The following is a 55,218-nucleotide window of genomic DNA, read 5'->3' on the forward strand; positions in this document are numbered from 1 at the left end:
GCACGTTAAGGCAAATCTTCAGCCCGCTTGAAAACCGGCTGCCCAGGCCAGCTGGCGATACGCCGCGACCAATTGTTCGAGGTTAAACGCCAGATTGCGTCCGCTGGGATTGGGCAACACCCAGACGGCCGCATGGCCGAAGGTCTCGGCCTGAAGCCCCCAGCCAATGAGCGTTTTCCCGGACAGGCCCGAATAAGCCGCTTTGCCGAGAAACGCCACATGCCCCGGTTTGTAGCGGGCAATCTTCTGTTCGAAATCGGCCGCAGCGGCGACAAACTCCTGCGCCGATACTTGATCCGCCCGCGCGGTCGGCCGTGCGACCACCGCCGTCAATCCGCACTGATACTGCAGAATCGAGCGGTCGTTTTCCGGGCGCACTTCTTCGGGTGTAAACCCGGCCAGATGCAACGTGCGCCAGAACCGATTGCTGCGCCCGGCGAAATGATGTCCTTGCTCCGCCGCGAGCAGACCGGGATTGATCCCGCAAAAGACCACTGACAGGTCTTTCGCGAGAATGTCTTCGAGGCCGTTCATGAGCGCGTTCAGCCGCAAATCACACTGACGGCGTTGCGCACAATCGCGGTCAGCTCTTCACGGGATTTGCCCGCCCGCGCGCGGATCGAAATGCTGTGCAGCAGCGAAGAAGCGATCACCGCCAGCGCGGCCAAATCACTCCCGGCTTTCAGTTCGCCAGCCTCGATTGCTGTTTGCAGACGCGCTTGCAGATCAGCATCCAACTGGCTGAGGCGTGCCGACAGCACATTGCGGATTTCCGGGTCTTCAACCGCTTCGGTGGTCGCCGTGCCGATGGCAAAGCAGCCACGAGGCTGGCCGTCGCCCGAGAAGTAGATCGCCAATTGCCCCTCATAAAAACCGCTCAGCGCCTGGGCCAGGGTCAGGCTGCTGTCGGTCAGCGCGGCCTGCATGGCGGCGTGCGCGGTGTCCCAATACTGATCCAGAGCCTTGATATAGAGCGCGTGTTTATCGCCGAACGCGGCGTACAGGCTTGGCCGGTTCATCCCTGCGGCGGTGGCGATGCTGTCGAGGGATGCGCCGGAATAACCGGTGTTCCAAAACACGCCAAGGGCCTGTTGCAACGCTGTTTGCGGGTCATAGGCGCGAGGCCGGCCGCGGCCTTTTCCTTCTGTCGGTTTATTTTGTGCCATGTCGTACAAATTCCTTGCAAGGATGAGAAGTCGCTCATATTCTTACACCATCGCACAAAATTAAGGAACCAGAAATTCCTTGGTCAACAGCTTTGTTGTGGCGCAGCTCGAATGGGCTGTAGCAACGACGAACAGCGGTAAGGAGCGATCCTCCCCCACCGCGCACGGATTTTGATTTTTCGCAGCCATTAATCACGTCGCGGCCACAGGCGATTGCCCCGGTCGGCCCGATGTCCCGTTTGCGCTTCAGCATTTTGGATAGAGCAGATCATGACCCAGCCAATTGATCTCACCGCAGCACATGCCAGCGCCCAGCCGATCCGGGATCTGTCGGACGCCCCGCCAAAAAAACCGCTCAAGCAAAGGCTGCGGCCACTGTTGATGGCCGGCCTGCCCGCGCTGTTCGCGGTCATCGGTTACAGCCAATACCGGGCGAACGAGCCTTACGTCTCCACCGACAACGCCTATGCTCGCGTGGCCAAGGCATCGATCAATGCGCGGGTGTCCGGGCAAGTGGTCGAGATCGCCGTGGACGACAACCAACCCGTGCGCAAGGGCCAGGTGCTGTTTCGCCTTGACCCGCAACCATTGCAAATCGCGGTCGACCGCGCCGAAGCCCAGTTAGGCAACGCTCGCCTGCGCATCGACGGCCTCAAGGCCGGCTATCGCCAGCAGCAGGCCGAACTGCAATCGGCGCGAGCGTCGGCGGACTATGACCAGAAAGAATTCGCCCGTAAAAAAGCGCTGGTCGTCAGCGAATTTGTCTCGCGGGCGGCTTATGAGCGCGCCGACACAGACCTGAAAGTCTCACGCCAACGCATCGCCGCGATCGAGCAACAGATCGCCAGCACCGTGGTCGCCCTCAACGGTGATCCTGATATCGCCATCGACCGCCACCCTACGGTGCGTGAAGCCAAGGCTCAGCTCGACGAAGCGCAGCTCTATCTGTCCTACGCCACAGTGACCGCACCGGCCGACGGCATCGTGGCCAAGGTCGACGACTTGCAGGTGGGTAATTATGTGAGCAACGGCAGCGCGGCGTTCGCGTTGATTTCCGGCCACGAGACCTGGGTCGAAGCCAACTTCCGCGAAACCCAACTCACCCACATGCGGCCCGGTCAGACCGCGACGATCACGCTCGACACCTATCCAGACCGGCCCTTCAAGGCCCACGTGATCAGCATGAGTCCCGGCGCCGGCGCGGATTTCGCCCTGCTGCCGCCGGAAAACGCGACCGGCAACTGGGTCAAGGTCGTGCAGCGGGTGCCGGTGCGCCTCGAACTCGACGACGCCGACCCGACCATGCCGCTGTTCTCCGGCACCAGCGCCACGGTTGAAGTCGACACCGGCCACCGCACGCCGTGGTGGTATCCACTCAAGTCGTTGCTCAGCGCGGGGTAATTCGTGATGAACGCCATTACACGCAACAACTTGGCCGATCTGCGCGCATTGCGCTTTGTGGCGCTGCTGGCGACCTATCTGCAATCGATGAACCTGCCGTTGCCCAATGCCGCGCTGCGTTTGATACAAGGCAGTCTGTCGATGACTGACGATCAGGCCGGGTGGATTTTCACCGCTTATCTGGCCGCCAGCGCGATCACTTTGCCGGTCGCTCAGTGGCTCGCTGCCGCCTTCGGCTTGAAGCGGGTGTATCAGATTGCCCTGGTGCTGTTTGCCCTCGGTCTGTGGCTCGGCACGTTAGCGAGCACGCCGCTGGAATTCATCGCCGCGCGCATTCTGCAAGGACTGGCCAGTGGCGTATTGGCGCCGCTGTCGATGGCGATTGCCCTGGAAACCCTGCCGGCGGAAAAGCGTCCTGCATTCGGCGCGAAATGGACAGCGCTGGTGCTGTTCGGCATCGTCAGCGGCCCGAGCATCGGCGGCCTGATCTGCGAGTACTTTGACTGGCGGCCGATGTTCTACCTCAGCCTGCCGCTGACGGCGTACATCTTCCTGGTGGCGACGTTGCTGCTCGCCGAGAAAAAAGCCGAGCAGCGTCCGCCGTACGATTTTTTCGGTTTCGGCAGCTTCACCCTCGGCATGATCAGCCTGCAGATGCTCCTCGACCGCGGCGAGCGCCTGGACTGGTTCGACTCGCTGGAAATCTGGATTGAAGCGCTGGCCTGCGGGCTCGGGCTGTACCTGTTCATCGTGCATCGGTGGACGGCCAAGGTGCACTTCGTCAGCAAGGCGTTGCTTAGCGATCGCAACTTCGTGCTGTCGACAGTGATGTTCTTCGCCCTCGGTTTCGTGCTGCTGTCGACCATGGCGCTGACCTCGCCGATGCTCGACGAAATCATGGGCTACCCGCCAGACACCACCGGTTTTCTGACCATTCCGCGCGGCTTCGGCCTGGTCGGCGCGTTCCTGCTGATGGGGCGTGCGCCGGGCTGGATCGACACCCGCGTGTTCATCGCCGCCGGCCTTGCGCTGGTGGTCTACGCCAATTGGCTGATGCTCGGTTACTCGCCCTTGATGGACTGGACACCCGTGGCATGGAGCGGATTCATTCAAGGCGTCGGCCTCGGCGTGTTGATGCCGGCGCTGAGCAAGGTCGCCTTCAGCACGCTCAACCCGACATTGCGCCCGGAAGCCACCGGCCTGTTCAACCTGATGCGCGTCTATGGCAGCACCCTCGGTGTGGCGGTGGTACAGATCTTTTTCTTCAACAACACCCAGGCCATGCACATGGCGCTGGTCAGCCAGTTGACGCCCTACAGCACGGCGCTGCCGACCTCGCTATCGGCGCTGGAAGGCTTGAACCATCTGGTGACCCATCAGGCCGCGTTCGTCGCGGTGATGGGCCAGTTCAAGATTCTGATGCTGGTGATGCTCGCGGTGAGTCCGCTGGTGCTGTTGCTGCGCAAACCGGCTGCGGCCAACTGATCTTTGTGGAGTCTGCAAAATGAAAACGTCTACGCGCTTCACTCGTTCTGCAATCCCCGGCACCTTCAGTGCGCTGGCCTTGATGGTGATGCTGTCGGCCTGCACCGTCGGCCCCGATTTCCAGCGCCCGACCACCGGTTCCTCAGCGCACTACGATGAGCAAGCCGAGCAGTCGACCGGTGCTCAGCGTTTCGACATGGGCCAACGCATTCACGGCGATTGGTGGGCGGCGCTGCGCTCGCCGAAGCTCGACCAGGTGATGCGCCGCGCCATCGACGGCAACCTTGAACTGGTCGCCGCTGACGCAACGTTGCGTCAGGCCGCCGCGTCTGTTGCCGCAGCAGAAGGCGAACTGTACCCGCAAGTCGATTTTGCGGCAGCGGGCGGTCGGCAGCGCACTCACAACGGGCCGCAGCCAAGCGTTGCCAATATCTACGCCATCGGCCCGCGTGTGGCATTCGATCTGGATGCCTTCGGTGGTATCAAGCGTGAAGTCGAAGGCCAGCAGGCGTTGGCGGATTTGCACAAACACCGCTACGAAGCGGCCTACCTCACATTGACCGGCGAAGTGGCCCGACAGGCGTTGCTGATCGCCTCGGCCAACGCGCAGATCGCGGCGGTGCAAACGCTACTGGCCAATGACACGAAAAACCTTGATCTGGTGCGCCGCGCCCAACAGAGCGGCAGCACCACGCGCATCGATGTTTCACTGGCCGAAACCCGCCTCGCTCAGGATCGCACCCTGTTGCCGCCCCTCGCCCAGCAGCGTGATGCGGCGCGGCATGCGTTGTCGATCCTCGCCGGCAAAGGCCCGGCTGACTGGATCGCGCCGGACTTTACCCTCGACGACTTTGCCTTGCCGACGACGCTGCCGGTCAGCCTGCCCTCGGAAACCGCGCGCACCCGCCCGGACATTCTCCAGGCCGAATCCGAACTGCACATGGCCAGCGCAGCCGTGGGGGTGGCGACGGCCAATCTCTATCCGCGTATCGAACTGTCGGCCTCGTTGGCGCAAGCCGCTTCAGGCAATGGCGGCGCAGCGCTGTGGGGTTTTGCTGCCGGACTGACCGCGCCAATCTTCAATGGCGGAACGCTGAAAGCCGAACGTCAGGCCGCCGTCGATGGCTACAACGCCTCGCTCGCGCGTTATCAGCAGACGGTGATTCAGTCGTTCGGACAGGTCGCGGACAGCTTGCAGGCGATCCATCACGGCGCCGAACAAAACCTCGCGCAGGACGATGCATTGCGCGCCGCTGACAGCAGCTTTCGCCTCAACCAACAGGCTTACGCCCAAGGCGAAAACAGCGTGCTGCAAGTGCTCGAAGCCGAGCGTGCCTACGAGCAAGCGTTGCTCGGGCAGATTCAGGTGAAGACCACGCGCTATCTCGACACCGTGCAGTTGTTCGTAGCGTTGGGCGGCAATGCCGTCGGCGTTTTCGAGCAGAAAATCGCCGCCCGCGCAGGCACCGGGCAAACACCGCTGTAACCACCGACACTGGAGAAAAACCATGACTTACGAAGCCTTTCACGATGCGCTTCGCGACACCCGCTGGCCGCTGAACAACGGTGCAGGCTCGATGCCGGCCGTTGGCTTTGGCACCTTGTTCCGCGATTTGAGCACCACCACTGAAGCGGTCAAATGCGCGCTGGAGGTGGGTTTCCGCCATTTCGACTGCGCCGAGCGCTATCGCAATGAAACGCAGATCGGCGTGGCCTTTCAGCAGGTTTTCGCTGCCGGCCAGATTCGCCGTGAAGACGTGTTCATCACCACCAAACTGTGGAACACCAACCACCGGCCCGAGCGGGTCAAGCCGGCCTTTGAGGCGAGCTGCCAACGCCTGCAGACCGACTACATCGATTGCTACCTGATCCACACGCCATTCGCTTTTCAGGCGGGGGATGATCAGGACCCGCGCGACGTGTTCGGCCACGTGATTTACGATGGCGAAGTCACTTTGCTCGACACCTGGCGTGCGCTGGAAAGTCTGGTGGACGAAGGTCGCTGCAAGTCTATTGGCCTGTCAGACATCACGTTGGAGGCACTGAAAGAAATAGTCGCCGCAGCACGGATAAAACCGGCCGTGGTGCAGATCGAGTCGCATCCGTACCTGCCGGAATGGGAGATGCTCGAGTTCTGCCAACAGCACGGCATCATCCTTCTTGCGTTCGCGCCGTTGGGCCACGGGATGCAGCCGAACGTGCTGGAAGATGCGGTGCTGACCGGCATCGCCCGGCATGTACAGAAAACCCCGGCGCAAGTGGCACTGGCGTGGGCGGTGCAGCGTGGTACGGCATTTCTGACGACATCGGCGACGCCAGCGCATATTCAGGAGAATTTTGATGTTGCGACATTGCCGCAGCGGGCAATGCGTGAAATCAAGGAAGACATCAGCACGCGGATCCGCTTCAATTCGGTGGTGGAAACTGGAGTGCCGGGGTTTATTCCTGGGCGTACGTCTTGAAGTTTGTGGCGTGACGCCGAGTGTAGCCCTCACCCCCCGCCCTCTCCCCGAGGGAGAGGGCGCCTGATCGCGTGCTATTCAAATCCTGAGTTCGACTTGATATTTCAGGTCGGCGGACAGCGCAAGGCACCTCGGTCAGTCCCCTCTCCCTCAGGGAGAGGGTTAGGGTGAGGGGCCGCCATTAAAAGTGAACAGCGACTCACCAACACCACACAACCCACCATAAGGCGGAACAACGATGGACGTTTTCCAGAGCATGCGTTTCTTCGTCGCCGTCGCGCAAAGCGGCAGCTTCACAGCGGCCGCCGAGTTGCTCGACACCACCACAACCAACGTCTCCAAAGCCGTGTCCGCCCTCGAAGCCCGCCTGCACACGCGCCTGATCAACCGCACCACCCGCCGCCTCGCCCTGACCGAAGCAGGCCTGCGTTACCTGCAACGCTGCGAACGCATCCTCGACGATGTCCGCGAGGCCGACGAAGAGGCCGGCACCGCACAAACCCTGCCCGTGGGCCGCTTGAAAATCCACGCGATGTCAGCCATCGGCAACCACTACGTGATCGACGCCATCGCGCGCTATCGCGAGATTCACCCCACGGTGATGTTCGACCTGACCCTGACCAACCGCGTACCGGACCTGCTCGAAGAAGGCTACGACATGTCCATCGTACTGGCCCGCGAACTGCCGGATTCCGGCTTCGTCGCGCAACGGCTGGGCATCACCTACAGCATCCTCTGCGCCTCGCCCGCTTATCTGGAAAAACGCGGCATACCCCACTCGCCCGACGCCCTGGCCGAACATGAGTGCCTGCGCATCGTCAACACGGTAATGCCGGTGGAGCACTGGACGTTTGAGGGGCCGCAAGGCATGGAGACCATCACTATTCCCGTGTCGCCCTTTCACATCAACACCGCCGACGGCATGACCATCGCGATCAGGAAAGGCATGGGCATCGGCATTCAGCCGATAGCATCGGCCGTGGATGGCCTGCGGGCAGGGACATTGGTGCGGGTGCTGCCGGAGTACCGGCTGGAGGAGTTGAACCTGTTCGCGATCTATCCGTCGCGCAAGTTCGTTGATGCGAAGACCAAAACCTGGGTGGATTTTCTCAAGCAGTCGATCCCGGAATTACTGGCATCGGACGAAGATATTGCGGGAGCAAGAAAGCCCTGAGTGCCGCAGACAAGGAGTGTCGACCCTCTCTTCTCTGCACTGAATCAACTGGAGCAGCCAGTGCCCATGACCTGGTATTGCAGAACATGGCGCTCGCCGTGGGAATCCTCGTAAGTCATCTGAACCGGCACCGGCGCGCATTCATTGGCCGGCTCGGTGATCGAGATCACATGCTCGATGTCGAGCTTGGTCGAGTAACCATAGGTTTCGACCGGCAGGTTTTGCGTCGGCGCCGAATCCGCATAGGCCTGTGCGCCCAGAGTGCCAAGCAGTAACGCCATTGCGATTTTCATTGTGTTCATGATGTTCACCGTCTCGTTGAGTGGGCCGCTTCAGCGTGATTGCTGCTGGCCTGGAGACTATGCTAGGGAATGATGGAGGCGGGAAAAATCGGGCGGTGGGACAAACACTGTTGCCGAATTGGGGAGCAATGGCTGGATTCGCTAGTTGGCATCAACGTTTTTCAAGCAAAGACAGCCAGGATCAAAAGCCCGACGGCTATCGCCAACCCACCGACAACTCTGGCGACGCCTGCCGACTGAAAATAGCGACGCTTGGCTCTCTGCTCTTTGGTTAACACTTGAGCAGACGTCAGCTGAGACCGCTCTGCCTCTACAGACTTCGAATACCCGAACATATCGGAGACATACAAAATCAACCCCACCCCTATGACCAACAGTGCGGAACCGAAACCCAGCATATTCAGACCCTCTATCAAAACGAGTGACTATCTAACGGAATTTCCCGCTCCAGCGCTTGAACGCCCGCCGCCCGCGCAAAACACCCCAGCACAACCACAGCCCCGTGCCAGTCGAGGCAATGAAAACGGCAATGGCCATCAGCAGATAAAAACCGAAGCGCCACGGTTGTTGATCGAAGACCAAGTGTTCCCGGACTTTGGAGACGCCCCGCCCCGTCGTGACGTCGAACTGCCAAAGGGTCGCGGCGTTGTGTATCTGTTCAGCACTGGCCAATGCTCCGAGCAGACATAACAGCGCACCGATGAGCGAGTAGAAGCGAATTCGATAATTCGGGATCACGTACGTTTCCTCTCCCTGGAAGGCCGACAATCACCGCGCTCAGGCGATGTAGAAAAAGTACAGCGCCAAGCCAAGCAACTGCATGAGCAGCAGAATGGAAAGCAAATGATTACACCCCTTCCAGACGTTGCTCACCGGTTTGTTTCTGGCGACTCGGTAACGCAGGTAACTGTCGAGCGAAAGCGACGCCGTGGGGATCAAGACGAACAAAAACGTCAAAAAGAAATTAAACATTTCCTTTGCCCATCGACTCCCAACATGAAACCGGATTTGTTCGCTGCATCGTGCACTGCTCAAGTCGTCTGAGCAGACAGCTTAGCTGATCAGCATGTACCCGGAATCCTTGGGGTTGTGCACCGCAGTGATCCCGAGCGATAACACTGGGTGGGGACAAGTCAGTGACATGCAATCCCGCAACACCGCCATTCAATGGCAAAATCCCCTGACCCTGATGATTTCGGAGACCACAATGCTGCGCGTGTTTGAACAACGGCTCGACCCATTTCCTCCCGACGAAGCACCACCTCCGCCCGTTGGCCTGATGCGGTTCCTGTGGGCCTGCACGCGCGGTGCACGCGGTTATATCCTCGCGTTGGCGCTGCTCAGTGCCGGTGTTTCAATCTACGAAGCCTGGCTGTTTTCCTTTCTCGGACAGGTCGTGGATCTGCTCTCGACGTGGCAGGCCGGCGGCGGTGTCAACGCGCAGGAAAGCCGCGTGCTGTGGGGCATCGGTATAGTGCTGTTCGTCAGTATCGGCCTGGTGGCGCTGCGCACCATGGTTCAGCACCAGATCCTGGCGATCAATCTGCCGCTGCGGCTGCGCTGGGATTTCCATCGGCTGATGCTGCGGCAAAGCCTCTCTTTTTTCTCCGACGAGTTCTCCGGACGGGTCACGACCAAGGTCATGCAGACCGCGCTGGCCGTGCGCGAAGTCCTGTTCACCCTGATCGAAATCGCACCGGGCATCGGCGTTTACTTCATCGCGATTATCGCCTTGGCTGGCGGCTTCGCCCTGAAACTCATGCTGCCGTTCATTGCTTGGCTCGCATTATTCGGGCTGGCCATGGTTTATTTTGTGCCGCGCCTGGGGAAGGTCGGCCAGGAACAGGCCGATGCTCGATCATCGATGACCGGACGCATTGCCGACGCCTACACCAACATCACCACGGTGAAACTGTTCTCGCATTCCAAGCGTGAAGCGCACTTCGCCCGCGCGGCCATGGAGGACTTCAAGCTCACCGGTTTTCGCCAGATGCGTCTGGTCAGCCAGTTCGAGATCGTCAATCAGGCGCTGGTGGTCGGGCTGATTATCGGTGCCGGCGGCTACGCCCTGTGGCTGTGGCACCTCGGCCAGGTCGGCACTGGTGCGGTGGCGGCGATCACCGCCATGGCGCTGCGCATCAACGGCATGTCGCACTGGATCATGTGGCAGATGACGTCGCTGTTCGAAAACATCGGCACCGTGCAGGACGGCATGGCCACCCTCACCCGTGGCCCCAAAGTGCAGGATGCGCCGAATGCCGGCGTGCTGGTGCCGGCCGGCGGCGCGGTGTCTTTTGACAAGGTCAATTTCAACTACAACGGCGAACGTCAGGTCCTCGACAACCTGAGCCTGAACATCCGCGCCGGCGAAAAGATCGGTCTGGTCGGCCGCTCCGGTGCAGGCAAATCGACGCTGATCAATCTGTTGCTGCGTTTCTATGACGTCGACAGCGGCAAGATTTGCATCGACGGCCAGAATATCGCGCAGGTGACGCAAGACAGTCTGCGCAGCGCGATCGGCATGGTCACCCAGGACACGTCGCTGCTGCACCGCTCGATACGCGACAACATCGCCTACGGCCGCCCGGACGCCACCGACGAAGACATCCGCCGCGCCGCCGCCAATGCGCAGGCCGACGGTTTCATCAGCCAACTGAGCGACAAGCAAGGCCACAGCGGCTACGACACCCTGGTCGGTGAACGCGGCATCAAACTCTCCGGCGGCCAGCGCCAGCGCATCGCCATTGCCCGAGTGATGCTCAAGAATGCGCCGATCCTGCTGCTCGATGAAGCCACCAGTGCGCTGGACTCTGAAGTCGAAGTGGCCATTCAGGAAAGCCTCGATGAAATGATGCAGGGCAAAACCGTGATCGCCATCGCCCATCGGCTGTCGACGATTGCGGCGATGGATCGACTGATTGTCATGGACGAGGGGCGGATTATCGAGCAAGGGACACACGCTGAGTTGCTCAACAGAAACGGCATTTATGCGCGGCTCTGGCAGCATCAGAGTGGTGGGTTTCTGGGTGAGGATCAGGGCGTGGCGGCGGCGATGGATCAGGCATGAGGTATTCAAAAGGCTCAGGCCGGCCACCGACGCATCTCACGTTGATCAGTTCCTTGGACGCCGACACCGGTAGCCTGGTGTTTGCTGACACCGAAGGCGGGGAGCACAGAGTGCATTACACATCACGTGTCGAGTTGCTGAGCCTGCTCAAAAGCCTTTTGCGTCAGCACGTGCCCATTGCTGTCGGAGGCATGCTCCCGGGACCGGCCGACGAAGTCGACAGGTTAATAGCGAACGAAGTACTTGAAGGGCCGTACATAGAACTGTCCTGGTCCGGCCCCGGGCAATGGACCCTGCGCGAAATCGACGGCACTGCCGGGCAATGGCAATTAGTCGCTGACACTCGAAGTATGGCCAATGTGTCATTCGATCCGGAGTCGCTGAAATTCTCAGGCCGGTAGAGGACGGCATCGGCCAAAAAGCGGCCATGCAAGGCGACCAGGTAACACAGGATTACCCACGCCTTCATGGCTAAGCTTTCAACCCATCGGCACCGCAAACACCGCACTGGCCCGCGCAACCGTTCGCTCACCGACATGCAAACTGACAGCGGCAAACGCCAGTTGCCGGCCTTTTTTCGAGTACTCCAGACGCACTTCCAGCCACTCGTTCATTTTCACGGCGCCGAGATAATCCAGGGTCATGCTCGCCGTGATCAATGGCTGCGGAGGGTCGCTGGAAAAGGCCATGGCGTAGCCCATCCCGACATCGGCCAACGTCGCCAATACGCCGCCATGCAAGGTGCCACGGCCGTTGGCATGGCGTGAGTCAGTCAATAAACCCAGTTCCAATTGCAGCCCATTGCCCTTCGCGTAGATCGGGCCAAGCAAATCCAGCAACGGACTGCTTCGGGTAAACGGGGCGAAACCTTCGGGAATTGCGGTGGCATCCATGATCCCTCCGTGTGCCGGTGACTACCGGCGTCATTGACCTGAATACTTCGATTCAGTGGGAGGGTTTATAGGCGAACACGTAACGGGGCAAGCACTATACGGATGCGGAATCTGCGGTGATAAAGCCCGGCGTCCTCAAAAGATCAGCGCAAACCGCTCCCTTTTTTACCCCACCGATGTAACTCGCACCGCCGGCGCAGGGTGACGCGACGTCACCAGGCCAATAAAGGAAATCGCCAACGCCAGACCGATCGTTGTGGTGACTTCGGTGCGGTGTTCCGGGGTGATCATCATCACCGCCAGCGCGGCGCAGATAAACACGATTACCAGCCATGTCAGCCAGGGAAACAGCCACATGCGAAAGGTCAGCTCGACGTTGCGCTGGCGCAGTATCCGCCGCATGCGCAACTGCGATACCGCAATGGCGAGGTACACCAGCAAGGCAATCGCGCCGGAGCTGGCCAGCAGGAATTGAAACAGCCCGGCAGGCATGAAATAGCTCCATACGGTGATCAATGCACCCAGCACGGTACTGGCGATGACAGCTGCGCGCGGCACGCCCGCCGACGAGGTCACCTTGAGCATCTTCGGCGCATCGCCACGACGACCGAGCGAGAACAACATGCGCGAGGCAATGTAGATCGAGGAGTTCATGCAACTGGCCACTGCGATCAGTACGACGATGTCGACCATGAACTTGGCGTGGGGAATGTTCATGATTTCCAGGGCGCGCTGATAAGAGCCGACCGAGGCCAGCAACGGATCATTCCAGGGCACCACGGAGATCACCACGAAGATCGACAGTAGATAAAACACGCCGATACGCCAGATCACCGAGCGCGTGGCCTTGGCAATGTTTCGCGACGGATCATTCGATTCGGCAGCGGCAATGGTCACCGCTTCAGTACCGATAAAGCTGAACATGATGGTGATGAAGGCGCCGACAACCGCCGACAGACCGTTGGGCGCAAATCCGCCGTGGTCGGCCATCAACCCGCTCAAGCCGCTGACTTCCCTGTCGGGAATCCAGCCCATCAGCACGGCAAACCCGACACCGATGAAACCGATGATCGCTACGACCTTGGCCATGGCAAACCAGAACTCGAATTCACCGTACTTGGACACGCTGAACAGGTTGGTCACCACCAACGCAATGATCGAGCCCAAGGCGAACAGCCAGGCATCGACCTGAGGAAACCATTGGTTCAAAACATGGCCGGCCGCCAATGCTTCGATGGGAATCACCAACACCCAGAACCACCAATAGAGCCAACCAATGGTGAACCCCGCCCAGCGCCCGATCGCTTGATCGGCATAGGTCGAGAACGAGCCGGTGTCCGGATTGGCCACCGCCATTTCGCCGAGCATGCGCATGACCAGCACGACGAGCAGACCCGAGAACAGATAAGCCAGCAGCACCGCCGGCCCCGCTGCGGCAATGGCATGCCCCGAACCTACGAACAAACCGGCGCCGATAATCCCGGCGATGGACAGCATGGTGACGTGACGAGGCTTGAAGCCCTGCGCCAATTGGCTACTCGAATCCATGGAGTTCGGGCTGATCATTGGTTTTTTTATTCTCTGCTGATCGACATTCAAGCGAGTTGATGTGAGCAGACGATCATCATCGTTGCCTGTAGAACTCCCCGAAAGAAGCCTCCCTCAACCGCCGCAGTTCCTATCAACCCCATGATCTGTATGGGGTTATCTTGACTTAAAGACACCTCACCTTACCCGGCCTGTCCGAGGAGTCAGTAGCCTGATTGCGCCATGATCGTGTCTGATATCGACATTCGAGAACTATATGTTCACGATAAAAACTGGCTGGTCACCTCGCGCACATTGCAACCTGTGTTCGCTGCAGCGCCTCATAACTCGGCAACTCAATCGCATCCGCCTTCGGCGAAAGGACTTTGTTTATACCCCGGCAACGCCAACACAACCCGCGCCCCGCAAGGCGCATTCGCCTCCGCCCACAAGCGTCCGCCATGCGCCTCGATGATCGTGCGACAGATCGACAGCCCCATTCCCAAACCGGTGGCTTTGGTGGTGTAGAACGCGGTGAAGACTTCTTCCGCGCGCTCGCAGGCAAACCCCGGCCCGGAGTCGCTGACCGTAATCTGCACGTTATCACCGACGCAATCGCTGCTGATCGACAGTCGACGCGCGCCCTCCTCCATCACCTCCATGGCTTCGAGGCCGTTGACGATGAGATTGAGCAATACCTGTTGCAACTCGACCCGGTCGGCCAATACCGCCGGCAAGTCGCTGGCCAGTTGCACGGACACCTCTGCCCCGTATCGAGTCGCCTCACCGCGCGTAAACCCGACCATTTCGCCCACCACCGCATTGAGGTCCAGTGCTTGCCGTTGCGGTGGGGTTTTGCGGATCAGCGCGCGGATCCGGCCGAGTACGTCGGCCGCGCGGTTGCCATCGGCGATGATGCGTTTGAGCCCCAGTTCGACTTCATCGGTGTTCGGCGGTTGTGCGCCGAGCCAGCGCAGTGCGGCGTTGGCATTGGTCACGGTGGCGGCGATCGGCTGGTTGACTTCGTGGGCGATGGACGCCGCCAACTGGCCCATGGTCGCCACGCGGTTGGCGTGGGCCAGTTCCGCTTGTACCTGGCGGTAACGGCGCTCGCCTTCGCGCACTTGTTCTTCCGCTTGTTTGCGCTCGCTGAGGTCGAGGACGAACGCCACGCCCTGTTGCTGACTGGCTTCAAACGCGGCCAGACCGACGATCACCGGCAGGCAACTGCCGTCCTTGCGGATGTATTCCTTTTCGAACGGCTGGGCGCGCCCGGTGCGGATTGCCGTCGCCAGCGCCGCTTCGCTTTCGGCGCGTCGTGCCGGCGGTGTCATGTCACGCCAATGCACTTTCCCCGAAAGCAGATCCTCGCGCTGATAGCCGACCATGCGCAGGAACGCGTCGTTGGCCTCGATGATTTCCCCTTCGACGCTCCAGACGATGATGCCGATGATATTGGCGTCGACCAGCCGGCGAATCTTCGCTTCACGCTTGGCGATGTCGCGATACAGCCGCGCGTTGTCCAGCGAGATTGCCGCTTGTGAAGCGACCAGCCGCAGAATGGCGATGCGCGCCGGGCTGAACACCCCCGTCGACAGATTGTTCTCCAGGTACAACGCCCCGGCGACCCGGCCCTGATTCATCAATGGCAGGCACAGAATCGACCGGGCGCCGTGCTGTTGCATATAAGGATCAGCGGCGAATGCCGGATCGGCGACGGCATCGTCCAGACACAGATTTTCGCCGGTGCGCAGGGTCTGGTAGAGCACCGATTCGGCCAGCGCCGCCGCGTTGACCGGCTCATTGCACAGTAAAGTGCTGCTGTCGCCAATGCGCGTTCGCGCGGCGATATACGGCGTCTCGCCTTCGGCAAGAATCAGCACACCCTGCTCGGCGCCGGCCTGTTCGATGGCGGTGCGCATGATCGTTCCGATCAGCCGGTCGAGGACAATTTCGCCAGACACGGCTTGGGAGACCTTGAGCACCGTGGCCAGGTCCAGATGCTCGACGGCGGTAATGATGGTCGCAGTCGGGCTGGGCAGCGCGTCTTCCTGGCGCAGAAAACGGTGCCGGCGCTCCAGTTGTCGCACCTTGCCATCGGCGCCCCAGCGCAAGTAACCGTAACGCGCGTCTTGCAGGTAAACGCGGGAGATTTTCGCCAGACCGCGAGCACCATAGAAACGCGCCGCCAACTCATTGGCCAAAGCCTCGATGTGAACGAAACCGCTATCCACCGCCAATTGAATCGCCCGCTCATACAGCAACTCTGCTTCAATCAGTTGCCCCGCAACCCGAGCGATTTCCGCGCCGACCAGTGTCACGTGACTGGCGAAGGTTTCGGCACACTGTTGCGCCCAGGTCTGCAGCTGATTGTGGTGTTCTGCCAAGCGTTGCAGTTGATCGCCATCGACGGCGCCGTGGGCGGCCAATGTCAGCGCTGCGTAGAAGTGGTATTCGGCCTCCTCGAAAAAAGAAGAAATAACCCACATTAATTCCCGCGCCTGGGCCGCGCAGTCAGCGGCCGCCGCGTAATCTGCCGCCAGATAGCGCGCCTGCAACTTGCGCACCCAATACTTGCCCCGAGCCAGCGCCAGATCAGGCGCAGCGAGGTTTGCCTCGAAGCGCGTTTCATCGAATTGTTCATCATTGAAACTACCGAATTCCGCAGTCTGCCCGCGCAACATGCGGATCAGTGCCCGCTGGCAACTCATGAAACTCACCACCAGCCCGAAACGGATTTTCCGCGCATAAGCCAGCCCCGCCTCGGCTTGAACCTGCACCTCCGCCAGCGGCTCACCAATAAACAGCAGGTCGGAAATCAGGCTGTTGCCGGCATAGGCTGCATAGGGTAAATCGCCGATGCGGTTGCCGGCGCTGAGCGCACGTCGCAACAATTCCCGGCACTCGCGCACCGGACGCATCCAGCGCACCACAAAAATCGAAAAGCACAGGTAGGTACGCGCTTCGTATTGCGTAAGGCCTCGGCGGTCAACCAGATCGCAGCCCAAACGGCCAAAGCGGTAACCGCTGGTGTAGTCACCGAAGCGCCGCCCGGCGACCCGCACAACGTTGGCGTAGAGCATGCAGGAGGCGTCGCAATTGCCGTGCTCCAGACTCAGACTGACGGCTTTACAGATGGTCAGGCATGCGAGGTTCGCATCGGACTGCAACGCCGGGGCCAACAGCTTGCTCAACGCATCCAGCGTCACCAGTGAGGCCGGATCTTCCATCAGCGGCAGGTCGATCAATTGTTCGATGCTGCGGTCACCCAGTTGCGTCCAGATCTGCTGGTATTCCTGGCGCACTTGCTGATCGTCCGGATGCGCCGTCCAGTCGATGCCAACCTGACGCAAATAGGCCAGGCAGACCGCCACCGCACGGTCGCTGCGATCAAGCAACAGGTAGACGTCCATGTGCAAACACGTCACCGCCGCGCGCTCCACCGTGGTTGCCGCACGCTCGGCCAAAACCCGCAAACGGGCGTCGGCCAGCGTCAATTGCCCGGTGAGAAATTCGCACTCGGCGCGATTCAGCTCCAGGGCAAATGCCAACTCATGGCGACTGTCGTAGCCTTGCTCGCCAAGCACTGTTGCACCTGCGCCCAAATAGGTCAGCGCTGAGGTGTATGCGGTCGAAGCCTTGGCTCGCTGACCGGCGAGCAGGTTGTATTCGGCCAGTTGTTCACGCTCGGCCCGGGCGCTGATCAGGCTGGCGCCGCGATTGAGCTGGCCGACGATTTCGAAGATCGCCTCTTCGCGCCCCTCGCCCGGCGTTTGCAGCGCCAATAGCCGGCCGATGCGCAAATGCGTCTGCGCACGTTCGGCTTCGGCGATCAGCGAGTAAGCCGCCTCGTGCACACGGTCGTGGGCAAACGCACAGGCGCCCTCCAGACGCTCAACCAGATCCTGGCGCACCGCCGGCCACAGCGCCGCGTGCACGCGAGCCGTGGGCAAATCGAGCACGGTGGCCAGCGTGTCGATCCGCGCGACGTTGCCCAGGCACGCCAGTTGTTGCAGGGCCTGCCGGGTTTCCAGCGGCAAACGCGCAAGCTTGCCGACCATCAGATCGACAACGTTGTCGGTGTAGCCTTTGCCGTTGATCAGCTCAAGATCCCAGCGCCACCGATTGAGCTGATGGTCGTAAATCAGCAGTTCTTCCTCGGCGAGGGCCTGGAGAAACTGAATGACAAAAAACGGATTGCCGCCAGTCTTGTCCAGCACCAGCCGCGCCAATGTGACGATGCTCGCGGGTGGGCAGCGCAACGATTCGGCGATCAGTTGTTCGATGTGCACACCCGCGAGCGGGGTCAGGCGAATCTCGTCGATGTGCGCGCCGGCACTACGAATGGCTTTGAGCTTGCCGCTGAGCGGATGATCGGCATCCACCTCGTTATTGCGGTAGGCGCCGACCAGCAGCAGGTGGGCAACCTCTGCGCGGGTCAGCAGCTCTTCGAGCAGATCCAGCGTCGCCGCATCCAGCCATTGCAGGTCATCGAGGAACAGCGCCAACGGGTGTTCCGGTCGGGCAAACACGCTGATAAAACGCTGAAACACCCGCAGGAAACGTTGCTGCGCTTGTTGCGGTTCAAGCTCCGGCACCGCTGGCGGTTCGCCTATGATCAGTTTCAGTTCGGGGATCAATTCGGTCATCAGCCGCGCGTTCGGCGACAGTGCCTGCAACAGCGCCGCGCGCCATTCAACGAGCACCTCGCGGCGCTTGCCCAGCAGCGTGCGCACCAGTCCTTGAAAGGCTTGAACCAGCGTCGCATAGGGAATATCGCGCTTGTACTGATCGAACTTGCCGGAGGCAAACAGCCCCCGCGACGGCACCAGCACCTTGTGCAACTCGCTGACCACCGAGGATTTTCCAATCCCGGAATAACCGGACACCAGCACCAGCTTCGGCGATTGGCTCTGCACCACGTGTGCGAACGCGTCGATCAGCGTTTGCACTTCGCGCTCACGACCGTAGAGCTTCTCCGGGATCAGCAGGCGATCGATCGCGCCCTGCTCGTTCAGCGTGAAAGTCTCGATGTGCCGGGCACGCTGCCAATCGTTCAGGCACCGACGCAGGTCGTGCTCGACGCCAGCAGCGGTTTGATAGCGTTCCTCAGCGGTCTTGGCGAGCAACTTCATGACCACCCGTGAGAGCATCACCGGCACGGTGGCCACCCGTTCGCACGCCGGCATCGGTAACCGCGCGATGTGGCAATGCACCCATTCCATCGGATCATTGGCGCTGAACGGCAGCGAGCCGGTGAGCATTTGATAAAGGGTCACGCCAAAGGCATACAGATCGCTGCGCGAATCGATCGAGCGATTCATCCGCCCGGTTTGTTCCGGCGCCATGTACGCGAGGGTACCGGCGATGGTTTCCGGTGGTTCCGGCGCCTGCCGTTCACGGGGCAGACGTGAGGCGAGGCCGAAGCCGGTCAGGCGTGTCTGGCCGTCGCTGCAATGGACCAGAATGTGGTGCGGCTTGAGGTCTTTGTGCACCAGCCCGCACTGGTGCAGGCGGCCCAGCGCCACGGCGATGTTGATGGCCAGCAGCAGGCCGGTCTCGGTGTCCAGCGGCGCGGTCAGCAAGCGTGACAGCGGATCGCCGCCGGGGTCATCGAACAGCAGACGCGTGGTTGCGCCTGCGCGTTCAAGGGCCTGCGGTTGCAGCGCCCATTCACCGTTGAGATCGTCCTTGAGGCTGTATTCGTGTGCGAGTCGATCGAGAGTCGCAGGCAGCGGTTGAGCGAGGGTCGGGCGCATCACCAGAACATTGCGGCTGCCCTCCCCCTGGCCGAGTTCGCGGGCAAACACCCGTTCGCCGTCGTCCCACAAAATCTGCTTTTTGCTGGCCATGTGTGCGACACCGTCAAAGGGTTGCTGCTGCGCGGTGGATGATCCGCGCTGATTCAGCTCAAATTGTTCGCCGCGCCGGCTCTATGCCCAGCGATTCGGCAATACGCACCAGATCCGCCACCGAGCGTGCCGACAGTTTCTTCATCACCTGGCCGCGATGGACTTTCACCGTCACTTCGCTGAGGTTGAGCTGCGCCGCAATCTGCTTGTTCATCAGCCCGCCGATGACGAAGCCGAGCACCTCGCGCTCGCGCACGGTCAGCGTCTCGAAGGCCAGACGCGTGGCGGCGCCGGACTGCTCGGCGATCAACCGCGCACTGTCGCGGGCCAGTGCACTGGCGACGGCGTCGAGCATGTCCTGATCGCGAAACGGCTTGGCGAGAAAGTCCACCGCACCGGCCTTCATCGCCTTGACAGTCATGGCGATATCGCCGTGTCCGGTCATGAACACGATGGGAATGCGCACGCCGGTCTTTTCCATCTGTTCCTGAAAAGTCAGGCCGCTTTCACCGCGCAGGCGCACATCGAGCACCAGACAACCGGGCACGTCACGTTTGGCCGCGGCGAGAAAATCCTGGGAGGTTTCGAACGTCTGCACTTGCAGGCCAATGGAGCGCAGCAAACCGTCGAGGGCCTGGCGCATCGACGCGTCGTCGTCGACGACATAAACCACCGGTTCGCGCAACGTCGGCGGGTTGGCGCTGGGGCTGGAAAGCGACCACAGGGTCATGCTGTCTCCTCGGCGAGATCGCACGGGTGCGATGTGCAGGTGAATAAATCTAGTCCATGATGGCAAACGCAGCCAGAGGCCAGCCAAACGGTCGCGCAGCAGGCTAGCAGTCGGCGCGCGTTGCCGACAGGCCAGAAACCCCTGAAAATCGGCCATGCCATCTCCACCCCACTTCAGCCGTTTGAACAGGCACGATTTCGATGTCCAGCGATTCCTTACAGCTGCGGATTTCCACCGCGCCAACCCGCGACGTGGTGTTCATCGCCTACCCGCGAATGAGCCTGCTCGACCTCAGCGGCGCCCAAACGGTGTTCTGGGCCGCGAGCAGAGCCTTGGCCGAACGTGGCCAACCCGGCTATCAACTGCACACCGCCAGCCTTGCAGGCGGGTTGGTGCACACCGTCGAAGGTTTGGCCGTCGACACCCGAGCGTTGCGCGAACTGGACATTGCCGCGCTGGATACCCTCGTCGTCCCCGGCGCACCGGACATCTGCCAGACCCTCGATGAACACGGTGAGTTGACCGAATGGCTACGCCGCGAGGCCCCGAGCGCGCAACGCGTGGTCTCGGTCTGCAGCGGCGCGTTTCTGCTGGCCAAGGCTGGCCTGCTCGACGGCTGTCGCGCCGCGACGCACTGGGCCATGTGCGAGACCTTGCGCGAACGCTTCCCGGCGATCGAGGTGGATGCCGATGCAATCTTCATTCAGCAAGGTTCGGTGTGGACATCGGCCGGGGTCACCGCCGGTATCGATCTGGCGTTGGCGCTGGTCGAGGCTGATGGCGGTCGCGAAGTGGCCTTGCAGGTCGCCCGCGAACTGGTGGTGTACCTCAAACGCCCCGGTGGTCAGGCGCAATACAGCACGCTGCTGCAAACGCAAATGCAGGACAGTCCGCTGTTCGACTCACTGCACCTGTGGCTGATGGACAACCTCGGCGATCCCAGGCTGAGTGTTGAGCGCCTTGCCGAACAGGCGAAAATGAGCCTGCGCAACTTTACCCGGCTCTACAAACAGAACACCGGGCGCACGCCGTCCAAAGCCATCGAATTGTTCCGCCTCGAAGCGGCCAGGCGTCTGCTGGAACATTCAGCGCACAACATCGACAAGGTCGCGCGTCTCTGCGGCTTTGGTGACGAAGAGCGGTTGCGCGCCTGTTTTCAGCGCCACCTGTCGATCTCACCGCGTGATTACCGCAGCCGCTTCAGCCGTGAAGGCTGATCGCCGCAGGCGCTGACTATCAAAGGGTCTCGACGCGCTATACCTAGGTATAGTTTTGCGCCAGTGCGGACGGCGTATGGTGCAAGAACGACAGGAGTCGTCACGCGTGCCCATCCGGCCAGGGAGCCTTATGCACAACACGGTTGTCATTGCAGTGGTTGACGACGACGAGGCCATTCGCAGTGCGCTGAACAGCTTGCTGCGCGCCAGTGGCTATCGGGTTCAAACCTATTGCAGCGCCCGCGCGTTCCTTGAGTCAACAGACCTCGATCAAGTGCATTGCCTGATTTCCGACATCCAGATGCCCGGCCTCAACGGCCCGCAACTCCATGAAACGTTGCGCGCGCAAGGCTGGCGCATTCCGGTGATTTTTGTCAGCGCTCATCCCGGTGCAATGCCCACCCGCTTTCCCGACGTTATCGCTTGCCTGCCCAAACCCTTCCAACCCGAAGACTTGCTCCGCCATATCAAACAAGCCCTGAATAAAACACCTCCCGTGTAGGAGCAGCCTTCGGCAACGCCTACAGTTCGATACCTTCGTATACCTCCCTTCAACGCATGCGTAATCAACGCACACTGATGGACAACTGCGCCCGCAGCCCTCACGCCATAGCATTGTTTTCGACAGCGGGCGATTAAGCGCCATGCAGTACGGCAAGCAGTTTGCGGCGGCCAGTGATCGTCATGCCAGAGTCGAAATCACGACTCGGTTTATCCATCCATCAGCGTCAGGGAGCACATTATGAAACAGCAATTATTGGTGATCGGTGCAGGGTTCGGTGGACTCTGGAGCACGTTGAGCGCCGCGCGTTTGCTGGATATGCATGACCGTCAGGACGTGGAGATCACTCTGCTCGCCCCACAAGCCGAACTGCGCATCCGTCCGCGTTTCTACGAACCCGATGTGCACAGCATGTATGCGCCGCTGGACGCGCTGTTCGCTGCCGTCGGTGTGCGTTTCGTCAAAGGCACCGCTGAAAGCATCGACGGCCAGGCACGGCGTGTCGGTTATCGCGATGAAAGCGGTCGCCCGGGTGTACTTTCTTACGATCGACTGGTGCTGGCCAGCGGCAGCCAACTGGCCCGTCCGCCAGTGCCGGGCCTGAAAGAGCACGCCTTCGATGTCGACCAGATCGAATCGTCGGCGCGGCTGGAACGCCACCTGATCTCGCTGGCCAGTCAGCCGGCCAGCAAGGCTCGCAACACTGTAGTCATCGCCGGCGGTGGTTTCACCGGGATCGAAACCGCGACCGAGATGCCAAGCCGTCTGCGCGCCATTCTGGGTGAAGATCAAGACGTCCGCGTGATCATCGTTGATCGCAGCAAAGACATCGCCGCGACCATGGGCGACGGCATTCGCCCGTCCATCATCGAGGCCTCCAAGGAACTGGGCATCGAATGGATCGTCGACGCCACTGTCGCCGGCGTGGATGCCAACGGCGTGACCCTCGCCGACGGCCGCCACATCGAGAGCAACACGGTGATCTGGACCGTCGGTTTCCGCGCCAGTCCGCTGACCGAACAGCTCAACGCCGAACGCGATGGCCAGGGCCGTTTGCACGTCGACGGCAACCTCAAAGTGCAAGGTCTCGATCACGTATTCGCAGCCGGCGATGTCGCCCGTGCCGCCACCGATGACGTCGGCAACTTCTCGGTAATGTCCTGCCAACACGCCATCAGCCTCGGTCGTCATGCCGGCAACAACGCCGTCGCCGATCTGCTCGGCGTCGCGCCGACCACCTACCGTCAGCCGAAGTACGTCACCTGCCTTGACCTGGGTGCCTGGGGTGCGGTGTACACCGAGGGCTGGGATCGCCAGTTGAAACTGGTGAAAACCGAGGCCAAAGAGCTGAAGACGCAGATCAACAGCGTGTGGATCTACCCGCCGGTCGCCGAGCGTAGCGCCGCGCTGGCCGCTGCCGACCCGGCAATCCCGGTGGCCTGATTGCCCCGTCCAACCTCGAACCGATGTCTTGCCTGAGTACAAGGAGAACACCATGACCGTGCATCTGGATTCCTTCACCGCCAACAGCGCAACCCTGCAAAGCCCGCCCGAAGAACTGGTGCCGTCGCGCTACGCGCTGCGCCTGGGTGACATCGACGTGATGGTAATCAGCGACGGCGTCCTGCCGCTGCCGACCCAGACCATGTCGACCAACGCCGATCCCGAAGCCCGTGCTGCGTGGTTCAAGGAGATGTATCTGGGGCCCGACGCATTCGACTGGGCACTCAACGTGCTGGTGGTGCGTAGCGGCGAACAGGTGATCCTCGTCGACGCCGGCCTCGGCGGCCAGTTCCCCGGGTTCCCCCGCGCCGGGCAATTTCCCAAACGCCTCGCGGCGGCCGGGATCGACCTCGCAGACGTCACCGATATCGTCATCACCCACATGCACATGGACCACATCGGCGGCCTGCTCGTCGACACGGTGAAAAACCGTCTGCGCGACGACGTGCGCATCCACGTCACCGCCACCGAAGTCGACTTCTGGACCTCGCCGGACTTCACCTGCACCGACATGCCCGCACCGGTGCCGGACGTGCTGCGATCCACCGCCAACGCGTTCATCCAGCAGTACCAAAGCAAACTGCGGATCTTCGAAGACGCGTTCGAAGTCGCCCCCGGCGTCGTCGCCAAACTCACCGGCGGCCACACCCCGGGCCACTGCGTGGTCTATGTCAGCTCCGGCGAAGAACGCCTGACCTTCGCCGGCGACGCCCTGTTCCCGGTGGCCTTCGACCACCCGGACTGGCACAACGGCTTCGAGCACGACCCCGATGAAGCGGTGCGCGTACGCGTCCGGCTACTGCAGGAAGCTGCGGCCAGCGGCGAACTGTTTGTCGCCACGCACTTGCCGTTTCCATCGGTGGGCCGGGTTGCCGTGAATGGCAAGGCGTTTCGCTGGATTCCGGCGATCTGGGATTATTGATCGCGGTAGAGCAATGCACCTTTGCCCGGCGTTTGTCGGGCGAAGGCGTGTCTGGGCCATTGGGAATACCATCCACTCTGGACTATTGCGATGCACCCGAACGTCACTTCCACAATCCGCTCAAGAAAGTGACAGACCTCGCCTCAACGAATCCGGAGTGCTTTCTGCCGTGCAGGCAAGTGCGCATCCGGCTTGTCTGATAGCATCCGTTTCAACCGTCCCCACTCTGCGAGTCAGTTGTTACGACAATGGCCATCCTCTATCCGCCCCGATCCTTGCCTGTCAAAGAGCGACTCGACTATTGGAGCGAGGTGGTGTGCGCCACCTATGGCCTGACCACCCAACGGCCGCTGTCCGAAACGCCATTCGATGGTCGCCTCTGCGCCAACAAGCTTGGCGATATTCTGCTGACGCACATCTCATCGGCGCCCATTGAATATGAGCGCAAGCATGCCGATGCCGGGGACGAGCAGTTTTTTCTTTGCCTCACCCTGAGCACCGAAGCCGAACTGGAACAACGCGGACGTCACTCGGTGCAGACACGCGGCGATATCGTGCTGTTCAACAGCGCCGAACCCTACCAGTGTCGTTTCCCCAAAGGAGACGATCAGATCGTCATGGCTATCCCCCGCGAACGGTTGATCCAGCACTTGCCCAGACCTGAGGCACTTGTCAGCCGCACGCTCGACAGCCATTCCCCGCTCGGCAGACTGGCAGGCAACATGATGATTGAAGTGCTCGATAGCGGCCCTCAGGAAACCCGCGTCGGCGAACGTTTGAGTGGCGCGCTGCTGGAGGTTTTGGCCACAGCGTTCGAGGGCGCGTTCGATCTTGCTGACCTCGGCCACTCCCGCCGTCATGATGCGCAACTGATCAAGGCCAAGGATTTTCTGCTGACCAATCTGCAGGACACCCGACTGGATCTGACCTCCATCGCACAGGCTATTCATGTCTCCCCGCGTGCCCTTAGCCGTCTGTTCGCAATAGAGGGCACCACGGCCACGCGCTGGCTGTGGCAGCAACGCCTTCACGCTTGTCGGGCGGCGCTGATGAAAGGCCAGTTTCGCAGCGTCAGCGAGGTCGCGCTCAGCTTTGGTTTCACCAACATGGCGCATTTCAGCCGCGCCTTCAAAAGCGCTTTTGGCGTTCCACCCAGCGTGTTTTCGAAACAGCAATGACCACTTGGCCGGCCGGGCGAAGTGTCTGGCTGGATCAGCAAAGCACACCGCGCCTGCCGTCGTCACCATGACTGCCATTCGGTTGCCTGAAGCATCAGACAACCACTGACAGAATTGGGAGACAGTCAATGAAAGCCCTGGTATTGAAACAATCGGGCCGCCCCGCGCAAATGGTTATCGAGCAACGAGACAAACCTGTCGCGCGCACTGGATTCAGCCTCGTGCGCATGCACGCCGCCACCGTCAATCCACTGTCCAGTCAGATTCGTGCCGGCCTCTACGATACGGTGTCGGTGCCGATTGTGCTGAGCAACGATGGCGCCGGCATCGTTGAACAAAGCGCTCGCTTTCCACCCGGTACGCGGGTGGCGATCTACGGCGGCGGCCAACTGGGCGTCAGCGAGGATGGCCTTCAGCAGGAATGGGTACTGGTTGAGGACAAACGCCTGATCGAACTTCCGCAAGCGCTCAACCTCAATGAAGGCGCGGCATTGCCGATCAACTACGTCACGGCCTATCAAGCGCTGCGTCGGGTAGGTCAGTTGAAAACCGGTCAGACCGTGCTGATCTCAGGCGCCTCCGGTTCCCTGGGCAACGCACTGATTCAGACGGCGCGCGCCCTGGGTGCGACGGTAATCGGTGTCGTGTCTTCAGCGCAGAAAGCGCAGCGAGCCACGGCAGCCGGAGCCCATCAGGTGATTGATCTGTCCTGCCAAAACCTGCTTGAGGCAGTCCTCGCGCTGACCAATGGTCAAGGGGCCGATCTCGCGTTCGATGGCGTCGGCGGCACCTTGCTCGGGCAGTTGCTGCGTGCCGTTCGCACCCGAGGCGCTGTGGTCTCTATCGGCTTTGCCGGCGGCACAACGGCTGAAGTGGATGTTGTCGATGTGGTGGTCTACGAGAAGCGTTTGCTCGGCTACGACGCTCACCTTGAGACCGAGGAGGACGTGCATCGCGCATTGCAAGCGATCAGCGCATTCATCGCCGATGGGCTGCTGCGCCCGCACATCGACAGCACTTTCGCGCTGGAACAGTTCAACGAGGCTTACGCGCGGCTGGAGTCACGTCAGGCCACCGGCACCGTTCTTTTTCGCCTCTGATCTGTCTAATCGCCCCTATCCAGGAGTCTCGAGATGAACCCTTCGAACAATAAAACCCTGCGCCTGCTGTTCCCCCAATGGCAGGGCGGCAACAACCCGCCTTATCATTTCGGCGCGCAACTGTTGGCCTGGCTGGCACCCGATCCGCACGGACCGGTGGCTGAGGTGCCGGTCGCAATGCCGGGCACTGAGCCGTTACCGATGGAGAACGGCATTCGCGGGCGCAGCGTCTTGCTGCAACAAATGCGCAGTGCGCGCGCAATCATCGACGAACATGCACCGGATCGTCTGGTTGTTCTGGGCGGTGATTGTCTGGTGGATCTTGCGCCCTTTGCCTACCTCAACGAACGCTACTCCGGCGACCTTGCGGTGCTCTGGGTCGACGCGCACCCCGACGTGTTAACGCCTGCGGACTTCGCCAACGCCCACGCCATGGTGCTGGGCAATCTGCTGGGCGAAGGTGATGAGGACTTTGCTGGTGCAGTCAAACGTCCGCTGAAACCGACAAACGTGATGTATGCCGGTTTGATGGAAACAATGCCCGTGGAAACCGCTCTGATTGAACGCCTGGGACTGCAGCACGCCAGTCCCGCGCAACTGGCCCACAGCAGCGAACCGGTGTTGCAATGGTTCCGGTCCACCGGCGCAAAACACTTGGCCATTCACCTGGACCTGGACGTGCTGGACCCGAACGGTTTTCGCTCACTGCTGTTCGCCAATCCAGAAGCGCCCGAGGGTGCATTCGACGGCGTCGCCCAAGGCAAGATGTCCATTGCCCACGTGACGCGGCTGCTGGCGGATGTTGCCAGCATTGCCGACGTTGTCGGTATCGGCATCGCCGAGCACCTGCCATGGGACGCACTGGCGTTGAAAAACATGTTGGCACGTCTTCCGCTGATCGGTACGGTCTGAGCCACAGACCTGTGATTGCGTTTGGTGGTGTTCCTCAAATGCCACCTCGGGCCTGACGGACAGAAAAGCCTTGGCATCCGATGAACCTGTAGGGCTGCAGCTTCCGGCCTTCATCGGGCCAGGTTGTTTTTCACTGTCTACCGGTCCGTTCCGAGACAACCGCTACCTTTCCTCCTTTACATGGAACGACGGTGGATCCTTGTTCTCTACCGCTGAACCTACAGCGGAGGGATTGACCATGATTGCCCCTGAAACCGGTATGAAACCGGGTGAGCGTTATCGCATTGAAAGCGTCGAGCGCGCGCCGCAATTTCCTGGATTTTTTCTCGACGGCAAGTATTACCTGGGCCCCGAGTTGCAGACGGCCGTCGGCTGGCTCGAAGGGCAGAATTTCCTGTATGACCAACTCGATCCCAATGGCGAACCGGTTTATCCGGACAGAATTGTTGGAACGATTACTTCGCTCTCCCTGGAACTGACAGACGGCCTGCGTTTGAGTATTGAGGAAGTGCCCTATCAGGAAGAGTCCGTCGCGCCCCTGCGAACGCTCGACGAAATGCCCACTCAAACCCGTGCAACGGCGCTCTCCCAGCGGCGTAAACACGGCACGCCCCAGCCAATGCGTCCTTCTGCGCTGCTGGTTGCAGGCGCAGCCTTGCTGGTGGGGATTTGCCTTCTGTCGATCAATCGCGCACGCGGGCGAGTCAGGTAGCTGAGAAATGAGGCAGGCAGTGACCAGAGTTTGGCCACTGCCCGAAATTTGCGGCACTACTGAGCCGCATCCCCTTGCGACATTCTTTTCTGGCCAGGAATGAAGCTATTTGTTTTCGTCCGTTTTGCCCTGCTGTATCTGCAACGAGGCCTTGCTCTTGTCACCGTCCTTGTTGGGAGAGTCGTGCGAGCTTTCAAAACAGCCCTGTAACAAAAACATCGAACAAATACCCAGACATGCGCATATCTTTTTCATGACCTTCTCCTCAGGAAATGTAACCCGTCATCGAGTCGCTTAAAAAAGCACCGCACTCGCATCCCGCATGAAAATCTCCACGGTTTTCGGACCGATGCCATCAAATTCCGTCAGGCGTTTCTCGAAAGCCCGGCGATCAGTGCTCGGCTCCAGCATATTGCTGACCTTGCCCGCATATTCGGCGTTAAGCCGGCGTGCCAACGCCAGAAGGCGCTCCGCCGTGGTCTCGTCATAACGCACGTAATGCGCCTCCCCGAGCATCGCCACCAATTCACGATGGCTGCAATGCGCAAGCTTGCGAGGCGTGTCGCGGCCGTGTTGATCGACGATCACCCGATAGGCTTGCGCGGCAATTTCGGCTTGTATTCGCTTACCCATCAAAAAACTGGCAAGCAACCATTTGAACAGGCCGTCTTCATCGTTGCGCCGAAGTCGGATGTTCAGGTCCATTGCACTGATCGTTTTGTTCACCACTTAGCCCTTGCTGTGTTCCGGTGACGAGGGACCTTGCTTGATCCCGCGTGGGCCGGCAACACCCCACACGATCAGTCCCAGTACCGGAAATACAATCAGACCGATGGCCCAGGCAGCCTTGACCCCCACGCCCTTGTCGCTGCGAAACACACTGACGATCGCCCATAGATCAACCAGTAAAATGAACACCGCAACGGCTATCGCAAAGTAACTTGTTGCCTCGTTCATGGCGCACTCCTCCAAGACCTGTATGCATTGGGCTGTGCTAACGAAACAGTGTTCAAAAAATCTTGCGCTGATGCAGCGCCTGCTTGATTCGGGTGCCTGACCCCAGCAAAAACAAACAGCGCAAAATCCTTTGAATTTTTTTCGTCGGCAAAACTCATTTGCGTATGAGCGTAAGGAGGAACTCATGAGCAACGTCGACATCTTCGTCATCGAATACAAACTTCACGGCCAGCCAAAATCATTCGTCATCCGCGCAAAAGCCATGCGCAATGCGGATGCGTGGCATTGGGCGAGTTGCGATGCCGGCATCGCGCCGATTCCCAAACCCGGCAAACCGCCGTTGAAAGTCATCTCCAAACCCCAGGCCGAGCGCTTTGGCATCACCGAAGTGAAGTGGCGTGAAACGGCGACCGTGGACTGGACAGAGGCATAGTCATGCTCAAACAGATCGGGAATACGCTGATCCGCCGCGACCATCGCGCGAGTTGCCATTGCGGTGCGGTCATTCTTGAAATCCATTTGCCCGAAGGCCTGCCCCCTCCCCATCGCTGCGACTGCTCGTTCTGCAAACGCCGAGGCGCAATTGTGGCGGCGGTGCCAGCGGCTGACCTGAAGGTGATTCGCGGTAAATCAGCGTTGTTGAAATACAGCTTTGGCCAGCAAGTGGCCGAGCATTTTTTCTGCGGGAATTGCGGTATTTACACCCACCATCGACGCAGCACCAATCCGCATGAGTTTGGTTTCAATGTCGGGTGTCTGGAAGGGATCAATCCTTATGATCTGGGTGAGGTGCCGGTGGCGGATGGTGGGGTTTGGCAGTCGCCGTGAGGGCAAATGCCTGCTGGCGAGCACGTCAGGGCTCGCCAGCGGATCTATCAGAACGGTCAGCATTAACGAAAGAAACTTGCCTTAGTGCACTTTCAATTCCAGCAGCTCACCGCCCTCTTTACTCAAACGCTTCAGATACGCACCGGCATCGAGCAACTGATAAGGGAAGTACAGACCTGCCGAAGTGGGTGGTTGGCCATCCAGCCCGAGCAGTCGTTCCAGCAACATGGCCACGCTGAGCCCTGTCAACGCTGCGGCGCCTGCCGGGTGAACGACGGCATGCCGCGTGTGCAACGTCCGACCCTGGCGATCCTCGCCGATCATTTCGATGAGAATTTCGGTCGACATTGGCCGACCCGCGCGTCGCGAAGAACTCACCCCGCTGGCCAGATTGAACTGCACATTGGGTGCATCGGTGGCGGCCGCCAGCCCGGTAACGTCGATGGACGAGAAGCCAGAGGCTTGCATCGACGTGCCGTCCACCGCACGGAAGCTGACGTTCTGCTCCTCGCCTTCACGCCAGATGTAATTGCCGTCGCGCCGCGTCAGGGCGGCGGGCAGCATTTTGCTCAGATGCTCGAAATCTTTGGCCACGGTCGGCCCGCCGCCGTCCTGCTCGTCAACCAACACATCAATGCGAATATCGCGCACCCGGGCAAACGCCTCAGCAATGTGCAGCGCCGCCACCGTCGTTGCACCCACCATCCATTCGTAACCCAGCACGATGGCGGATGCGTCAGGGCGATGCATGTAACTGGCGATTTGCGGCGCAATCTCGAAAATGCCGGAAGAAATGCTCAAGTGCGGCACCTTGCGCTGCTGCGCAAAACGCAGCCCGGCCAGGGAATGATCCATGTAGAAAACCGCCACAGCGCTGACCGGGCGATCGCCCAGCCCCAGGTCGTCGGCAGCAGGATCAATGACCACGCCCTGCGCCCCGCCCATTTCCTCGGCGGCTTGTTGAGCCTTGGCCAGGTCGCGGCCGCCGATCAGCAAAGGGACATCGGGATGGGCGGCGCGCAGGGCTTTGGCAGAACGGTGGCCAATGGCGCCGGAGCCGCCCAGAAACAAAATCGGATGAACTGACATGGGTATCCCTCCTCGTCTTTTTGGGTTGCAACTTAGTGTTGGTGCGTACCTAGGCGTGAGGGTTCCAACGCGGTGATCTGAGTACTGACGAATGTCATTTTGAACGGCGTGTTGATGATGCGTGTTTAGGAGTTTTCCGTAGCTGTTTAAAAGACACGTCGCGTTACCGGCTTAAGGCTACAACGTCTTGCGCCATTGCCTACGACTACGCCAGAATCCGCCGGCTTGTGCGTCTGGGGTGCGGGTTTTATCGTACCGGGGTCACTGAAAAACAGTGATGGGGTTTGGTAGCCCGCTTCCATATGACGCATAACGTCACCGTGCGCAGATGCTCTTTACAGCGTTTGTCTTATGGTGGCCATGCGCAGGGCGTCCTCGGGCGCGCCGGATTTTCCATATGGGCCGGTCTACCAACCTTCGTATGGCCACCACCTTTCGTTTGGTAGCGAAGGTGATGGCTCCTTAAGTCCCATATGGAGCTTCATCTATGTTCAAACCAACGCCGAATCCCCCAGAAACCGATCCAGTCTCACCCTACAAATTCCCGGACTCCCGAACACTCAACGACGCAGCCGAACGCGCCCTCGACTACTACCTAACGCCAACCCAGCGCATCATGGGCAGCGACAAAAAACACGCGCCCATGTTTCTGGCCAATTCCGACTACGACAGCGAGTCCCTGCTCGTTAACGCCAGCGAGTCCCTAAGCTCAGCCACCGAAATGCTCTGCAACTTCGCCGCCATCCTTGACCCTGGCCACCGCAAAACTGCGCTGGGGATTGCGCAAGTGGTGATGCTGGGGGAACTGGCGGTTAATCAAGCATTGGATAAAGTTGAGCCGGTAGACTGATGGGAGTTCCCACTGTGGCGGCTGTGAGGTCGCCGCCACAGTGGGGAACGTATATTTAACGCGTCTGTTATCGGCCAAGGACTGAGACTCCCTGGCCGATAGCTGCCGGATAAAATATGTCTCATCGAAGGCATGCGGGCTTGGGACGACATAGGCGACCGAGTCTCGATCAGCATTGGCGTCAAACTCTACAAGCAGCACCCCAACGGAGGGATTACGGCAAAAATGGTAATGGGCGAAGTTTTAGCACTACCACGTTCAAGCTGGGGAGACGGCACACGTGACCACGTCTGCAAATAAACCGAAACGGCATTTCTGGCGCTGGGCGGTGGCGTTGTTGCTCGCACCCATCGCCTTTTGGTATGTCGCGACTCCACAAGTGAGCTTCCACTTCTCTGAGAAGGGACAGGGGCGCCTCGGTTACATTCTGAATGTTCAACACGACATCTCAAAAGGCGAGATCTACCCGGGTGAAGTTACTGGGGGCGCAGGACATATTTTCCCGAACAGCCAGTTTTTTATGGAGTTCGACTGGAACAACGGCGGGAAATCACATTGCATCCGGGTTAACCCGAAATGGCCGAATACTGATGTTTACATCGGGGAGGATGGTGGTATCGATAGCCGTACTGATGACGAAGCGATTGAAGCCTGCGGGCCATTTCCGGAGTAGAAAAGGTCGAGGGATCATGCGAGACCAGACCCTGTATCTGCGCGTGGTTTGCCTCAAACCCGTCCCCAGGTTCTAGAAATAAAACCTACCGTTTTTTGTTGGAGGACAGACTGACGAGCGTCATTTTGAACGACGTGTTTAGGAGTTTTCCATCACTGTTTAAAAGACACGTCGCGTTACCTGCTCAAGGCTACAACGTCTTGCGCCATTGCCTACGACTACGCCAGAATCCGCCGGCTTGTGCGCTTCAAGGGCCACCGGTAACTTGGTTCGCGTCACTGATTCCCAGTGATCGGGTTTAGTAGCCCGTGGTAAATGAAAGTGCACAAGCGTCCGTCAAAAGGTATTCACGTACCTGCACTTGATGGCGGCTGTGCGTAGGGCGCCCTTGGGCGCGCCGGCTTTCTTCTTTTCCCCGGTCTACTAACCTGCGTACAGCTGCCACCCCTTGTTTAGTAGCTCGGTGCGGCGGCCACACCACAGGAAAAAGAAGAATATGTTCAAGATCACGCCGAACCCGCCGGAAACAGATCCGGCCTCCCCGTACGAATCCCCCGATTCCAGGAAATTCCACGAAGCCGCCGAACGCGCCCTCGACTGCTACCTAACGCCAACCCAACGCACCATGGGCAGCGACAAAAAACACGCTCCCATGTTTCTGGCCAATTCCGACTACGACAGCGAGGCCCTGCTGGTTAACGCCAGCGAATCCCTCAGCTCAGCCACCGAAATGCTCTGCAACTTCGCCGCCATCCTTGACCCTGGCCACCGCAAAACTGCGTTGGGGATTGCGCAAGTGGTGATGCTGGGGGAACTGGCGGTGAATCAAGCGCTGGATAAAGTTGTGCCGGTGGATTGACGGGTAATCCCTTTGTGGCGGCGGTCGGGTTGCTGTCACAAAGGGATCAAGGTTGCAGATATCTCTAAATTCATGAACTCCTTACACGACCGAGCGCGAAGGGAAGACGCGATGAAGCACGAAGTCCAACTACGGGCTCTACTGACTCGGGACCCTGTCAGGATGAAAATCCTGTGCATGACCCGTGATCTGCATTTGCCGGACTGTTGGATCGGCGCCGGTTTCGTGCGCAGTCTGGTGTGGGACCACTTGCATCAACGCAATCCTTCAGCGTTACCCGAGGATATCGATGTTATCTGGTTTGACCCGACACGTGCCGGTTCAGAAACGGATTCGGCCTTGGAGCATGAGTTATCGAAGCGCTGTAGCGAATTGAACTGGTCGGTAAAAAATCAGGCACGAATGCATATTCGCAACGCCGATGCCCCCTATCAATCGGCTACACAGGCAATGATCTGTTGGCCCGAAACGGCAACAGCCGTCGCTGTCAGGCTCGATCATTACGATGAAATAGAGGTCTCGGCGCCCTTGGGACTGGAAGATCTGTTTTCACTTAGGGTACGGCCAACAGATCGATTCAGAGCCGAAAAATACTCGGTGTTTCTGGAGCGCATACGATCCAAAGCGTGGAGTGAAACCTGGCCCGAGTTGATCTTCGACGCCGAGCCCTGAGGTCAATGCGCGCGGCCCCTGCCACCCTCAACCAGAATGCGCGGAAAAAAACCTGTTATCCGCCCACGAAGCATCGTAATTTACCCGCCATAACTACAAGGTCGTTTGGGGATACACGTGGGAGCCTATCGTCTGCTGTTGGCCGTTCTGGTCGCTGTTTCGCATATGGGCAAGTTGTTCATGGGGTTCAACCCGGGCGTGGTTGCGGTGATTTCCTTCCTGCTCATCAGTGGTTTCGTCATGACCTCACTGATCGAGCGCAACTACAAGGCGCCCGAAAAAATCGGTCGGTTCTACCTGGACCGGGCCTTGCGTCTTTACCCGCAATTCCTGTTCTACTTCGTCGCTTCTTGTACGGTGATCTATTTCCTGCTGCCAGGCACGCCACAGTGGGCCGAACTGACCTTCAGAAACATCGCCGCGAGCCTGGCCATCGTGCCCCTCGGGTTCTATATGTTTGGCGCATCCGGAGTCTGGATTGTGCCTCCGGCCTGGTCGCTCGGGCTTGAGATGTGCTTCTACCTGGTGATCCCGTTTCTGCTCATCTACCGAGCACAGGGCGTGGCTTTCGCGTTGTCCGTCGCTGTGTTCATCCCCGCGTGTCTTGGATTCATCAACACCGACTACTACGGCTACCGCTTGTTGCCGGGCGTCCTGTTTATATTCCTGTGCGGCAGTTATCTCTACAAACCGCAGGCGAAGGGTTTAGCGATTGCCGCAGGTACCGCTGTGGCGGCGGCATTGATCTTTGTGGCGATCATGGCGGGCTGGATCGAACGCCGGCCGTCCAATGCCGAAGTGGCCGCTGGCATTGCCCTGGGCATTCCTGCTGTGTACGTGTTGACGAAGCTGAAGTTTCACCGGATTGACGAGTTTCTCGGGAACATCAGCTACGGCGTGTTCCTGAATCACTTCGTGGTGATCTACTTCCTGCACGGTCTTTGGCCGATCACTTCATTCGATTGGCAAAAGGTTGCATTGGTGCTGGTGTTGTCGTTCTTGCTCAGTGGTGTTTCGTACTACTGCGTCGAGCGGCCGGCGTTGAAGTTTCGGCACGCGCTCAGGGCGGGTTCCAAGCGTCGGATGGAGGTCGTTCGGGGAGGTGAGGCAACGACTTGACGGCGATAGGAGACAGCTCACGATTCTTAACGTGGCCTGTCTCTTACATCCATGTCTCTAAATCAGTGCAGTCATTCGCGAACCAATGCTTGCGGCGCTATGATCGCAACACCCGACCTCTTGAACACAAACTCCATGCCCACCCCAAAAACCCGCCCAACCCCCGCCCCGCTCCTCAACCCCGGCGAATCCGTGGTCCTGTTCGACGGGGTCTGCAAACTCTGCAACGGCTGGGCGCGTTTTTTGATTCGTCACGATCATCAGCGTCGCGTACGTTTGGCAGCGGTTCAATCGCCGGAGGGCCAGGCGTTGCTCGCGTGGGCCGGTCTGCCCATTGATCAATTCGACACCATGGCGGTGATCCGTGACTGCCACTACTGGGAACGTTCGGACGCTTTCTTTGAGGTCATCAGCCAGTTATCCGCCCGCTGGCAGCCATTGCGACTACTGCGCGTCTTCCCGCGTGGGCTGCGCGACTGGGCCTACGACCGCATCGCGCTAAACCGCTATCGACTGTTCGGCAAGTACGACACTTGCCTGCTGCCAACGCCAGACCATGAACAGCGCTTCCTCAAAGCAACTGCACCTATGCCAGCAAACTGAACAACTGCACGGGTGTCATCTTCGTCACCATCATCAGCACGATGACAAACATCCCGGCAAACCCGAGCACGCCCATCCATAACCATTGGCGATACACACCCTGGTATTGTTGATCGAGACTCGCCCCCGTCTCGTTCGCCCTAGATGCCATCACATACAAGCGCTTTTGCAGGAGCAAAACCGGCAACCACAGCGAGCCGACGCAGAAGAAGATGATCAACGAGGTCAGCACCCATTCGGTACTCATCGACAAGCCCGAAAGTCGCATCAACAGATAACCGGTGATGATCTGCACAAACCCCGCCGGGGTGGTGATCCACGTGTCGAAGCGCACGACCATGCGCGCGACATGGGCGATCACCTGCGGGTTGGCCGTGCGGCTGGCGGCGATCAGGTAGAGGTAGGAACCCATGCCGAAACCGAACAGGAAAATCGCCGCGATGATGTGCAGATACTTCAGGCACAGATAGAGCATGTCAGCGCTGCCCGTCCGAAAAGTGTACGGCCAGACTCAGGTTGTCCGGATCGTTGATCGCGGCCATGTACTCGGCGACGCTGATTTCGCCCACGCACGGTCGGGCGCCGACGGATGGCACGTAGCCTGAGGCCATTTTTGTCGCCAGCGCGACGGCGGCGCAGCTGGGGATTTCCGGGCCTTTGTCGTTCAGGGCGGTGAGTTGCGCGGTCATCGCCAGCGGTTTGCCGTCAATGCCGAGGCCCTGTACGTCGATGTACATCGCACTTTTGCCATCGCCGAAACGTTCGAAACACAGGCCGAGGCGATGCAGTCTTGCTGCCCACAGGGCATGGTCGCGCACCAGTCCGACCTTCAGCGCTTGAGCCAGCAGACCGTTGGCGATGCCGCCGAGTTTTAGCCCGGCGCCGGCCTTGAACTTCAGGGTGTGCGCGCCATAACGACCGGCGAAAATATCCATGTCCGGCACATCGACGTTGGCCAGCAACCGCGTGCCCATCTGCGGCATTTTGCGCAAGGTCAGGTCCAGCCAGCCCGACACTTCGTGCACCTTGCCGTTTTTCAGTTGCTTGATCGGTTTGCCGGCATAAGCGAGTACACCTTCGATCGTCGACAGTCCCGGCATTTTCGCCGACGAAGAAATGCCATGTTCGATCGAGTCGATACGCGAAAAACGCTGGCGCTGTTCATCGATGATCGCCGACGACAGTGTCGGCACCGAGCTGCACCCGCTGAGAATCGCCACGCCGGCCTGCTTCGCCCGCGCGTCGAGAACGTGGATGCCGTTGACGAACGTGCGGCAGTCAGCCAGATCGCAATAGTTCACACCGGCGTCGATGCAGCTCTCGGCGAGCGCATAGGTTTGCCCCTGAAACGGCCCGCCAGTGTGCACGACCAACTGAATGTTCAGCGCCCGCAATGCGGCTTTGAACTCGCTGCCCATGGCATCGCCACACCAGCCTTCGCAGACGTTGCCCGATTGGCTGTTCAGCTCATCGACTTTGCGCTGCAACTTGCGCGGATCACGGCCCGAGAGCACCAGGCCGATGTCCGGCATCAGCGCCAGATGCCGGCACACAATGCTGCCGAAGTTTCCGTAACCACCAACCACCATCACCCTGAACGGCATGCAACTCTTCCCTAAATCAATCCATCAAACAGGCGTGCAGGATATAGGGCCGAACGTCAGCAAGCCATTCAGATCAGTTGCTCGCCACCCACTTGCGGTACTGGCGGGTACGCAAGGCGTTGCCGATTTGTTGCATGATCAGCGCGCGCAGCGGTGACACGTGCGGATCGGGTGTTTTCGCCTGACTGAGTTTGCGCAACTGGAACTTGACCACCGCCATGTTGGCCAGCGACGCCATGGCCTTGTTCTTCCAGGTGATCGGCGGCAGCTCGGGGGCACTGTCCTTGCCCAGCAGCCAGTCACGCGGCAGGTTCGGATCGATGGCCAGCGCCGTGCCGATGCCGACCATGTCCACGCCACTGTTAACGACCATTTCCGCAATGGGCCGACGACGCACGCCGCCCGTGACCATCACCGGCATCCGCGCGACTTTCTGGATGTCCTGGGCGAACTCGACGAAGTACGCCTCGCGCGCCAAGGTGCGGCCGTCCCGTGCTTCGCCCTGCATGGCCGGGGCTTCGTAGCTGCCGCCGGACAACTCGACCAGATCCACACCCAGATCGTTGAGCCATTCGACGACTTGTCGCGCGTCATCGGCGCTGAAGCCGCCGCGTTGGAAGTCGGCGGAATTGAGTTTCACCGCCACCGCAAACTCCGCTGAAACCAGTGCACGCACAGCCTTGACGATGTCCAGCAACAGCCGCGCGCGGTTCTCCAGCGACCCGCCCCACTCGTCCGTGCGCTGATTGGTCAACGGCGACAGGAACTGACTCAACAAATAGCCATGGGCGGCGTGGATTTCCACACCGGTGAAGCCGGCCTGCTCGCCAAGCTGTGCGCTGCGGGCGAAACGCTGGATGACGTCAGCGATCACGCTGGCGGTCATCGCGTGGGGCGTGGCGAAGTGTTTGGACAGGCTGCCCATGTTCAGCGGAACCGCTGATGGCGCCCAGGTTTTCTGCCCGAGATTGGCCTGCATCTGTCGGCCGGGATGGTTGATCTGCAGCCAGAACTGCGCGCCGCCCGATCGGCCAATCTGTGCCCAGCGCTTGAACCTGGCCAATTGCCGGTCATCCTGCAGCACCACGCCGCCCGGCCCGGTCATCGCGCGGCCGTCGACCATGACGTTGCCAGTGATCAACAGTCCGGCACCACCATCGGCCCAGGCTTGATACAGGCGCATCAGTTCTTGCGAAGGTGCCTGATCGGCGTCGGCCATGTTTTCTTCCATGGCGGCTTTGGCGATGCGGTTCTTGATGGTTGAACCGTTGGGGAGTTGCAGGTTGTCGAACACGTTCATGAGGAGTCCTCGATTGGGCGTGGGACAACCATAAGATTAAAGCCAACTTTAAGGTCAAGGCCTTTTTATCAACTGTGATTATTTGCCCGTAGCGGCCTTCTCCTCGCGCATCTGGTTGATCAGCAACTGCGCGTTGTCGGCACAGCCGACGTCGGCGGGTTTGCTCTCGATGCCGTGAATGACCCGCAACAGCTGCGCCTTGTTATGCGCCAGGCGTTGCTGGAGGATTTCGATTTCTTCGACCTTGCGTTTGAGCCCGACCAGCATTTCTTCGTGCTGCCAGTCCTGCGCGTTCACCGGCAGTAACTGGCGGATTTCCTCGAGGGAAAACCCTGCCGCTTGTGCACCGGTGATGATCTGCAGGATCCACTCGGTTTCCGGGGCATAGTCGCGATAACCGTTGGCCTTGCGCCCGACCGACTTGATCAGCCCGCTCGCCTCATAGAAGCGGATGCGCGAAGGCGCCAGACCGCTGATTTTTGCCAGTTCACCGATTTTCATGATTGACCTGAGCCGTAATTGAACTTGAAGTGAACTTTAAACCTTCACCTATCAAACGACCAAGTGCGACCTCGACCTGTTTTTAATGCAGAGCAGAGATCCTGTGGGAGCGAGCTTGCTCGCGAAGAGGCCGGATCAGTTACATCATTGTTGATTGACACTACGCCTTCGCGAGCAAGCTCGCTCCCACAATGGCTAGAGGAGTACGCACGCATGCAAGTTGACGAACGGTCTGTCGAATGTTCAGATGCCGCCCAGTTTCAGGTGTCCCATGCCGCCGTGCATGGGGTGAAACGGGAAACCGGTACGTTCTTTTCGAACAAGTCCGGTGCTGCCCCCGCAACGGTATGCGCGTGATGTTTTCGATACACCACTGTGGCCGCACGGCCATGGGAAGGTGAAAGCCTCGATACGCGCGAGCCCGGAGACCGGCCTGAAATTTCGTTTGGCAAAATCCTGCGGTGGGCGGGCATGGGCCGGTATTGGCTGTGCGCGATGCCTTCTCCTGCATGCTCTTCTGCGAAGATCCTTTTCGAGAAGACAATGATTCGACCTTTCTACACCTCGGCTCCAACCTTTCTGTTCGGCTGTCTGTTCAGCCCCCTGCTGCTGGCGGATGACGCGCCACTGGAACTCAATCAGCAAATCGTTTCCGCACCGTCGGTGGAGTCCACCACGGTCGCCGACATGGCGAAGTTCGGCAGCAAGGTCGAGATCGTCAGCCGCGAACAGATCGAGCGCGCCGGCCCCAGCGCCGATGTCAGCCGCGTGATGCAGATGTTCATCCCCGGCCTGTACGTGGCGCCGAAAAACGGACCGTTCGACTACGGCACCTATTCGCTGCTGGGCGGGCGCAACGACGACACGCTGATCCTGCTTGACGGCGTGCGCCTGAACAATCGTCTGTACGGCGGCCTCTATCTGGACACCCTGCCGGCCAATGCCATCGAGCGCATCGAAGTGCTCAAGGGTGGCCAGAGCCTGTTGTTCGGCACTCAGGCCGTTTCCGGTGTGATCAACATCGTCACCCGCAGCCCGCAGTCGCGCAAAGCCTCCGGCGAAGTGAACCTGGGCGTGGACAGCTTTGGCGGCACTACCGAAGACGCCCGCGTCGAGAACATCTTCACTAACGGTTTCGGCGATCTCGGTTTGCTGGCGTATGTCAGCCACAACGTCTCCGACGGTTACCAGCCGTATCGCAACCGCGACATGAAAAACGTCAGCGAGAAGAACCGCGCCTACGAAGTCACCACCTTCGGCGGCAAGGCGATTCAGTCGTTTGGCGATGATTCGCGGCTCGAACTGTTCTACCAATACGCCGACGCCAACCTCGACTTCGCCCGCCCGGTCGACAACCACAACACCACCAACGACCGCGTGCAGCAGATCGCCACGGCGACCTTTGAGCAGACCATTAATGAGCGCCTGAGCTACTTCGTCAAAGGCCATATCAACGACTGGGACACGCGCTACACCCGCGTCAACAACGTCGAGGGCGGCGGAACCAGAGTCATCAACCACAACGACAATTGGGGCTTCACCGACTGGGGCGTGCAGGCTGAAGGCAAGGCAGAATTGCCCGGTGGCCATGTGCTGGTGTTCGGCACTGACAACCAATGGTTCAAGGGCCAGGACGATGTGCTGATCATCGATAACGACAAGGCCGAAGCCCATGCGCTCTACACGCAACTGCGCCCGCAGATCGACGCCCTGCCCGACTGGCACCCGAGTATCGGCATGCGCCACGAAGCCATGGGCGGCGGTGACAGCGCCACCGTTGGCATGCTCACTTCGCTGTATGACCTCAACGACAACTGGTCGGTGCGTGGCCAATACGGCAGCGCCTACAAACTGCCGAACGCCGAGCAACTGTTCGTCAACGAGCCGGGCGACGAGATCGGCAACCGCAACCTGAAGCCGGAAAAAAGCCGCAACGCCGAACTGGGTGTCGACTACAAAGGCTTTTTGCTCAACCGTGAATTCAGCGCCAGCGTGACCCTGTTCAAACGCAAGATCGACGACCTGATCACCCTCGATGACATTCAGTGGGTCAACGGCGAAGGCACGATCCAGATGCGCGGTTTCGAGGCCGACGCCAAGCTCGCGCTCAATGAGCAGTGGAGCCTGCAAGCCGACATGACCCGCAACCTCACCGAGTCGCGCACTGGTGTGACCATCAATGATATTCCGAGCTTCTTCGCCCGTTCGCGGGTGGGCTATGAATCGGAAAATCGTCTGTGGGGCGCTGGCGGTGCGATTCGTTATATCCGCGATATCAAAAGCTCGAAACAAGTCGAATACGGCAACTATTCGGTGGTCGACGCCGATGCCTATCGCTACCTCGACAACGCCCACCAACACCGCGTGAGCCTGTTGGTGGAAAACCTCTTCAACCGCGATTACGTCACCAGCCGTTCGAGCAACGTCGATAACCTTGGCCGACCGCTCACCTCCGAAGTGCGCTACACGTACCGCTTCTGATGAGTGAAATCAAAACCGTCGACGGCGTCGACACGCACCCGGACTGGTCGCACGTGCCCGAGCACGCGCGCCATGTGTTTCTCTGCACCGGCCCGCGTTGCACCCAGCGCGGCGCCTTGCAGCTATGGAAAACCTTGCGCCGGCATTTGCTCGCGCATGATCTTATCGAGACGCCGGGCGGCGTCTTGCTGACGCGCACGCACTGCCAGTTTCCATGCAATCAGGGGCCGATTGTGACGGTGTATCCGGAGCGTTGCTGGTATGGCGTGCGCAACGATGAAGAGGTGCAGCGGTTGGTCGAGGGTCATCTGGTGGGCGGAGAGATGGTCGCGGATTTACTGATCAAGGCGCGGACATGAGATCGCTTGTGTACGCACTTCTCGCCCTGCTCTGCTCCACGCCCGTGCTCGCCGACAGTTACCGTAATTGCGGCGAGGACTGGAGCACCGTTCAGCCTTCACGCATCGTCGCGCTCAATCAGCATGCGGCAGATATCGTCCTGGCGCTGGGTGCCGGGCCAGCGCTGGTTGGCGTGGCCTACCTGGATGACACCGATGCCGGTCAGCGCCAAGCCGAGTATTTCGGTGTGCCGGTGATCGCGCGGCAATACCCGGCCAGCGAAGTGCTTTACGCACAGCAACCGGATCTGGTGATCGGAGGGTTTGCCTCGGCATTCGGCGACGGTGTGACTTCACGCTCGGGGCTGGCGCGTAATGGCGTCGGTTCGTATCTATTGGAGTCGGCCTGCAACGGGCATTCGCTGGATTACTTCGCGCATGTGCGCAACGACTTGCTGACGCTGGGCAAGCTGCTGCACCAGCAGCAAAAAGCCCAAGTGTTGATCGACTCCATGGAAACCGACCTCGCCAGCGCCCGTGCCTTGGCTCGTGCGGGCCAACCGTTGTCAGTGTTCTATCTCGACAGCGAGGTCAAAGGCCTCGACAGCGAAGGTCGGCGTGGCTTTGTCACCCCGCTGTTGGCCGCCGTCGGTGCACGCAATGTGTTTGCCGACATCAATCTTTATCGGGTGACCATCAACAGCGAAACCTTGCTGGCCAGCGACCCGGACGTAATCCTGCTGGCCGACGCCGAATGGTCGCCCGCCAGTCGCAAACGTTATCTGTTGACCCACGACCCGGTGCTGTCACGACTGCGCGCGGTACGCGAGAACCGCATCATCGAGATCCCTTTCACCCACCTGTTGCCGACCTTCAACAGCGGCCGGGTGGCACTGGAACTCGCTCGCCAGCTCCATGCACCGAAGAAAAAATAAATGAACCCGCCGCACCCCACGCCACCTAACGAACAGACCATCAGGAGGTAGCCAATGCAAATCGAAACCGTGTGGATCGTACTGGCGGCAGTTCTTCTGCTAATCGAACTCTGGGCCATCAATCGGGTGCGCAAGAGCGAGGGGAAATCGAGCAACAAAGGCGTGTGGATCGTGTTGATCGTGTTTGTGCCGCTGTTCGGCTTGATTGCCTGGGCGTTGGCGGGGCCCAAGCATGTCAGCCACGATGCCGCGTCGCACACGGGGCGCTAGGTTCTGCAGAAAAGGCCGAAGGCACTGCTTTCGGCCTTTTCTGTCCTCAGGAGTCCTGAGGTATGACCGATATCTTGCCGTTGCGCTCGATAATCGCGAACTTGATCTGTTCGATCGTTTCGATGCCCTGACTTGATCGTGCAGCCTCCATGACATCGGCTTCCACCAACCGCGCATGGCGCAAGCGGTGATGCAGAAGCTTGCCGTTCTCGACAATGATCGTCGGTTCGCCATCGATCAGCCGTGAGATCCAGCCCGAGCGCTGTTTGAGCAGCGAAAAACCGACGTCTATCGCGATCAGCGTCACGATCACCAGCATTGAATTGGTCAGGGAAAAGTCATCACCCAACAACGCTTGCTGGGTGGCTTCGCCAATGATCATCAGCAACACGAAGTCAAACGTCGTCAGCTCCGCCAACGAACGGCGCCCGGCGATTTTGAACAACACCATCAATGCCAGATACATCGCCACTGCGCGCAAGACAGAATCCATGGGACACCTACGGAAAGATGAATTGAACGAGGTCTACACCACTTGATCCGGGCGAATCGAGACGGCTGCGAAACAACCCCACACCATCGCCTCGCACGGTCAGATACAAAGTGGCCTGACCGTGCGCATCAGCCTGCAACCATAAACGCATGCCCTGCGCTGAACTGCGCGCCTGCAACGGTTCCGGCTGCAAGGTTTCGATACTGAAACCGTCCAGCCATTCGCCGCTGATATCCAGTTCCACTGCGGCGTCGGGCGCAGCACGGAGGCTGATTTTCATGGCGTTGGTGGAGCCATTGCGATGGAACATTTCGTACTGCGCACGCAACTTGCCGTCCTCGCTGCGCACTTCGCGCGAACTGATGAGTCCACGAGAAAACACACCCAGCAGTGCCAGCATGACCAATAGCACCAGCGCGTACCATCCGCATCGCTCGAAGCGCCAGACTTTCAACTGGTATGCCATGTCTTCGCGAACCGGGTATTGCCGGCTGCGCAAATCCGGGTGTTGCGGGTCTTCGCTCATGCCCTAACCTCGCTCGCCGTGCAGCGCCCGTCGATGAAAATGCGGCAGTTGCTGCAAGGCATATTCCGACGCGGCGCTCTGCACCTCACATCGCGTACCGGGGAACCACTGCTGACGGCTGAACACGCAATGTTCTTCTGCCGACTGAAAGGCCCAGGCGAAGCACACCGTGCCGGCGGCAATGCCATCGACGTCTTCGGGACCGAGAATGCCGGTGGTGGCAACGGCAACGTTGGCGGTGCTGTCACACAAGGCGCCGAGCGCCATTTCGCGGGCCACTTCTACGCTGGTCAGATTGAAGGTTTCGATGGTGTCAGGGTTGACGTGCAGCAGCCGTTGTTTGGCCTGGGGTGAATAAACCACATAACCGCACTCGATGAGATCGCCGCTGCCTTGCACAGCGGAAAGCATCATCACGATTTCGCCGGCCGTACACGACTCTGCCGTGGTCAGGATCAGAGCGTGACGGCGCAAGTAGTCGACCGTTTGATTGGCGATGGACATGACACTCACTCGAAGGCTCATTTCCCGGTTGACCGCAGCCCACGCCAATCATTCCAACAACTGCCAGCCCGGCGCAACCCGGGCTTTTGCAGTGTATTCAACTGGCCGGCACCAGTGGCGGCATCTCGGCCGTTTCCGCTAACGGCACATCACTGCCACCCGGCGTAAGGATCACTTTGCGACAGTTCTCCTGCTTCTTGTCGAAGATCTTATAGCCCTCGGCGGCCTGCTCAAGCGACAGCCTGTGGGTGATGATCGCGTCGGGTTGCAAAGCGCCGGTCTCGATATAGCCAAGCAGTTCAGGCAAATAACGCTGCACATGGGTCTGGCCCATCTTGAACGTCAGGCCCTTGTCGAACGCGTCGCCAAACAGGAAACCATGGATAAACCCGGCATAGACACCCGGCACACTGACCACCCCGCCACGGCGTACCGCCGCAATGCACTGACGCAGGGCTTTGCCGCTGCTGCCTTCGAGTTTGAGCGTGGCCAGCACCGTTTCCGTGGTGCTGCCCTTGGCTTCGAACCCCACCGCATCGATGACCGCATCGACGCCGCGACTGCCCGGCGTCTGACTCATGATCGTGTCCGCCGGATCATCGTCGTCATCGAAATTGATCGGTATCACGCCATAGGTGCGTTGCGCGTAATCCAGCCGATACGGGTGGTGATCGACCATGAAGATACGCTCGGCACCGAGCATCTTCGCGCACGCTGCGCTGAGCAATCCGACCGGCCCGGCGCCGTAAATGGCCACGCTCGATCCCTGGCCGATCTGTGCATTGAGCACCGCTTGCCAGGCGGTCGGCAGAATGTCGGACAGAAACAGGACTTTCTCGTCCGACAGCGTGCCGGGGACGATGAAAGGCCCGGTATTGGCCTTGGGCACCCGCACCAGCTCCGCTTGGCCGCCGGGAATGCCGCCATACATCCGGCTGTAGCCGAACAGCGCGGCCGGCGGTGGTATGCGTTTCTTGTTCATGGCCGCACCGGCGCCGCTGTTGGTGGTTTCGCACGCGGCGTAAAGTTCTTGCTGGCAGAAAAAACAGTCACCGCAGGCGATCACAAACGGAATCACCACCCGGTCACCGCGCTGCACAGCAGTCACGCCGGGCCCGGTTTCCTCGACAATGCCCATGAATTCATGGCCGAAGATATCGCCATGCTCGACCGTCGGAATCTTGCCCCGATACAGGTGCAGGTCCGAGCCGCAGATGGCGGTGGCCGTGACGCGCAGAATAATGTCGTCGGGGGCTTCGAGTTTCGGGTCAGGCACTGTCTCGACTCGCACGTCGTGGGTACCGTGGTAGGTCATGGCTCGCATGGCAAAGTCCTCGTACTGATGAGTGAAATGGCTGCTGCTTCACATTGGGAAGGCTCGCCTCAGAACGAGTTCAGAGAATTTCTTCACGATCGGATCAGTGGGATCCGTCGTCGCCGGTCACGCGCACCTTGCCGCTGAAGACCCGAAAGCCGAACGTGTTGTAGATCAGCGTCACCGGAATCAGTACGGCAAAGCCGATCAGCATGAACACCTGGCTTTTTGGGCTCGACGTGGCGGCCTGCAAGGTCAGGTCCGGTGGAATGATCAGCGGAAACAGCGCCACCAACATCAGCGCGAAGGCCAGCACGAAGACACCCAGCGCCGCGAACAACGGCAGAAAGTCAAAGCGCCCGGCAAACCCGAAAGAGAAAGCCAGCAGGCATGCGCTGAGCAGCACTGCCGCCGGGGCCCACACGCGTGGATCAAACAATCGTTGTGCATATTGTTCGTGCAACGTTGCGCTGCAGATGACCAGTGCAATCAATGCCATTACGGTGAGCACCGCCAGTGCCTTTGCCTGCCGAGCGGAACGCTGTTGCAGTTCATCGACAGTTCGCCAGTACAGCCAACAGGCGCCCAGCCACGTGTAGCCCAGCACCAGCACCAGCCCGCAAAACCACGGAAACCAGCGCAGCCATTCACTGCCATCACCGACGTATTGCCCGCTCTCGTGCGGCACGCCCTGCATCAATGTGCCCAGCACCACGCCTTGCAGTGCGCCGGTCAATAGTGAGCCACCCATCAAGGCGCCATCGACCCAGCGTTTGATGCGTTGGCTGGGTGAATAATCGCGGAATTCCAGTGCCATTGCCCTGAGCATCAACGCCAGAAACATCACAATGAACGGCAGGTAGAGCGCTGGCAGCAGAATCGCGTAGGCCAGCGGGAACAACGCCAACAGACCGCCGCCGCCGAGCACCAGCCATGTCTCGTTGGCATCCCAGATCGGCAGAATCGTCACGGCCATGGCGCGGCGATGATTACGGCAGCGGGTCAGCCCCATCAGCACGCCGACACCGAGGTCGGTGCCGTCGAGCAGCACATAGTTCAGCACCGAGAAGCCGAGGGCGGCGGCGCACAGCAGGGTTATCCAGTCAGTGTCCATGCGAGCGATCCCCTGCCTGCCCCGTTTCATCGGCCAGCGTCGGCTGCGGTCCGGGCTGATTCTCATGGGCAGGCTCGCGCAGGATGCGCAGCAACACCCAGAGCCCGATGCCGAAAACCAGCAAGTAGAACAGCAGAATCAGCAGGGTCGAACCGAGCACTTGCTCGCGCGAGACCGGGGACAGACTGTCGGCCGTGCGCAACAGACCATAGACTGTATAGGGTTGGCGCCCGACTTCAGTGACCGTCCAGCCGCTGAGCATGGCGAGAAAACCGGCCGGCGCCATCAGCACATTGGCCCACAACCAGCGGCGAGCGATGTAGAAACGTCGCCGCCGTCGTAGGATCAGACCGATCAAGCCTTGCCCTAGCATCAGCAGCCCCAACCCGACCATCAGACGAAACGCAAAGAACACCGGCGCCACGGGCGGAATATCCTGCGGTGCGAACTCATCCAGTGCCTTGATGGTGCCGCTCAGATCATGACTCAGATACAAGGAGCCGATTCGCGGAATCGCGACTTCCCAGTGATTGCGCCGCTCAGTCATGTCCGCCCACGCAAACAGACGCAAGGGTTCGCCCGCACCTTGCGGCGGGCGTGTCCAGCTGCCCTCGATGGCCGCGACTTTCTGCGGCTGGACTTTCAAGCTGTGCTGACCATGCAGGTCGCCGACCACGATCTGCACGGGTATCAATACAACGATTGCCCAAAGTGCCATGGAAAACAGCAGGCGTGCCCGCGGGTTGTCGGGCGCCTTCAACAGTTGCCAGGCGCCCGCGCCCGCCAGCGCGGTCGCCGTGCCGAGCAGCGCGGCCAGCGTCATGTGCGCCAGTCGATAGGGAAAGGATGGATTGAAAATAATCGCCCACCAATCCTCGGCAATGAAACGCCCGTCAGCGGCAATCGAATAGCCGGCCGGCGTGTGCATCCAGGAATTGGCCGACAAAATCCAGAACGCACTCATCAGTGACCCCGCCGCCACGGCACAGGTCGCAAAGAAGTGCAGGCGCGGCCCGACCTTTTTGAGTCCGAACAGCATGATGCCGAGAAAACCTGCCTCGAGAAAAAACGCTGCGAGCACTTCGTAGAACATCAGCGGCCCGAGAATGTCCCCGGCCTTCACGGCAAGCCGCGACCAGTTCAGTCCGAACTGGTACTCAAGAATCAGTCCGGAAGCAACGCCGATCGCGACGTTGAGCGCAAAGACCTTGAGCCAGTAACGATAGACATCCAGAAAGACCTGACGGCCGCTGCGTAACCACAGTGCTTCAAGGATCAGCAGAAAATTGGCCAGGCCGATGGTGAACGCCGCCAGCACGATATGAAAACTGATGGTGATCGCGAACTGCATGCGCGCCGCCATCAAGGCGGAATCAAAGGCGCCCATGCAATTTGCCCAGTGGCGAAAACGGCCTCTGACCCTTTGCGTCGATCAGCGTCTCATTCAGCATGACGTCCACCTCGAAGAACACTCGGATGCGCGTTGGACAGCTACGTCGGCGTGCAAATTCAGCCGGGGTTGTGAACTGCAATGCTCGCACGATGCAGGTCATGCAGCCTGCACGAAGGCAATTTGCCGCGAGCGCGGTAAGCCTTTGAAGCAACGGGATTTTGCCGGAACGATTGATTGGCATGGCAAATGCCACAGTTCCAGAGCATTCACAGCGCCGTGAAACAACGGGCTGTGTTCACTCCGTGACAGCCGAGGAACCATAATGAACGCCATCGACCTTCTCAAAGCCGATCATGCAAAAGTCAAAGACATCCTCAGCCAGCTCAGCGACTCGACGGAGCGTGCGCTGAAAAAACGTGTCGAGCTGTTGGGCAAACTGGAAATGGAAATCACCATCCATACCCGCCTTGAAGAGGAAATTCTCTACCCCGCGTTCAAGGCTGCCGGCAGCAAGGAACAGGACGTCATGTACTTCGAAGCCAAGGAAGAACACCGCACCGTGGACTCACTGGTGCTGCCCGATCTGAAACTCACCGACCCGGGCACCCCGGAATTTTCCGGTCGGGTGAAAGTGGTCAAGGAACTCCTCGAGCACCATATCGAAGAGGAAGAAACGGAAATGTTTCCCCAAGCGAAAAAACTTCTGGGCAAGGAAAAACTCGAAGAGCTGGGCGCGCAGATGGAAGCCATGAAAGCCAGCTGCAAGAAGGAAATGGCTGCCGGGAATATGGCCGCTTAACGTGTTGCAAGCAGACGAGCCCGGCTTCGGCCGGGCTTTTTTTCTGGTTGCTCACAACGTCTTCCTGCTGCAGGATCAGCTGATCGACAACAGGGAATGTTGAAATGGATCAGAAGGCACGTGAGCGAATCGTGGTGGTTGGTGCGGGCATCGTTGGCGCCTCACTTGCGTATCACCTGTCTGGCAAAGGGGCGCACGTCACGTTGATCGAAGCTAACGGGATCGCGAGCGGCGTGACGGCAAGCTCTTTCGCCTGGATCAATGCCACGCACGCCGGCGCTGATCCGATTGCGCAGTTGCGCGGTATGGCCATAGAAGCCTACCGACGACTCGAAACCGAGCTGCCGGATTTGCAGATTCGCTGGACCGGGGCGTTGTCGTACGACGAATCGGCGGAACATCCTGCTTCGGCAACGCTGTTATCAGCTACCGAGGTGCTTGCCCGCGAACCCAATCTGAAAATTCCCCCATCGTGCGCGTTGTATCGCGCGGAAGAAGGCGCACTCGACGCCGTGCAGGCCACCCGCGCCTTGATTGCCGGCGCCCAGGCGCTGGGCGCGCAATTGCTCACCCACACCCGAGTGACCGCTTTCAAAACCTGCAACGCAGATGTCACCGGCGTTGAAACCTCAGCGGGCACGTTTGATGCCGACCTTGTTGTGCTTGCCGCAGGGACTGGCACCCGGCAATTAACACAGATGCTCAACGTCTCCCTGCCCATCGACGCCTCGCCCGCCATTTTCATTCGTTACAAGACCCAACCGGGTCTCGTCAAAGGCATCATCTCCAGCCCCGAAATGGAGGTTCGGCAAAGTGCCGACGGCACGTTGCTGGCCGCTGAAGATTATCTGGGAGAGGCGCCGGGCAACTCGCCGACAGACATCGCCCGGCAAACCGCTGAAGCCATACGCAAAGAACTTCACGGAGTGGTTTCCATTGAGGCGCAAACCGTCGCCGTCGGGCTGAGACCCATGCCTGCTGATGGCATCCCCGTGGTCGGTTACTTGCCAGGGGTCGGCGGGGTTTACGTTTGTGCGATGCATCCCGGTGTGACGCTGGCAGCAATCGTCGGGCGCCTCGCCAGTGAAGAGCTGCTGGATCGCCAGTCATCTGCTGCCCTCGGGCCGTGCCGTCCTCAGCGCTTTCTTCAGAATTCAGGCGACGCTTGATTTAGACTCGCCGACGCCCCGCAGCAAGAGATGTGCGCAGGCAACGCCTCGTCATTTTGCGCAACTCGGATAACGGAATCGTAATGAACAGGAGAACAGCATTGCCGGCCCCCAAGGACACCGCGTTCGCCTATCAAGCGGTCTACCACTACCTCCTCGGCCTGATCGAGGCCTCCCGTGGCATGGCGGAACAACAACTGCCGTCCTTGCGACAACTGGCGCTGCGCCTCGGCGTGTCGGTGTCGACGACCAAATATGCATATGCCCTGCTCGAAGACGAAGGCAGAATTCACGCCAAAGCCAGGTTCGGCTATTTCACCCGGTCAATACCGGCGGCGCCTGTGACGACCAACTCCGGCAATCTTCTCGACCACGTCTTCGCCAGCGCCCGTCAGCCCGGCATGCTGGCCCTGAGCAGCGATGCGCCGGCGATGCTGCTGTCGCTGCAGGGACCGTTGTTGATGATGGAGCGTGAGCTGATTCGCCAATACCCGCCCTCGAATGCACCGCTCTATCAGCCCCTCGGCGAGCCGGAATTGCGCGCGGCCCTGGCGGAACGCTACACCCGTTCCGCTCGCAACCACTGGCAGGCCGAACAGGTGTATATCGGCGCGGACCTGCGCAGCGTATTGGAGTTGTCGCTCAGCGCCTTGAATCTCGGTGGCACTGTGGCGCTGGTGGAGTCGCCCTGCTCGTGGGCGATTCTGCGCCAGTTGCAGGCGGCCGATATCCGCGTCATCGAAATGCCCCTCGGCGATGACGGCCGCTTCAACCTGTCTGCATTGAAGGCGTTACTGATGCGCGAACCGGTGCGCCTGGCGGTGCTCTCCTCCACGGTGAATATTCCTCAGGGCCAGTTGATGCCGGCCCACGACAAGCAGCAGATCTGTGACTGGCTGGCCGAGCGCGATATCTGGCTGTTCGAAAACGACACGTGGGGCGAGTTGAGTTTCTCCGATTCACCCGCGCGCTATCGCGATTTTGCCGACCCGGACAAGCTGCTGGTGTTCTCGACGTTCGACAAGATCATTGGCGGCGAAGCGCCGTATGGTTATGTGCTGTGCCGCCAGCAGGCCGTGCAATTTCATCGACTGTTTATGCAGCGTGGGTTTCGCCTCTCGCCGATGCGGCAGAAAGCGATTGCCAGACTCTACAGCTCCAGGCGCATCGACCAGCACCTGACCACCCTGCGAGCACTGTTGCGCAAGCGCATGCAACAGCTACAGACCTTGTTGGAAGAACACGGTAACGGTCAGTGGCAGGTAGTCGCCCCACAGGGCGGTGCGAGCTTCTGGCTCAAGGCTGTGCGTCCAATCAGCATGCAACGGGTGTTCGAGCGCCTGCTGGCCGAGCGGATCGTCATCGCCCCCGGCGAAATCTTCAGCCAGCAAGGCGCCTGGAAGCAGCACCTGCGACTGAGCTACAGCCTCGATTGGGACAAGAACATCGCCCACGCGGTGAGACAACTGGCGCAAGCTATCGGCGCAGAACATCCGGCGTAACTAGAGTCCATAACAATGCCGCGCTTCAGGAAACCGACCATGGCGCACGTCATCAGCAAACTGCGCACAAGCCTCGCTGATCACCGCGCCGACATCGGCGTAGCGTTTGACGAAACGCGGCAGATGCTCACCGCCCAGGCCGAGTACATCTTCGGTAACCAGCACCTGCCCGTCGCAGGCCGGTGAAGCGCCGATGCCGATGGTGGGCATTGTCGAGTCCAGCGTAATCTGCCGCGCCACGCCCTCCGCCACACCTTCGAGCAACAGGCTGAAGGCGCCCGCGTCGAGATTCGCCCGGGCGTCTTCGGCAATCACTGCACCGGTTTCAGCCGTCAGACCCTGAGCCTTGAAACCGCCCATGACATTGACGAACTGCGGCATCAAGCCGACATGGGCCATGACCGGAATTCCGCGCGCCACCAGAAACTCGACCGTCGGCGCCAAGGCCTGGTTGGCCTCCAGTTTCACCGCATCACAACCGGTACGCGCCAACACCTGAGCGCAATTGCGAAAGGCCTGTTCATTTGATTCCTGATAACTGCCGAACGGCATGTCGGCCACCACACAGGCCAGGCGCGTGCTGTCGACCACCGCCCGCGTGTGGCCGATGATTTCTTCAAGCTGCATGCTCAGCGTCGAGGCGCGTCCGTAACCGACCATGGCCGTGGAATCACCGACCAGAATGAAGTCGACGATGGGGTCGATCAGCGTGGCGATACTGCTGGAATACGCCGTGAGCGAGACGATTTTCTGTTGGCCTTTCATGGCCACCAATTGCGGTACAGTCAGGCGTTTGGTGCGGGTATGCAGGCTCATGGGCGACTCTCCGAGGCTGCCGTCCGTGAACGATAAATGTCGCCAGATTGAATGCGTAACGCTTCCATACAGAGCCCAACCCCAAAAGATTCGAGCGCTCGATTATTCGTTTAACGCAAAAACATTCAATGCACAGATTGGCCTGAAAAAGCGACCCAGACGCACCCTGCTTCGTTGAAATGCGCGCAGGATCCTGGATGCTTTATTTCGCCGTTTACCGCAGGATGCGAAGCTAATGAACACATCCCGGGAGCATTTTTATCATGGAAGAAGTCATCACCTACCGCATTGCCACTGCTGACGATGCGCTGGTAATGAGCGAACTGGGCCAATTGCTCAATTCGGTCCACCACGCCGCCCGCCCCGATATCTATGCCGCCGCCACCGAAGATTTCGCCCGCGACTTGCCGCACTGGGCCGCAGTATTCGAAAAATCCGGTCAGATCGTCTTCATCGCCAGCGCCAGTGAACAGCCCGTCGCGTTCATTACCGCCACCCTGTCCGCCAGTTCCGGGCCGTTGATGCAGCCGCAGAATGTTGTGCGCATCGGTTCGGTGTGTGTCGCCGAGCCGTTCTGGGGCAAAGGCGTTGGCCGCGCACTGATTCAACGGGTTAAGGAATGGTCCATCGAGCAGAATGCGCAGGACTTGCGCTTGACAGTCTGGCCTTTCAACGAGCGTGCGGTGCGTATGTATGCCGAGTTCGGCTTCGAGACCCGTGCCCTGGAGATGGGCGTTCGATTGTAAGGAGCGGACACGTCCAATCATGAATAAACGTGAACAGCTCCATCAGCAGGGTTTTGCCCTGCTCCGTCGCGCCATACCTGCCGAGTGGCTGGACGACCTGCGCCAGGCGTTCGATGCGGGTGTGCTGCCGTCAGATCGCTGGCCCGTCCCACGGGGTCAGGACTGGCGCCATTCGCTGCTGGATGAGCATGCGAGCGTGCGCGCGGTGTGTCGCTTGCCAGCGCTGTTGGCCGTGGTCGGTGAGCTGATCGCGGAGCGCTTCTTTCTGTCCCAGGTCGAGGGTCGTGAACCGCTTTCGGGTGGCGGCCATCAGCAACTGCATCGCGACTTGTCCGCACAGCGCCCCGGCGACTGTGCGGTGGCCCTGGCTTTTTTCGATGACTATGGCACCGACAACGGCGCGACCCGTCTCGTCCCCGACAGCCATCGCCCTGCGCCGGGAGCGTCGCCCGTAGATATCAATGACGAGACGCGATCGGTCCAGCTCGCGGGCCGTGCGGGCGACATTCTGGTGTTCGATGTCGACCTGTTACATGCCGGCAGCCGGAATCTGCTGGGTGGGCGCCGGCGTTCGATTCTGATCAACTATTGGGCCGAGCCGCTGTACGCGTCTCACCGGCAAACCGTGGGTCTGCGAAATATCCACATGGACCCTATCGAATGGTTCGATCCTGCCGACAACATTCTGGTGGACACCGAGGGGTTTTGACGGCGTAAGCCCACCTCCGTCCAAGTGCCACTTTCCATTACGATTCAAGAGGCTGCACCCATGAGCAATGCCTGGAACGAAGGTTATTTCACGGACGAAGGCTACACCTACAGCTATAGCCGGGAAATCAATCCTGTTTTCCAGCGTTACTGCCTGTTGTTGCGCGGCTTCGCCGGTCTGGACAATCCCGACGGTTATCATTGCGAACTCGGTTTTGGTCAGGGTGTGTCGATCAATATCCACGCCACCGCCAACCCTGCCGGTTTCGTTGGTACGGACTTCCACCCGGGTCAGGCGGCCCACGCCATTGAACTCGCGGCGCTGGGCAACAACGGTGCGCGGCTGTATGACGACAGCTTCGAGCAACTGCTGGCGCGCCATGATTTGCCACAGTTCGACAGCATCAGCCTGCATGGCATCTGGACCTGGGTCAGCCGGGACAACCAGAAGCTGATTGTCGAATTCGCCCGGCGCCATCTCAAACCGGGTGGTCATCTGTACGTCAGCTACAACGCTTTCCCGGGCTGGTCGCCTTCAGCGCCGTTGCGCCAATTGTTCAGCCTGCACGACCGTTTTGCCAGCCACTCGACGCGGTCGGATCAGCGCATCGATGCCGCGTTGCAGTTTTCCGAAGCGCTGCTGGCGGCCAACCCCAAGTACGCCATCGCCGCGCCGAGTCTGGGTGCCCGACTGCAGACCATCAAAGGTCAGGATCGCCAATATGTCGCCCACGAATATTTCAATCGCGACTGGAACTGCATGTATTTCGCCGACATGGTCGACGCACTGGCGCCGGCCAAGCTCGATTACGTCACGACGGCGGTGCCGATGGATTCGGTGGATGCACTCAACCTGAGCGCCGAAGGCCTGGCCTTTCTCGACGGTATCGAGCATCCGGTGATGCGCGAGCAGGCGCGTGACTACTTCGTCAACCAGGCTTTCCGTCGC

General features: G+C 60.0%; 57 protein-coding genes, 1 pseudogene and 1 riboswitch (2 of these 59 cut by a window edge). Of the genes and pseudogenes, 35 read left to right on the forward strand and 23 right to left on the reverse strand.

Annotation, left to right across the window (positions count from 1 at the left end):
• On the forward strand, positions 1-31 hold the final stretch of the coding sequence (locus ACZ0A4_RS10695) for an alpha/beta hydrolase (RefSeq protein WP_463574550.1). Its footprint begins 947 nt before the window's first position; 31 of the gene's 978 nt are visible here — the last part of the coding sequence; the start codon falls outside the window, past its left edge; its stop codon occupies positions 29-31.
• Here ACZ0A4_RS10695 and mug read toward each other — a convergent pair.
• On the reverse strand, positions 19-534 hold the full coding sequence (mug, locus tag ACZ0A4_RS10700; protein ID WP_463574551.1) for a G/U mismatch-specific DNA glycosylase: 516 nt from the start codon (positions 532-534) through the stop codon (positions 19-21). The genes ACZ0A4_RS10695 and mug overlap by 13 nt on opposite strands.
• Positions 535-542: 8 nt before the next feature.
• Positions 543-1,166, reverse strand: a complete 624-nt coding sequence (locus tag ACZ0A4_RS10705) for a TetR/AcrR family transcriptional regulator (RefSeq protein WP_463574552.1) — start codon at positions 1,164-1,166, stop codon at positions 543-545.
• Positions 1,167-1,436: 270 nt separating this feature from the next.
• Here ACZ0A4_RS10705 and ACZ0A4_RS10710 point away from each other — a divergent pair, with 270 nt between their 5' ends.
• The 5 genes from ACZ0A4_RS10710 to ACZ0A4_RS10730 all read left to right on the forward strand — a co-directional run bounded on the left by ACZ0A4_RS10710 (position 1,437) and on the right by ACZ0A4_RS10730 (position 7,688).
• Positions 1,437-2,567 (forward strand): HlyD family secretion protein, encoded by a 1,131-nt coding sequence (locus ACZ0A4_RS10710; RefSeq protein WP_463574554.1) that lies wholly within the window; start codon positions 1,437-1,439, stop codon positions 2,565-2,567.
• A gap of 6 nt (positions 2,568-2,573) precedes the next feature.
• Positions 2,574-4,052, forward strand: a complete 1,479-nt coding sequence (locus ACZ0A4_RS10715) for a DHA2 family efflux MFS transporter permease subunit (protein ID WP_463574556.1) — start codon at positions 2,574-2,576, stop codon at positions 4,050-4,052.
• A 19-nt stretch (positions 4,053-4,071) separates the two neighbouring features.
• Positions 4,072-5,538, forward strand: coding sequence for an efflux transporter outer membrane subunit (locus ACZ0A4_RS10720; protein WP_463574558.1), 1,467 nt, complete (start codon positions 4,072-4,074; stop codon positions 5,536-5,538).
• A gap of 22 nt (positions 5,539-5,560) precedes the next feature.
• Entirely contained in the window at positions 5,561-6,514 is a 954-nt protein-coding gene (locus ACZ0A4_RS10725) for an aldo/keto reductase (protein ID WP_463574559.1), read from the forward strand.
• A gap of 238 nt (positions 6,515-6,752) precedes the next feature.
• Positions 6,753-7,688: a LysR family transcriptional regulator gene (locus ACZ0A4_RS10730; protein WP_463574561.1), complete on the forward strand. Its 936-nt coding sequence runs from the start codon at positions 6,753-6,755 to the stop codon at positions 7,686-7,688.
• A gap of 44 nt (positions 7,689-7,732) precedes the next feature.
• On the opposite strand, the gene ACZ0A4_RS10735 is transcribed toward ACZ0A4_RS10730, so the two are convergent.
• From ACZ0A4_RS10735 to ACZ0A4_RS10745, 3 genes are all read right to left on the reverse strand, one after another.
• Positions 7,733-7,990, reverse strand: coding sequence for a DUF2790 domain-containing protein (locus tag ACZ0A4_RS10735; RefSeq protein WP_463386711.1), 258 nt, complete (start codon positions 7,988-7,990; stop codon positions 7,733-7,735).
• A 429-nt stretch (positions 7,991-8,419) separates the two neighbouring features.
• Positions 8,420-8,758, reverse strand: coding sequence for a hypothetical protein (locus ACZ0A4_RS10740; RefSeq protein ID WP_463574562.1), 339 nt, complete (start codon positions 8,756-8,758; stop codon positions 8,420-8,422).
• Positions 8,759-8,767: 9 nt separating this feature from the next.
• A complete protein-coding gene (locus ACZ0A4_RS10745; RefSeq protein ID WP_093433302.1) occupies positions 8,768-8,962 on the reverse strand; it encodes a hypothetical protein in 195 nt (64 codons plus the stop codon).
• Between the two features lie 235 nt (positions 8,963-9,197).
• On the opposite strand from ACZ0A4_RS10745, the gene ACZ0A4_RS10750 reads away from it, so the two are divergent.
• Both ACZ0A4_RS10750 and ACZ0A4_RS10755 read left to right on the forward strand, forming a co-directional pair.
• A complete protein-coding gene (locus tag ACZ0A4_RS10750; protein ID WP_463577538.1) occupies positions 9,198-11,057 on the forward strand; it encodes an ABC transporter ATP-binding protein in 1,860 nt (619 codons plus the stop codon).
• Entirely contained in the window at positions 11,054-11,458 is a 405-nt protein-coding gene (locus tag ACZ0A4_RS10755; protein WP_463574564.1) for a hypothetical protein, read from the forward strand. Before ACZ0A4_RS10750 ends, ACZ0A4_RS10755 begins: the two co-directional genes overlap by 4 nt.
• Before the next feature lie 78 nt (positions 11,459-11,536).
• Here ACZ0A4_RS10755 and ACZ0A4_RS10760 read toward each other — a convergent pair whose 3' ends face one another.
• The 4 genes from ACZ0A4_RS10760 to ACZ0A4_RS10775 all read right to left on the reverse strand — a co-directional run bounded on the left by ACZ0A4_RS10760 (position 11,537) and on the right by ACZ0A4_RS10775 (position 20,059).
• Entirely contained in the window at positions 11,537-11,950 is a 414-nt protein-coding gene (locus ACZ0A4_RS10760) for a PaaI family thioesterase (protein ID WP_463574565.1), read from the reverse strand.
• Between the two features lie 165 nt (positions 11,951-12,115).
• Complete coding sequence (gene gabP / locus ACZ0A4_RS10765; RefSeq protein ID WP_463574566.1) at positions 12,116-13,516, reverse strand: GABA permease; 1,401 nt, start codon at positions 13,514-13,516, stop codon at positions 12,116-12,118.
• A 317-nt stretch (positions 13,517-13,833) separates the two neighbouring features.
• The gene (locus tag ACZ0A4_RS10770) at positions 13,834-19,329 is read right to left on the reverse strand and encodes a trifunctional serine/threonine-protein kinase/ATP-binding protein/sensor histidine kinase (RefSeq protein WP_463574567.1); all 5,496 of its coding nucleotides are present in this window, start codon (positions 19,327-19,329) and stop codon (positions 13,834-13,836) included.
• 58 nt (positions 19,330-19,387) lie between these two features.
• Positions 19,388-20,059, reverse strand: a complete 672-nt coding sequence (locus ACZ0A4_RS10775; protein ID WP_463574568.1) for a response regulator transcription factor — start codon at positions 20,057-20,059, stop codon at positions 19,388-19,390.
• Positions 20,060-20,259: 200 nt separating this feature from the next.
• Between ACZ0A4_RS10775 and ACZ0A4_RS10780 the strand changes: the two genes are divergently transcribed.
• From ACZ0A4_RS10780 to ACZ0A4_RS10815, 8 genes are all read left to right on the forward strand, one after another.
• Positions 20,260-21,276, forward strand: coding sequence for a GlxA family transcriptional regulator (locus ACZ0A4_RS10780; RefSeq protein ID WP_463574569.1), 1,017 nt, complete (start codon positions 20,260-20,262; stop codon positions 21,274-21,276).
• Positions 21,277-21,406: 130 nt separating this feature from the next.
• On the forward strand, positions 21,407-21,778 hold the full coding sequence (locus ACZ0A4_RS10785) for a response regulator transcription factor (protein WP_463574570.1): 372 nt from the start codon (positions 21,407-21,409) through the stop codon (positions 21,776-21,778).
• 240 nt (positions 21,779-22,018) lie between these two features.
• On the forward strand, positions 22,019-23,221 hold the full coding sequence (locus ACZ0A4_RS10790; RefSeq protein WP_463574571.1) for an NAD(P)/FAD-dependent oxidoreductase: 1,203 nt from the start codon (positions 22,019-22,021) through the stop codon (positions 23,219-23,221).
• A 52-nt stretch (positions 23,222-23,273) separates the two neighbouring features.
• Entirely contained in the window at positions 23,274-24,203 is a 930-nt protein-coding gene (locus ACZ0A4_RS10795) for an MBL fold metallo-hydrolase (protein ID WP_463574572.1), read from the forward strand.
• A 248-nt stretch (positions 24,204-24,451) separates the two neighbouring features.
• On the forward strand, positions 24,452-25,381 hold the full coding sequence (locus ACZ0A4_RS10800) for an AraC-like ligand-binding domain-containing protein (RefSeq protein WP_463574573.1): 930 nt from the start codon (positions 24,452-24,454) through the stop codon (positions 25,379-25,381).
• A gap of 128 nt (positions 25,382-25,509) precedes the next feature.
• Positions 25,510-26,481: a quinone oxidoreductase family protein gene (locus ACZ0A4_RS10805; protein WP_463574574.1), complete on the forward strand. Its 972-nt coding sequence runs from the start codon at positions 25,510-25,512 to the stop codon at positions 26,479-26,481.
• A gap of 33 nt (positions 26,482-26,514) precedes the next feature.
• Positions 26,515-27,393 carry an arginase family protein gene (locus tag ACZ0A4_RS10810; protein WP_463574575.1) on the forward strand — a complete coding sequence of 293 codons (879 nt, stop codon included), beginning with the start codon at positions 26,515-26,517 and terminating at the stop codon, positions 27,391-27,393.
• A gap of 70 nt (positions 27,394-27,463) precedes the next feature.
• Positions 27,464-28,105, forward strand: coding sequence for a short chain dehydrogenase (locus ACZ0A4_RS10815; RefSeq protein WP_463574577.1), 642 nt, complete (start codon positions 27,464-27,466; stop codon positions 28,103-28,105).
• Between the two features lie 294 nt (positions 28,106-28,399).
• Here ACZ0A4_RS10815 and ACZ0A4_RS10820 read toward each other — a convergent pair whose 3' ends face one another.
• Positions 28,400-28,831 carry an HhH-GDP family DNA glycosylase gene (locus tag ACZ0A4_RS10820; protein ID WP_463574578.1) on the reverse strand — a complete coding sequence of 144 codons (432 nt, stop codon included), beginning with the start codon at positions 28,829-28,831 and terminating at the stop codon, positions 28,400-28,402.
• Positions 28,832-28,834: 3 nt separating this feature from the next.
• Positions 28,835-29,062 (reverse strand): PLD nuclease N-terminal domain-containing protein, encoded by a 228-nt coding sequence (locus tag ACZ0A4_RS10825; protein ID WP_463574579.1) that lies wholly within the window; start codon positions 29,060-29,062, stop codon positions 28,835-28,837.
• Positions 29,063-29,246: 184 nt separating this feature from the next.
• Here ACZ0A4_RS10825 and ACZ0A4_RS10830 point away from each other — a divergent pair, with 184 nt between their 5' ends.
• Together ACZ0A4_RS10830 and ACZ0A4_RS10835 are read left to right on the forward strand one after the other, a co-directional pair.
• Positions 29,247-29,495 (forward strand): DUF6555 family protein, encoded by a 249-nt coding sequence (locus ACZ0A4_RS10830; RefSeq protein WP_463574580.1) that lies wholly within the window; start codon positions 29,247-29,249, stop codon positions 29,493-29,495.
• A 2-nt stretch (positions 29,496-29,497) separates the two neighbouring features.
• Positions 29,498-29,890: a GFA family protein gene (locus ACZ0A4_RS10835; RefSeq protein ID WP_463574582.1), complete on the forward strand. Its 393-nt coding sequence runs from the start codon at positions 29,498-29,500 to the stop codon at positions 29,888-29,890.
• 81 nt (positions 29,891-29,971) lie between these two features.
• Here the strand turns inward: ACZ0A4_RS10835 and ACZ0A4_RS10840 are convergent, their stop codons facing one another.
• On the reverse strand, positions 29,972-30,979 hold the full coding sequence (locus tag ACZ0A4_RS10840; protein ID WP_463574583.1) for an NAD(P)-dependent oxidoreductase: 1,008 nt from the start codon (positions 30,977-30,979) through the stop codon (positions 29,972-29,974).
• A gap of 487 nt (positions 30,980-31,466) precedes the next feature.
• Between ACZ0A4_RS10840 and ACZ0A4_RS10845 the strand changes: the two genes are divergently transcribed.
• From ACZ0A4_RS10845 to ACZ0A4_RS10875, 7 genes and pseudogenes are all read left to right on the forward strand, one after another.
• Entirely contained in the window at positions 31,467-31,829 is a 363-nt protein-coding gene (locus ACZ0A4_RS10845) for a DUF6124 family protein (RefSeq protein WP_463574585.1), read from the forward strand.
• Positions 31,830-31,952: 123 nt separating this feature from the next.
• Positions 31,953-32,129: pseudogene (locus tag ACZ0A4_RS10850) on the forward strand (polymorphic toxin type 44 domain-containing protein); the annotation flags it as partial.
• On the forward strand, positions 32,110-32,502 hold the full coding sequence (locus tag ACZ0A4_RS10855; protein WP_242207435.1) for a hypothetical protein: 393 nt from the start codon (positions 32,110-32,112) through the stop codon (positions 32,500-32,502). The pseudogene ACZ0A4_RS10850 and the gene ACZ0A4_RS10855, both read left to right, overlap by 20 nt.
• A 496-nt stretch (positions 32,503-32,998) precedes the next feature.
• Entirely contained in the window at positions 32,999-33,361 is a 363-nt protein-coding gene (locus ACZ0A4_RS10860) for a DUF6124 family protein (protein ID WP_463574587.1), read from the forward strand.
• A gap of 111 nt (positions 33,362-33,472) precedes the next feature.
• The gene (locus tag ACZ0A4_RS10865; RefSeq protein WP_463574589.1) at positions 33,473-34,033 is read left to right on the forward strand and encodes a nucleotidyltransferase family protein; all 561 of its coding nucleotides are present in this window, start codon (positions 33,473-33,475) and stop codon (positions 34,031-34,033) included.
• A 117-nt stretch (positions 34,034-34,150) separates the two neighbouring features.
• A complete protein-coding gene (locus ACZ0A4_RS10870) occupies positions 34,151-35,152 on the forward strand; it encodes an acyltransferase family protein (RefSeq protein WP_463574591.1) in 1,002 nt (333 codons plus the stop codon).
• Between the two features lie 135 nt (positions 35,153-35,287).
• Positions 35,288-35,755, forward strand: a complete 468-nt coding sequence (locus tag ACZ0A4_RS10875; protein WP_463574593.1) for a thiol-disulfide oxidoreductase DCC family protein — start codon at positions 35,288-35,290, stop codon at positions 35,753-35,755.
• Here ACZ0A4_RS10875 and ACZ0A4_RS10880 read toward each other — a convergent pair.
• The 4 genes from ACZ0A4_RS10880 to ACZ0A4_RS10895 all read right to left on the reverse strand — a co-directional run bounded on the left by ACZ0A4_RS10880 (position 35,739) and on the right by ACZ0A4_RS10895 (position 39,160).
• Positions 35,739-36,230 carry a DUF2269 family protein gene (locus ACZ0A4_RS10880; RefSeq protein ID WP_463574595.1) on the reverse strand — a complete coding sequence of 164 codons (492 nt, stop codon included), beginning with the start codon at positions 36,228-36,230 and terminating at the stop codon, positions 35,739-35,741. The genes ACZ0A4_RS10875 and ACZ0A4_RS10880 overlap by 17 nt on opposite strands.
• A gap of 1 nt (position 36,231) precedes the next feature.
• The gene (locus ACZ0A4_RS10885) at positions 36,232-37,359 is read right to left on the reverse strand and encodes a saccharopine dehydrogenase family protein (RefSeq protein ID WP_463574597.1); all 1,128 of its coding nucleotides are present in this window, start codon (positions 37,357-37,359) and stop codon (positions 36,232-36,234) included.
• A gap of 73 nt (positions 37,360-37,432) precedes the next feature.
• Positions 37,433-38,659, reverse strand: a complete 1,227-nt coding sequence (locus tag ACZ0A4_RS10890; protein WP_463574599.1) for an NADH:flavin oxidoreductase/NADH oxidase family protein — start codon at positions 38,657-38,659, stop codon at positions 37,433-37,435.
• Positions 38,660-38,737: 78 nt separating this feature from the next.
• Positions 38,738-39,160, reverse strand: a complete 423-nt coding sequence (locus tag ACZ0A4_RS10895; protein ID WP_463574601.1) for a MerR family transcriptional regulator — start codon at positions 39,158-39,160, stop codon at positions 38,738-38,740.
• Positions 39,161-39,405: 245 nt separating this feature from the next.
• Positions 39,406-39,611: riboswitch (cobalamin riboswitch) on the forward strand.
• Positions 39,612-39,703: 92 nt separating this feature from the next.
• Between ACZ0A4_RS10895 and ACZ0A4_RS10900 the strand changes: the two genes are divergently transcribed.
• Genes ACZ0A4_RS10900 through ACZ0A4_RS10915 form a run of 4 tightly spaced genes read left to right on the forward strand, consistent with a single transcriptional unit; the run spans position 39,704 to position 43,184 of the window.
• Entirely contained in the window at positions 39,704-41,641 is a 1,938-nt protein-coding gene (locus ACZ0A4_RS10900; RefSeq protein WP_463574603.1) for a TonB-dependent receptor plug domain-containing protein, read from the forward strand.
• Positions 41,641-42,000 carry a (2Fe-2S) ferredoxin domain-containing protein gene (locus ACZ0A4_RS10905; protein WP_463574605.1) on the forward strand — a complete coding sequence of 120 codons (360 nt, stop codon included), beginning with the start codon at positions 41,641-41,643 and terminating at the stop codon, positions 41,998-42,000. Before ACZ0A4_RS10900 ends, ACZ0A4_RS10905 begins: the two co-directional genes overlap by 1 nt.
• Positions 41,997-42,914 (forward strand): ABC transporter substrate-binding protein, encoded by a 918-nt coding sequence (locus ACZ0A4_RS10910; protein WP_463574607.1) that lies wholly within the window; start codon positions 41,997-41,999, stop codon positions 42,912-42,914. The genes ACZ0A4_RS10905 and ACZ0A4_RS10910 overlap by 4 nt, the downstream gene beginning before the upstream one ends.
• A 54-nt stretch (positions 42,915-42,968) precedes the next feature.
• A complete protein-coding gene (locus tag ACZ0A4_RS10915; protein ID WP_463574609.1) occupies positions 42,969-43,184 on the forward strand; it encodes a PLD nuclease N-terminal domain-containing protein in 216 nt (71 codons plus the stop codon).
• Between the two features lie 46 nt (positions 43,185-43,230).
• Here ACZ0A4_RS10915 and ACZ0A4_RS10920 read toward each other — a convergent pair whose 3' ends face one another.
• From ACZ0A4_RS10920 to ACZ0A4_RS10945, 6 genes are all read right to left on the reverse strand, one after another.
• The gene (locus ACZ0A4_RS10920; protein ID WP_463574611.1) at positions 43,231-43,677 is read right to left on the reverse strand and encodes a DUF421 domain-containing protein; all 447 of its coding nucleotides are present in this window, start codon (positions 43,675-43,677) and stop codon (positions 43,231-43,233) included.
• 7 nt (positions 43,678-43,684) lie between these two features.
• Positions 43,685-44,203, reverse strand: coding sequence for a hypothetical protein (locus ACZ0A4_RS10925; protein ID WP_463574613.1), 519 nt, complete (start codon positions 44,201-44,203; stop codon positions 43,685-43,687).
• 3 nt (positions 44,204-44,206) lie between these two features.
• Positions 44,207-44,707, reverse strand: a complete 501-nt coding sequence (locus ACZ0A4_RS10930; protein ID WP_463574615.1) for a CinA family protein — start codon at positions 44,705-44,707, stop codon at positions 44,207-44,209.
• Positions 44,708-44,804: 97 nt separating this feature from the next.
• Positions 44,805-46,031 (reverse strand): zinc-dependent alcohol dehydrogenase, encoded by a 1,227-nt coding sequence (locus ACZ0A4_RS10935; RefSeq protein ID WP_463574617.1) that lies wholly within the window; start codon positions 46,029-46,031, stop codon positions 44,805-44,807.
• Between the two features lie 94 nt (positions 46,032-46,125).
• Positions 46,126-47,136 carry a cytochrome d ubiquinol oxidase subunit II gene (cydB, locus tag ACZ0A4_RS10940; protein ID WP_463574619.1) on the reverse strand — a complete coding sequence of 337 codons (1,011 nt, stop codon included), beginning with the start codon at positions 47,134-47,136 and terminating at the stop codon, positions 46,126-46,128.
• Positions 47,126-48,523, reverse strand: a complete 1,398-nt coding sequence (locus ACZ0A4_RS10945) for a cytochrome ubiquinol oxidase subunit I (RefSeq protein ID WP_463574621.1) — start codon at positions 48,521-48,523, stop codon at positions 47,126-47,128. The genes cydB and ACZ0A4_RS10945 overlap by 11 nt, the downstream gene beginning before the upstream one ends.
• 328 nt (positions 48,524-48,851) lie before the next feature.
• Between ACZ0A4_RS10945 and ACZ0A4_RS10950 the strand changes: the two genes are divergently transcribed.
• The 3 genes from ACZ0A4_RS10950 to ACZ0A4_RS10960 all read left to right on the forward strand — a co-directional run bounded on the left by ACZ0A4_RS10950 (position 48,852) and on the right by ACZ0A4_RS10960 (position 51,999).
• On the forward strand, positions 48,852-49,328 hold the full coding sequence (locus tag ACZ0A4_RS10950; protein ID WP_122854441.1) for a hemerythrin domain-containing protein: 477 nt from the start codon (positions 48,852-48,854) through the stop codon (positions 49,326-49,328).
• A gap of 104 nt (positions 49,329-49,432) precedes the next feature.
• Complete coding sequence (locus ACZ0A4_RS10955) at positions 49,433-50,497, forward strand: NAD(P)/FAD-dependent oxidoreductase (RefSeq protein WP_463574623.1); 1,065 nt, start codon at positions 49,433-49,435, stop codon at positions 50,495-50,497.
• Positions 50,498-50,580: 83 nt separating this feature from the next.
• The gene (locus ACZ0A4_RS10960) at positions 50,581-51,999 is read left to right on the forward strand and encodes an aminotransferase-like domain-containing protein (RefSeq protein ID WP_463574625.1); all 1,419 of its coding nucleotides are present in this window, start codon (positions 50,581-50,583) and stop codon (positions 51,997-51,999) included.
• Here the strand turns inward: ACZ0A4_RS10960 and panB are convergent, their stop codons facing one another.
• Positions 52,000-52,815, reverse strand: a complete 816-nt coding sequence (panB, locus tag ACZ0A4_RS10965; RefSeq protein WP_463574627.1) for a 3-methyl-2-oxobutanoate hydroxymethyltransferase — start codon at positions 52,813-52,815, stop codon at positions 52,000-52,002.
• Between the two features lie 263 nt (positions 52,816-53,078).
• Here panB and ACZ0A4_RS10970 point away from each other — a divergent pair, with 263 nt between their 5' ends.
• The 3 genes in view from ACZ0A4_RS10970 to ACZ0A4_RS10980 are tightly spaced (at most 60 nt apart) and all read left to right on the forward strand, a layout consistent with a single transcriptional unit that may run on beyond the window.
• Positions 53,079-53,561, forward strand: a complete 483-nt coding sequence (locus tag ACZ0A4_RS10970; protein ID WP_463574629.1) for a GNAT family N-acetyltransferase — start codon at positions 53,079-53,081, stop codon at positions 53,559-53,561.
• Between the two features lie 19 nt (positions 53,562-53,580).
• Positions 53,581-54,270: a phytanoyl-CoA dioxygenase family protein gene (locus ACZ0A4_RS10975; protein WP_463574631.1), complete on the forward strand. Its 690-nt coding sequence runs from the start codon at positions 53,581-53,583 to the stop codon at positions 54,268-54,270.
• Positions 54,271-54,330: 60 nt separating this feature from the next.
• Positions 54,331-55,218, forward strand: partial view of a methyltransferase regulatory domain-containing protein gene (locus ACZ0A4_RS10980; RefSeq protein ID WP_463574633.1) — the 5' portion only. The gene runs 654 nt beyond the window's last position; 888 of the gene's 1,542 nt are visible here — the first part of the coding sequence; it begins with the start codon at positions 54,331-54,333; the stop codon falls past the right edge of the window.

This window comes from Pseudomonas sp. AC172 (genome assembly GCF_979258595.1).

Coding starts and splice junctions, on each gene's coding strand:
- mug (WP_463574551.1), bottom strand. CDS start 534: ATGAACGGCCTCGAAGACATTCTCGCGAAAGACCTGTCAGTGGTCTTT.
- ACZ0A4_RS10905 (WP_463574605.1), top strand. CDS start 41,641: ATGAGTGAAATCAAAACCGTCGACGGCGTCGACACGCACCCGGACTGG.
- ACZ0A4_RS10970 (WP_463574629.1), top strand. CDS start 53,079: ATGGAAGAAGTCATCACCTACCGCATTGCCACTGCTGACGATGCGCTG.
- ACZ0A4_RS10800 (WP_463574573.1), top strand. CDS start 24,452: ATGGCCATCCTCTATCCGCCCCGATCCTTGCCTGTCAAAGAGCGACTC.
- ACZ0A4_RS10835 (WP_463574582.1), top strand. CDS start 29,498: ATGCTCAAACAGATCGGGAATACGCTGATCCGCCGCGACCATCGCGCG.
- ACZ0A4_RS10935 (WP_463574617.1), bottom strand. CDS start 46,031: ATGCGAGCCATGACCTACCACGGTACCCACGACGTGCGAGTCGAGACA.
- ACZ0A4_RS10790 (WP_463574571.1), top strand. CDS start 22,019: ATGAAACAGCAATTATTGGTGATCGGTGCAGGGTTCGGTGGACTCTGG.
- ACZ0A4_RS10945 (WP_463574621.1), bottom strand. CDS start 48,523: ATGGGCGCCTTTGATTCCGCCTTGATGGCGGCGCGCATGCAGTTCGCG.
- ACZ0A4_RS10875 (WP_463574593.1), top strand. CDS start 35,288: ATGCCCACCCCAAAAACCCGCCCAACCCCCGCCCCGCTCCTCAACCCC.
- ACZ0A4_RS10910 (WP_463574607.1), top strand. CDS start 41,997: ATGAGATCGCTTGTGTACGCACTTCTCGCCCTGCTCTGCTCCACGCCC.
- ACZ0A4_RS10920 (WP_463574611.1), bottom strand. CDS start 43,677: ATGGATTCTGTCTTGCGCGCAGTGGCGATGTATCTGGCATTGATGGTG.
- ACZ0A4_RS10770 (WP_463574567.1), bottom strand. CDS start 19,329: ATGGCCAGCAAAAAGCAGATTTTGTGGGACGACGGCGAACGGGTGTTT.
- ACZ0A4_RS10895 (WP_463574601.1), bottom strand. CDS start 39,160: ATGAAAATCGGTGAACTGGCAAAAATCAGCGGTCTGGCGCCTTCGCGC.
- gabP (WP_463574566.1), bottom strand. CDS start 13,516: ATGATCAGCCCGAACTCCATGGATTCGAGTAGCCAATTGGCGCAGGGC.
- ACZ0A4_RS10710 (WP_463574554.1), top strand. CDS start 1,437: ATGACCCAGCCAATTGATCTCACCGCAGCACATGCCAGCGCCCAGCCG.
- ACZ0A4_RS10925 (WP_463574613.1), bottom strand. CDS start 44,203: ATGAGCGAAGACCCGCAACACCCGGATTTGCGCAGCCGGCAATACCCG.
- ACZ0A4_RS10735 (WP_463386711.1), bottom strand. CDS start 7,990: ATGAACACAATGAAAATCGCAATGGCGTTACTGCTTGGCACTCTGGGC.
- ACZ0A4_RS10975 (WP_463574631.1), top strand. CDS start 53,581: ATGAATAAACGTGAACAGCTCCATCAGCAGGGTTTTGCCCTGCTCCGT.
- ACZ0A4_RS10915 (WP_463574609.1), top strand. CDS start 42,969: ATGCAAATCGAAACCGTGTGGATCGTACTGGCGGCAGTTCTTCTGCTA.
- ACZ0A4_RS10775 (WP_463574568.1), bottom strand. CDS start 20,059: ATGACCCTGTGGTCGCTTTCCAGCCCCAGCGCCAACCCGCCGACGTTG.
- ACZ0A4_RS10890 (WP_463574599.1), bottom strand. CDS start 38,659: ATGAACGTGTTCGACAACCTGCAACTCCCCAACGGTTCAACCATCAAG.
- ACZ0A4_RS10825 (WP_463574579.1), bottom strand. CDS start 29,062: ATGAACGAGGCAACAAGTTACTTTGCGATAGCCGTTGCGGTGTTCATT.
- ACZ0A4_RS10950 (WP_122854441.1), top strand. CDS start 48,852: ATGAACGCCATCGACCTTCTCAAAGCCGATCATGCAAAAGTCAAAGAC.
- ACZ0A4_RS10805 (WP_463574574.1), top strand. CDS start 25,510: ATGAAAGCCCTGGTATTGAAACAATCGGGCCGCCCCGCGCAAATGGTT.
- ACZ0A4_RS10750 (WP_463577538.1), top strand. CDS start 9,198: ATGCTGCGCGTGTTTGAACAACGGCTCGACCCATTTCCTCCCGACGAA.
- ACZ0A4_RS10885 (WP_463574597.1), bottom strand. CDS start 37,359: ATGCCGTTCAGGGTGATGGTGGTTGGTGGTTACGGAAACTTCGGCAGC.
- cydB (WP_463574619.1), bottom strand. CDS start 47,136: ATGGACACTGACTGGATAACCCTGCTGTGCGCCGCCGCCCTCGGCTTC.
- ACZ0A4_RS10755 (WP_463574564.1), top strand. CDS start 11,054: ATGAGGTATTCAAAAGGCTCAGGCCGGCCACCGACGCATCTCACGTTG.
- ACZ0A4_RS10785 (WP_463574570.1), top strand. CDS start 21,407: ATGCACAACACGGTTGTCATTGCAGTGGTTGACGACGACGAGGCCATT.
- ACZ0A4_RS10780 (WP_463574569.1), top strand. CDS start 20,260: ATGTCCAGCGATTCCTTACAGCTGCGGATTTCCACCGCGCCAACCCGC.
- ACZ0A4_RS10720 (WP_463574558.1), top strand. CDS start 4,072: ATGAAAACGTCTACGCGCTTCACTCGTTCTGCAATCCCCGGCACCTTC.
- ACZ0A4_RS10810 (WP_463574575.1), top strand. CDS start 26,515: ATGAACCCTTCGAACAATAAAACCCTGCGCCTGCTGTTCCCCCAATGG.
- ACZ0A4_RS10955 (WP_463574623.1), top strand. CDS start 49,433: ATGGATCAGAAGGCACGTGAGCGAATCGTGGTGGTTGGTGCGGGCATC.
- ACZ0A4_RS10715 (WP_463574556.1), top strand. CDS start 2,574: ATGAACGCCATTACACGCAACAACTTGGCCGATCTGCGCGCATTGCGC.
- ACZ0A4_RS10745 (WP_093433302.1), bottom strand. CDS start 8,962: ATGTTTAATTTCTTTTTGACGTTTTTGTTCGTCTTGATCCCCACGGCG.
- ACZ0A4_RS10830 (WP_463574580.1), top strand. CDS start 29,247: ATGAGCAACGTCGACATCTTCGTCATCGAATACAAACTTCACGGCCAG.
- ACZ0A4_RS10900 (WP_463574603.1), top strand. CDS start 39,704: ATGATTCGACCTTTCTACACCTCGGCTCCAACCTTTCTGTTCGGCTGT.
- ACZ0A4_RS10930 (WP_463574615.1), bottom strand. CDS start 44,707: ATGTCCATCGCCAATCAAACGGTCGACTACTTGCGCCGTCACGCTCTG.
- ACZ0A4_RS10725 (WP_463574559.1), top strand. CDS start 5,561: ATGACTTACGAAGCCTTTCACGATGCGCTTCGCGACACCCGCTGGCCG.
- ACZ0A4_RS10760 (WP_463574565.1), bottom strand. CDS start 11,950: ATGGATGCCACCGCAATTCCCGAAGGTTTCGCCCCGTTTACCCGAAGC.
- ACZ0A4_RS10730 (WP_463574561.1), top strand. CDS start 6,753: ATGGACGTTTTCCAGAGCATGCGTTTCTTCGTCGCCGTCGCGCAAAGC.
- panB (WP_463574627.1), bottom strand. CDS start 52,815: ATGAGCCTGCATACCCGCACCAAACGCCTGACTGTACCGCAATTGGTG.
- ACZ0A4_RS10880 (WP_463574595.1), bottom strand. CDS start 36,230: ATGCTCTATCTGTGCCTGAAGTATCTGCACATCATCGCGGCGATTTTC.
- ACZ0A4_RS10860 (WP_463574587.1), top strand. CDS start 32,999: ATGTTCAAGATCACGCCGAACCCGCCGGAAACAGATCCGGCCTCCCCG.
- ACZ0A4_RS10845 (WP_463574585.1), top strand. CDS start 31,467: ATGTTCAAACCAACGCCGAATCCCCCAGAAACCGATCCAGTCTCACCC.
- ACZ0A4_RS10865 (WP_463574589.1), top strand. CDS start 33,473: ATGAAGCACGAAGTCCAACTACGGGCTCTACTGACTCGGGACCCTGTC.
- ACZ0A4_RS10960 (WP_463574625.1), top strand. CDS start 50,581: ATGAACAGGAGAACAGCATTGCCGGCCCCCAAGGACACCGCGTTCGCC.
- ACZ0A4_RS10705 (WP_463574552.1), bottom strand. CDS start 1,166: ATGGCACAAAATAAACCGACAGAAGGAAAAGGCCGCGGCCGGCCTCGC.
- ACZ0A4_RS10795 (WP_463574572.1), top strand. CDS start 23,274: ATGACCGTGCATCTGGATTCCTTCACCGCCAACAGCGCAACCCTGCAA.
- ACZ0A4_RS10840 (WP_463574583.1), bottom strand. CDS start 30,979: ATGTCAGTTCATCCGATTTTGTTTCTGGGCGGCTCCGGCGCCATTGGC.